Origin of the sequence: Pelagibius sp. (genome assembly GCF_028289705.1) — a bacterium.
In the GTDB taxonomy this organism is placed as follows: domain Bacteria; phylum Pseudomonadota; class Alphaproteobacteria; order Kiloniellales; family Kiloniellaceae; genus Pelagibius.
Genome location: NZ_JANQOI010000090.1, coordinates 1 through 56,738 on the forward strand (window position 1 = coordinate 1; position 56,738 = coordinate 56,738).

Consider the following 56,738-nt stretch of genomic DNA (forward strand, 5'->3'; position numbering starts at 1 on the left):
CCGCCAGAAGCAGGACCGGCCGCGCGCTCATGCCCGCCCCCCGCTGCGCTGGGCGCCATAAGCCTGCTCTTCCGGAACGCCCTCCACCAGGGGCACGAAACGGACATCGGCCAGGTGCTCCTCGACGATGCCGCCCGGTTCGCGGCGGAGTTGGAGCAAGGCCTGGTCGCGCGAGCTGCGGCCCACCGGCAGGACCATGCGCCCGCCGACTGCGAGCTGATCCACCAGCGCCGCCGGGACGTCGGCAGCCGCCGCGGTGATCATGATCCGGTCAAAGGGCGCCTGCTCGGACCAGCCCTTCCAGCCGTCGCCGTGCAGTGTCGTGATGTTGTGCAGCCGCAGGGCCGCGAAGCGCTGTTCGGCGGTGGCCAGCAGTTCGCGAAACCGTTCGATGGTGTAGACCCGCCGGCAGAGCCGGGAGAGCACGGCGGCCTGATAGCCGGAACCGGTGCCCACCTCCAGAACCTTGGTGCGCCGCCCGGCCTTCAGCGCCTGGGTCATCAGTGCGACCACCTGGGGCTGGCTGAGCGTCTGGCCCTGGCCGATGGGGATCGCCACGTTCTCGTATGCCTGGTGGCGGAAGCTGTCGGGCGTGAAGCTCTCCCGCGGGATGCGCTCGATGGCGGAAAGCACGTCTGTGTCGGCGATGCCGGCACGGCGCAGTTCCATGATCAGGCGGATCTTGCGGGAGGTCGCCATCACGCGAAGAGCCCCTTAAGCGTCTTCATGGTCGCCCGATGGGTCAGGTCGAGATGCAGCGGCGTCACCGAGATTCCGCCCCTGGCCGTGACCGCGAGATCGCTGTCCTTCTCCGAGGAGGTGTCGAGCTGATAGCCGCCGATCCACAGGAAGGGGCGCCCCGAAGGGTCCGCGCCCTCGGTCACCGAGGCGCCTTCGTCGCGGCGCCCCTGGCGGCAGACCTCGATCCCGGTCACCGCGTCCGGCGTCACCGCCGGGAAGTTGACGTTGACCAGCAGGTCGCGCGGCCAGGTCATGGGGGCGAGCCTGCGCACGATATCCGGCAGAAAGGCCTCGGCCACCTTCCAGCGGGCGATGCCGTCCTCCTGGCGCTGCTGGGAAAAGGCGATGGCCGGGATGCCCAGCAAGGCGGCCTCCATGGTCGCCGCCACGGTGCCGGAATAGGTCACGTCCTCGGCCAGATTGCCGCCGTCGTTGATACCCGAAAGCACCAGGTCGGGCAGCCTGTCCGCGAGGATGCGGTGGTGCGCCACCAACACGCAGTCGGTGGGCGTGCCGTCGACGGAAAAGCGCTTCGGCCCCAAGCGCCGCTCCCGCAGCGGCCGGCGCAGGGTCAGGGAGTGGCTGGTCGCCGACTGCTCGGTCTCCGGCGCCACCACCCAGACGTCGCTGCTCAGCGTCTTGGCCAGCTTCTCCAGAACCTTCAGGCCCGGCGCATGGATGCCGTCGTCATTGGTCACGAGAATCCGCGCGCGCTTCAGGTTCAGGCCTGCCTTAGCCATGGCTGCCGATCACCTCGAGCCCGCCCATGTATCCGCGCAGCGCTTCCGGCACCGCAATGGCGCCGTTGCCCTGCTGGTAGTTCTCCATCACCGCGATCAGACAGCGCCCGACGGCAACGCCGGAGCCGTTGAGGCTATGGACAAAGCGGGTGCCCTTCTCGTCCTCGGGGCGGTAGCGCGCCTTCATCCGGCGCGCCTGGAAGTCGACGCAGTTGGAGCAGCTCGAGATCTCCCGGTAGGCCTTCTGCCCCGGCAGCCAGACCTCCACGTCATAGGTCTTCGCCGCGGCAAAGCCCATGTCGCCGGTGGAGAGCACCACCACCCGGTAGGGCAGCCCGAGGCGCTTCAGCACCTCTTCGGCACAGCCCACCATGCGTTCCAGTTCCGCCGCCGAGTCTTCAGGGCGGGTGACCGAAACCAGCTCCACCTTCTCGAACTGGTGCTGGCGCAGCATGCCCCGGGTGTCGCGGCCCGCCGAGCCGGCCTCCGAACGGAAGCAGGGCGTCAGGGCCGTCACCCGCATCGGCAGGCGCTCGGCCTCGACGATGTCGCCCGCGACCAGATTGGTCAGCGGCACCTCGGCGGTGGGGATCAGCCAGTGGTCGCTGGTGGTGCGGAACTGGTCCTCGGCGAACTTCGGCAACTGCCCGGTGCCATAGAGCACATGGTCGCGGACCAGCAAGGGCGGCGCCACCTCCTCGTAGCCGTGCTCGGTGGTGTGCAGGTCGATCATGAACTGCGCGAGGGCGCGATGCATGCGCGCGAGCTGGCCCTTCATGACTGCAAAGCGCGAACCGGAGAGCTTGGCGGCGGTATCGAAGTCCAGCAACCCGAGCGCCTCGCCCAGCTCGAAGTGTTCCTTCGGCGCGAAGGCGAACTCGGTGGGCACCAGGTGCTCGCGCAGACAGACGTTGGCCGTCTCGTCCGGGCCCTCGGGCACGTCGGGCAGCGGCGTGTTGGGAATGCCGCTGAGCAGCGCCGTCAACTCGGTGCTGAGGTCCCGCTCGGCCGTTTCCGTTGCCGCCATCTTATCCTTCAGGCCGGCGACTTCGGCCATCAGGGCATCGGCGTCTTCGCCCTTGCGTTTGGCTTCGCCGATGGCCTTGGAGGCTTCGTTGCGCCGCGTCTGCATGGCCTGCAGTTCGGCCTGGCTCGCCCGGTGCTTGGAATCGAGGGCAAGAACCTCAGCCGCCAGCGGTTCGAGACCGCGGCGTTTCAGGGCGGCGTCGAAGGCTTCGGGTTCTTCGCGAATCCAACGGAGATCCAACATGGGCAGTCTTGCGAATCGGCACGGTTGCTGAGCGAATCGAAGGACTTATAAGGCCCCCGCGCGGCGCCTGTCCACGCCGGACTGCCCCGAGTCGCCCAACAAATGCCACGCCCAAGCCGCCCGCGGCTTGAGGGTACAAAACAGCCTTGCGGGCGAAGCCCCTCACGCGATTCGATTAATTCGCCAAAGGTAAAGTGATCTCTGAGGAGGGTTGTGAAGGGGGCCGAAAAGGTCCCTGCGACCGCCCGAAAGTGCTAGGTGGTCGCCGGGGTGGTGCCGCCCGCCCCTTCCTTGTCGCTGTCCGGGCCACTGTCCGGATCGTCATCCAGATCGTCATCCGGGTCGTCGTACTCGTCTTTCGGACGGCGCCGCTCCACAATCTTGGCCATGTAGATGGAGATCTCGTAGAGCAGGACGATGGGGATCGCGAGACTGAGCTGGCTGATGGGATCCGGCGGCGTGAAGATCGCCGCGACGATGAAGACGCCGACGATGGCGTACTTGCGCTTGGCGGCCATGCCCTTGGAGGTGGCGAGGCCGACCCGCGCGAGCAAGGTCATGATCACCGGAAGCTGGAAGCAAAGCCCGAAGGCGAAGATCAACTGCATGAACAGCGAAAGGTACTCGTTGACCTTCGGTTCCAACTCGATCGCCAGCGAGGTATCGGTGGCGGGCACCTGAAAGGCGATGAAGAACTCCGCCGCGAAGGGGAAGATGATGAAATAGACCAGCCCCCCGCCGAGGAAAAACAGGAAGGGCGTCGCCACCAGGAAGGGCAGCAGCGCCGACTTCTCGTGCTTGTAGAGCCCGGGCGCTACGAACAGCCAGAACTGGGTCAGGAAGACCGGAAAGCAGATGAAGGCCGCGGCGAAGAAGGCCACTTTGACGTAGGTGAAAAAGACCTCGGTCAGCGCGGTGAAGATCATGCGCTGATATTGCTCGGCGACGCCGTTCGCGATCATGACGTCAGCCAGGGGCTGGGCCAGAAACTGAAAGATCGACTCGGCGAAGAAGAAGCAGACCAGAAACATCACCAGCAAGGCGACGACCGAGTAAAGCAGGCGTTGGCGTAACTCGATCAGGTGATCGAGCAGCGGCATCTTCTTGTCTTCAGGGGCCTCCGTCACCGTGGTCATGCCGACTGCTTGCTGTCCTCTTTGACAGAAGGCGCAGGTTCGGCAGCCGGTTCAGAAGCCGGCGCCGCGGCAGGCGCAGGATCGCTCGAGTCCGCGGCCACCTTGGGCGCAGGCGTCTCAGCCGGCGGGGTGAGAGAGTGTGCCGGTGCCACGTTGGCCGCCGGCTTCGACATCATGGCGGCGGCGCTTCCGGCGGCGGCACCAGACGAGTCCGCGGAAGCAGGGCCGTCACGGCGCGCTTCGCGTTCGATCTCCCGCACCTCTTCGGTCACATCGCCGGTCGGGTCTATGGCATTGGCGAGGGTCTTTTGCAGGTTCCCGGCACGGGTGGCATCAAGGGCTTTCTTGGCATCTTCCAATTCGGCTTCGCGGACCATCTCGTCGATGCCGGACTGGAACTCGCGCGTCAGGGAACGGGCCTTGCGCATCCAGTGCGCAACGGCCTTCATCGTCCGGGGGAGTTCCTTCGGTCCGATGACGAGCAGGGCGATCAACGCGATCACCGCCATCTCGGACCAGCCGATATCAAACATGGCTGCCCACCGCTGCGAGAGAAAGGCGCATCAGCCCAGAGGGGCAAGCCTCAGCCGCTTGCCGCCTTGTCCTTCTCTTCGGTGGAGGCCATGGCGGCCTGATCCTGATCGATCACCTTGGGGTCGTCGCCCTCGGCGGCCTTGTCTTTGCCTTTCTGGTCTTCCTTCAAGCCCTTCTTGAAGGCGTTGATCCCCTGACCCATGTCGCGCATCAGCTTGGGAATTTTCCCGCCGCCGCCGAACAGGACCAGGACAACCACCAGCACGATCAACCAGTGCCAAATACTAAAGGTTCCCATTGCGGGATCTCCTTACTTTTGTCATGAGGCCTCTTGTCGCGGACTATGGCAAAAAGGCCGGTTCGCCGCAACGCCGCAGGACACTAGGGTTAATCCGTCTGTCGCGGAAAAACAAAGGCTTGCGAGCGATCCAGGTCTACCCGAAGACGCTGTTTCTCCGGCGGCAGAAAGCGCCCGGGAACCCGGGCATGGAAATGCGTCTCATAGTCCGGTACGTCGAGCGCGCGCAAATGGATGAGGCTGGTGCGGCCCATCAGCCGGGCGGCCATCACCTCGACGGCGTGCTCAGGCGGCTCGCCTCCGCCATTCACAACGCCTCCCGCGGGGCTGAGGCGCAGGGCCTCCGGGCGGATCAACACCTCGACGCTGTCGCCCTCGGAAAAACCCTTGGCGTCCACGGGACCAAAGGGCGTTGCCACCTGTTCTGTGGCAACAACGCCTTCCAAGCGATTGATTTCTCCGAAGAAAGAAGCAACGAAAGCATCCGCCGGCCGATAGTAGAGCTCCGCCGGGGTCCCCTCCTGCACGATCCGCCCCTCGCGCATCAGAGCAATGCGGTCGGCCATGAACATGGCCTCCTCGGGGTCGTGGGTCACCATCAGGGTGGTGGTGCCGCTCTCCTTCAGCACGTGCAGGGTTTCGTCGCGCACCCTTTGGCGCAGGCGGACGTCGAGACTGGAGAAGGGTTCATCCAACAGCATGACCCGCGGCCCCGGCGCCAGCGCGCGGGCCAGGGCCACACGCTGCTGCTGCCCGCCGGAGAGGGTGTGCGGATAGACGCCGGCCTCCGCCGCCATGCCGACCCGGTCCAACGCCTCCCGGACCCTGGCCTGTTTCTCCGCCGCGCTGAGGCCCTTCAGCCCGAAGGCGACGTTGCTGGCCACCGTCAGATGGGGAAAGAGCGCATGGTCCTGGAAGACCAGCCCCACCGAGCGATCTTCCGGCGGAACGTCGCGGCGGTCGTCGGCGACCAGCTCATTGGCGATGATCACGCGGCCCTGCTGAAGCGGTTCCAGGCCCGCGGCCACCCGCAGGGCCGTCGTCTTGCCACAACCGGAAGGACCCAGGAGGCAGACAACATCGCCCGTGCGCAATTGCAGCGAAAGATCGTCCACGACCAGGAGATCGCCAAAGGCGTGGCTCACGTGATCCAGGACGAGGGCTTGCATCGGCGATAGGCCTCAGGCTCAAAGCAGACCGTGGAGCGGCCGGGCTTCTGCCTTACTGGCTCCGAAGGGCTTCTGCAAGTCGAAGCGGAAAGGGCCCTGCGGTTTCAGCCGTGGCTGCGCCGGGGTTCTTCGGGCGCCGCGTCCTCATCAGGCGCCATGCCGCCGCCGGCTTCGTCGCTCTCCGGACGCGCCTCGCCGGAAGGACCGGCATGACCGCCGTCCGCCTCAGGTGCCGTCTCCTCGGGTTCAACTTCCTCGGCAGCACCCTCCCCCGGCTCCGGCATTGCGGAGAGCGCGACTTCGTGCGGCAGCAGGTCCTCGCCGAACGCCGGATCCAAAACCTCATCGTCACCGTCTGTTTCAGACGCGCCGAGGGTCTCGCCTTCACCCTCCTCCTCATCGACGACTTCCGGCGCCACCTCGCCAACCGCAGGCAGCAGGCCCCGGTCGCTGAGCGCGGTAATGGCGGGACGCGCATCGAGCAGCCCGGCCGCTTTCAGTTCCTCGACGCCCGGCAGCGCATCGAGGGATTCGAGCCCGAAGTGGTCGAGGAAGGCGTCGTTGGTGCCCCAGGTTACCGGGCGCCCCGGCGTGCGGCGCCGGCCCTTGGGGCGGATCCAGCCGATTTCCAGCAGGGTATCCAGGGTTCCCTTGGAGAGGGCGACACCGCGGATCTCCTCGATCTCCGCGCGGGTCACCGGCTGGTGATAGGCGATCACTGCCAGGGTCTCCAGGGCGACGCGGGAGAGCTTGCGGGTCACCTTGGTCTCCAGCTCCATATGCGGTGCCAGGTCCGGGGCGGTGCGAAAGGCCCAGCGCCCGCCCCGGCTGACGAGATTGACGCCGCGGTTGGCGTAGAGACCCTGCAGGTCGTTGAGGATCGCCTCGATGTCCGCCTCCTCCGGCAGGAAGCGGGCGAGCTGCGCCGGCGCCAGCGGCTCCGAGGACGCGAAGAGCAAGGCCTCGATCAGGCGCAGGTGGTCGAATTCGGTGTCGGAATCAGGGGTCATAGAGGCTCCTGGGACTCTTCAGCGGCACTGCGGACATAGATCGGACCGAAGGTCCCGTCCTGGCGCAAACGAACCTTCCCGGACTTGCAGAGCTCCAGGCTGGCGGCGAAAGTCGAGGCCAGCGCCGAACGGGTCAGCAGCGGGTCGCCGCGCAGGTCCGGCGGCAGGAAGGACGAGAGCGAGCGCCAGCCCGGGATCGACGCTCCGAACAGCGACGCCAAACGGGTCATGGCTTCGTCGACGGAGTAGAGCTCCGGTGCCTTGATCTGCAGGTTGGTGACGCTGGCGCGCGTCTTGTTGCGGCCATAGGCCTTCAGCAGATCGAACAGCGAGGCGTCGTAGGAGGTGATGGTCTTGGTGCGCAGACGTTCGGGCGTGCCCCGCCGGAAGAAGTCCTGGTCGAGTTGCGGCAGGGCTATCAGCTTCGCCCCGGACTCGCGCATGGCCTGCAGGCGCTGCATCTGGAACTTCAGGGCGGCGGCCATTTCGGCGCCGCTGGGCTCTTCCTCGCCGCCGGTCTCCGGCAACAGCAGGCGCGACTTCAGATAGGCCAGCCAGGCCGCCATCACCAGATAGTCGGCGGCCAGTTCCAGGCGCAGGGCCCGGGCCTCGCGGACGAACTCCAGATACTGCTCCGCCAGATCGAGGATGCGGATCTGGGTCAGGTCGACCTTCTGGTCGCGCGCCAGTTCCAGCAGCACGTCGATGGGCCCGGCATAGCCGTCCAGTTCGAGCAGCAGGCGGTCCCGGGTGACGCTGCGTGCGCCCTCGACGCCTTCTTCAAAGGGAATCACATCGCTCACAGTCGCAAGGTCTCCGGCAGTCCCGCCAGGCTGGAGAAGAACGGCAGCAGCCAGTTCACCGGAGCCCGGATCAGCCAGTCGAACACGCTGATATCGACCCCCAGTTCACGGCCAAGATAGGGCAAGAGGAAAAAGGCTGCCAGCAGGATGAAAATCCCGTAGCGCTCCAGCCGCGCCAGCGGCACGGCCAGGGAGATGGGTAGGATGCCGACGGCGATGCGCCCGCCGTCCAGCGGCGGCAGCGGCAGCAGGTTCAAGACTGCTAGGATCAAATTGATGATGATCGAGATCCGCAAGGTGTGCGCCAGCCAGGACCCCGCCGCCTCGGGCAGCAGCGGCACGAGGTTGAAGAGCAGCGCCGAGATGGCGGCCAGGATCAGGTTGGCGGTCGGCCCCGCAGCGGCGACATAGACCATGTCGCGGCGCGGCTTGCGCAGCCGGTGGACGGCGATGGGGACCGGCTTGGCATAGCCGAACAGAAAGGGCGCCTTCAGGACAATCAGCAGCAGCGGCAGAAGGATCGTGCCGAAGGGATGGATGTGCTTCAGCGGGTTCATGGTCACCCGCCCCAGCTTGTAGGCGGTATCGTCGCCGTAGGACCAGGCGATGAACCCGTGGGCAGCCTCGTGAAGGGTGATCGCCAGCAGCACGGGCAAGGCCCAGACCGAAGCCAGATAGGCGATGTTGGAAAGATCGAAGGGCATTTCCAGCCACTAGTCGACATTCATAAGCAGGTCAAGCCGCCGCTGCAGGAGCGCCGGGTCCACGGATTCAGGTGTCCCGAGGCGCTTCCGGCCCGCGGCAATCCGCGCGAGGGCCGCCGCGGTCAGGGCCGGCGCCGCCTCGGCCACGAGTTCCATCTCCTCCGGCTTTCCATTGCAGTGCAAGGCGACGTCGCAGCCGGCGGCCAGGGCCCGCCCCGCCCGTTCGCCGAGGGTCCCCGCGAGGGCTTCCATGGAGAGATCGTCGGACAGCAACAGGCCCTGGAACCCGATGTGGCCGCGCAGGATCTCGGCGATTACCCGGCCGGAGGTGGTCGCCGGGTTGTCCGGATCGAGCGCGGTGAAGACGACATGGGCGGTCATGCCCCAGGGCATCTCCGAAAGCTGCTCGAAGGGGCGGAAGTCGCGGGCCTCCAGCTCGGCCAGGGCGGTGCCGACAACGGGCAGTTCCTTGTGGCTGTCGACCCGCGCGCGGCCGTGGCCCGGCAGGTGCTTGATCACCGGCATGATGCCCTCGGCCAGCATGGTCTCGCAGACGATCCGGCCAAGCCCCGCCACCAGCTCCGGATCGCCGCCGAAGGAGCGGTCGCCGACAACGTCGCTGGCCCCCGGGAACTGCAGATCCAGAACCGGCACGCAATCCACGTCGATGCCCAGCGCCCGCAGCTCGATCGCCAAGAGCCGGCTGTTCAGCCGCAGGGCCTCGCTGGCCCGCTGCCAGTCATGGGTCGCCATGCGCCCGAAGAAAGCCGGCGGCGGCAAAGCCCGCCAGTTGGGCGGCTTCAGCCGCGCGACCCGACCCCCCTCCTGATCGATCAGCACCGGCGCGTCCTCGCGGCCCACGGCGGCGCGCAGGGATGCCACCAGGTCGCGCAGTTGCTCCGGCGCCTCACAGTTGCGGGCAAAGAGAATGAACCCCAGCGGGTCGGCGGCCCGAAAGAAGGCCTCCTCCTCGGGCGCGAGGCGCGGACCGGCGCAGCCGAAGATCGCCGCCTTCGGGGCGCTCGCCTCAGACATGACGCATCCGGCGGAAGTCCCTGACGGCAGTCGTTCCGCTAGCGCTGTTTGACAAGGCAGTCCTGATTTCGGCTTTTCAACTGACCGCAGATGTCCGTCGCGGCACCTCGGCTGGCGAAGGGTCCGGTCTGGACACGATAGTAGATGGTGCCCCTGACCTCGGCCCTGTCGAGGGAGAGGTCGCGGCCGCCGAGCAGACCGGGATGGGCTGCCTGCAGCCTGGCCCACTCCCGCGCCGCCGCAGCCTCCGAGGTGACCGAGGATAGCTGCAGTACGATGTCCCCGGCTTGCGGCCCCAGGGGCGCCGCAGCCGAATGGCCGTTGGCGGTCTGCAGCGGCTCGGAGGACAGCAGATTGGCGATCTGGTCTTCACCCTCGGCGGGTTCGGAGGACGTAGCGGTCCCTGCCGGCGGACTCGGCTTGAGCTGCGGCAGGGTCACCCCGTCGACCACGCTCGGCAGAGGCGCTTCGCCACTCTCCGGCTCCGCTGCAGTCTCCGCAGGCGGTGCTGGCGCCTTCTCCGCGGGGATCGTCGGAATAGCCTCAGCGGGAACCTCGGGAATGGCCACGGTTGTGCCGCTGTCCCCTGCGCTCTCCGGCGCTGACGGCGGAGCTTCCGCCGTCTGATCCGTGGACGCTGAGGGCAGCGGGGGCGCCGGAATCACCGGAAGGGGTTCGATCGGCTGCGGCGTTTCCGGCGGCGGCAGAAGGCGCTCGACCCGCGGTCCTTCGCCGGCCGGCGTGCCTTCGTTCAAGACCAGCTTGTCCTGGTGCGGAACCTCCAGACCGCCGGGCTGCTCGGGCCGGGTCTTCTCCGGCCCATCCTCGGCCTGGACGACCGGTAGGCTGTCTTCGGCCACCTGGCCGGTGCCCCATGAGTAGGCGTACCAGACCACCGCGCCGAAACAGACCACCGCCGCCAGGGCGATCACCAGCGGTACCACCCGGCGGTGGCCTGCCAGATCCGCTTCCAGTTCCGCGGTGTCCTCGTTGAAGGTCTCGCTGCGGCGGTCGCGATCCTGGGCGTAGACGATGCGCCGGGCGCCGGCGTCGCTGAAGGCAGGTTCGCCCTCGAGTTCACGGGCGGAGCCCAAGGCATCCGCAGGCCGGTCAGCACCCTGGGCCTCCCGGCCACCCTCACCCCGGCCTGCACTCATCGCCATTCAGCGCAACTCCTCCACAGGCTCGACCGCAAAGACTTCCAGCCCCGAAGCAATCACAAAGGCCACCGACTGCAGCAGCGCCAGGCGCGCCCTGGTGACCTGCGGTTCGTCCGGAAGCAGAAAGCGCAGCACCGCGTTGTTCTGCCCCCGGTTCCACTGGGCATGAAGCGCCGCGGCCACATCATAGAGGAAAAAGGCGATGCGATGCGGCTCATGCGCCTCAGCCGCCGATTCCAGCAGCCGAGGCCACTCTGCCAGTTGCTTAATCAGACTCAGCTCGCCCGAGTCGGTCAAGAAATTGAGGTCCGCTTCGGCCAAAGACACAGGATCTAGGTCTATGGCCGGAACTTCCCGGGCCGCCAGCCGCAGCACGGAGCGGCAGCGCGCATGCGCCATCTGGACGTAGAAGACGGGGTTCTCCAGCGATTTCTCGACCACTTTCTCAAGGTCGAAATCCAGCGCCGCGTCGTTCTTGCGGGTCAGCATGATGAAGCGGACCACGTCCTTGCCGACCTCGTCGATCACATCGCGCAGGGTGACGAAGGTCCCGGCCCGCTTGGACATTCTCACCGCCTGGCCGCCACGCTTCAGGGTGACCAGCCGGCAGATCTTCACATCGAGCTCGCCCTTACCGTCGGTCAGCGCTTTGACGCCAGCGGTTGTGCGCTTCACATAGCCGCTGTGATCCTCACCCCAGACATCGATCATCGCCGGGAAACCGCGGCGGAATTTGTCGCGATGGTAGGCCAGATCACTGGCGAAATAGGTCCAGCTTCCATCGTTCTTCTTTAAGGCACGGTCCACGTCGTCGCCAAACTGGGTCGACTTAAACAGAAGCTGGGGACGGGGTTCCCAATCTTCCGCTTGTCCACCTTTCGGCCGTTCCAACACGCCCGTGTATGTCAAGCCACGCTCCTGCAAGGTCCGCAAGACATCGTCGACCTCGCCGACCTGGACCAGGGCGTTCTCCGACGAGAAGACGTCCTGGTGCACGCCCAGAGCGGCAAGATCCCTGCGGATCAGGTCCATCATGGATGCGACCGCGAAGGCGCGGACTTCCGGGAGCCAGGCCGCCTCGGGCTGGTCCAGCCATTTCTTGCCGTCCCGGGCCGCCAGGGCCTCGCCGGTGTCCTTCAGGTAGGCGCCGGGATAGAGCCCCTCGGGGATCTCCCCGATCTCCTCGCCGAGGGCTTCGCGGTAACGCAGATAGGCCGAGCGCGCGAGGACATCGACCTGCCCGCCGGCGTCGTTGATGTAGTACTCCCGGGTCACCGCGTAGCCGACCTTGGCCAGGAGCGACGCCAGCGCATCGCCGACCACCGCGCCGCGGGCATGGCCGACAGTCAGCGGCCCCGTCGGATTGGTGGAGACGTACTCCACATTGACCGCTTCGCCCTGCCCCAGGGTGCTGGCGCCATAAGCGGTGCCGGCACGCAGGATCTCCCGCAGGCGCTCGAACCAAAAGGCCTGGTCGAGCCGCAGATTGATGAAGCCGGGCCCGGCAACAGAGGCCTCGGTCACGCTGTCCAAGCCGGCCAGGCGGCCGGCAAGCACGTCTGCCAGATCGCGCGGCTTCATGCCGGCGGGCTTGGCCAGCACCATGGCGGCATTGGTGGCGATGTCGCCATGGCCGCGGTCCCGCGGCGGCTCGACGGCAACGCGGGTGAAGTTCAGCCCGGCCGGCAGGTGGTCTTCTGCCGTCAGAACCTCCAGTTCCTTAACGACAATTCCGCGAAACTCTTTGAAAAGGTTCATTCTTCTCTGACCCGAAGATCGAAAATCTTGGCATGCTCGTGCAGCGCGTAGCGGTCGGTCATGCCGGCGATGTAGTCGGCCACCAGGCGCGCCCTTTCGCTTCCTTCCACCGCCTCGGCCGCCGCCCGCCACTCCTGCGGCAGGCAGTCCGGTCGATCCAGATATTGCTCGAAGAGCTCCCGCACCACCCGCTTGGCCTTAGCCGTCATGCGGTTGACCTTGTAGTGGCGGTACATGCGCTGAAACAAGAATAAGCGCAGTGCGCGGTCGTTCTCGCGCATCTCTTCGGAAAAGGCAACCAGCGGCTGGCCGAGGTGGCGGACGGCCGCCGCGCTGTCCGGCCGGTGCTCCGCGATCCGCTTTCCGGTCTCCTGCAGCAGGTCGGTCACCATGGTGTCGATCATCCGCCGGATGGTCTCGTGGATCAGCCGGCTGTCCTCAAGATCCGGGTAGCGCTCGGATACCTCCGCCAGCAGCGGCCCGACCAGCGGCAGGTCCCTCAGTTCGTCCAGCGGAAAGAGCCCGGCCCGCAGGCCATCGTCGATGTCGTGGTTGTTGTAGGCGATGTCGTCGGAGAGAGCGGCGACCTGCGCCTCGGCCCCGGCGAAGGTTCCCACCTCAAGGTCACGGACGTCTCGGCAATAGGCTGCAATCGTCGCCGGCACGGTATTCTCCCGCGAGGCGGACCCAGTCAGGGGACCGTTGTGCTTGACGATGCCCTCCAGGGTCTCCCAGGTCAGATTGAGACCGTCGAACGCGGCATAGCGCCGTTCCAGCAGGGTCAGGATGCGAAAGGTCTGCTCGTTGTGGTCGAAGCCGCCGTAGGGCGCCATGGCCTTGTTCAAGGCGTCCTCCCCGGCGTGACCGAAGCAGGTGTGCCCCAGATCGTGCGCCAGCGCCATGGCCTCCGCCAGGTCCTCGTTGAGCCCGAGCGCCCTGCTGATGGAGCGGGCGATCTGCGCCACCTCGATCGAATGGGTCAGGCGGGTCCGGTAGTAGTCGCCCTCGTGGTAGACGAAGACCTGGGTCTTGTACTTCAAGCGCCGGAAGGCGGCGGCATGGACGATACGGTCGCGGTCGCGCTGAAAGCAGGAGCGGGTCGGGCTCTCCGGTTCAGCGACATCGCGCCCCCGGGTATCCTCAGGCTTGCAAGCAAAGGAAGCGGCGGGACTCGGATCCAGCATGGCGCGACCCTAAGGCTTCGCCATGCGGGTGGCAATGGCGGTTCTCCGCCGGTTTCGGCACGCTATGGCTGGCGCTGCCGAGTTTCGACAAGCACCGTGGCGGCGGCGCCGATCGTGCGGTCAGCCGTTCGGTTCCACCGGCGTGCGGAAGCCCGCCGGTTTGACGGCCAGCACGGAGCATTTGAGGCGGCTCAGCATGTTTTCCGCGGTGTTGCCGATGATCAGGCCGGGGATGCCGGTGCGTGCCACGGTTCCCATGACGACGAGGTCGATGGCCAGTTCTTCGGCCAGCTGTGGGATGACGTCCGCGGCCTTCCCCTTCGGCAGATGGATCTTCAGGTCCGCGGCGGCGTAGGTCTCCGCTCCCATCCAGTCTGCGGCCTTGCCCAGCAAGCGCTGGAGCCAGTGCCGATGCTCGGCGCGCACCTCCTCCACGTAGGCGTCCACGTCCGCTTCGTGAATTCCCGCGCGCCCGCTTCTCATCAGCGCTTCGCCGGCCGCCTCCCAAGCGTGCACGACGTGACAGCCGATCCCTTCCGCGGCAGCGAGCGAGCCGGCCATTTCCAGAATCGTTCGGTTCAAAGGCTCCGCAGTGTCGGTGCCTGAAGGATCGAAATCGTCGAAATCGACACAGGCCATGACGCGGCGCAGCGGAGCCGGCCCGTCGGCCTTGATCAGCCAAACGGGACAGGGGCACTTGCGCAGCAGGTGCATGTCTGCCGATCCGAAGAGCCAGTCCACTGAGCCGCCGTCGGGACCGGCGGACTTGATCACCAGATCGCGGCGATTGCGCAAGACTTCCCGGATGATCTCGAGAAACGGCTTTCCCTCGACGATCTTGGTTTCGACTTCGACCCGGCCGGCGGCCCAGCGTGAATGCCGGTCAAGGGCGGCCTGCAGCGCCTCGATCCGCAGGTCCCGGAGCTTGAGAGGCGAGCGCCGGGTCAGCGAGCTGGGGTCGCGCTCCATAACCAGGATTACCGTCAAACGCGCCGCGTTCCGATCGGCCAGACCAACGGCATGATGAAAGGCCCCGAGAACGTCCCCGGAAGCGTCGGCCACGTAAAGAATGTTCTTGAATCGCTTCATTCGGGCGCCTTCCGGATGGTCACAGCGGCATCGTCTTTGTGGTACGGGCCCGGGATGCGTGATCTCATCGGGCCTCATTAACGTCCAAGAGCGCTTACTTGCATTTAACTTGGATTAATGACATTGATTCATGTCAATGATCGCTCAACAGCGCTCACCTACGCTTATAGCCGTTAGTTTCGATCAAAAGGCGCTTAGTGATGCTAAGCAGACCGTTTTTCACAACTCATGAGATCGCGGAGCTTTTGAAGGTCAGCGAAGCGACCGTCCGCAGTTGGATCCATGAAGGTGAACTGCGGGCGGTCAGGTTCGGCCGCGAATTCCGGGTGGCCGCCAAGGACCTTGAGGCCTTCGTGAACGCCCACGCAACGCAACCGGCGCCGGACCAGAAGAACCGATCGGGCTGACGTGTTCGGGGCCCGCGTCGCTGACCGGGCCGCATCGCGGCAACAGGCGAGCGCGACGTCATGGCGGCTATCGAGCAGCAGGACCTGCCGGCTGGACCGGTCAATCACGCCACCGACCTTAAAAGCTGGCACGCCTTGCGCGTCGAGGAGGTCTTGGCCGGCCGCGACGCCTCGCCGAGCGGACTGACGGATCGGGCCGCACGAAGCCGCCTGGCGATGCACGGCCCCAACCGCCTGCCGGCGCCGAAGGGCCGCGGCGCGTTGCTCCGCTTCCTGTCGCAGTTCAACAATCTCCTGATCTACGTTCTGCTGGGCGCGGCCGCTCTCACCGCGGCGCTCGGCCACTGGATCGACACCAAGGTCATTCTGGCCGTCGCAATCGTCAACGCGACCATTGGCTTCGTTCAGGAAGGTAAGGCCGAAAGAGCCCTGCAGGCGATTCAACGGATGCTGTCGCTGCGTGCGACTGTGCTGCGGAACCGGCAACGCACGACGGTGGCCGCAGAGGATCTGGTGCCGGGCGATCTCGTCATTCTCGAGCCGGGCGACAGGGTGCCGGCGGACCTCCGTCTGATACGCGCCAAAGGGCTGAGGGTCCAGGAAGCCGCGCTGACCGGAGAATCGGTCCCGGTCGACAAGTCGGTCGATGCGGTCCCACCCGACGCGGCGCTGGGCGACCGGACATCGATGGCCTATGCCGGCACTCTGGTCACTGCGGGACAAGGCGCGGGGATCGCGGTCGAGACCGGGGTCCATACCGAGATCGGCCGTATCAGCGGCATGCTGACCAGGGTGCAGCAGCTTTCGACCCCGCTGCTGCGCCAGATGAACGTCTTCGCGCGCTGGCTGACCGTCTTCATCCTCGTGGTCGCGAGTCTGGTTTTCGCAGTCGGTGTCACGCTGCGCGACTTTGCGCCGGTGGAGATGTTCATGGTCGTCGTCGGCCTCGCGGTGGCCGCCATTCCCGAAGGCTTGCCGGCAATCCTCACCGTCACCCTGGCCATCGGCGTTCAACGCATGGCCTCCCGCCACGCGATCATTCGCCGCCTGCCCGCCGTCGAGACCCTTGGGTCGGTGACCATCATCTGCTCCGACAAGACCGGGACGCTGACGCGCAACGAAATGACCGTGCGCTCGATCGCCACGGCGGAGCATGTTTTCGATGTCGACGGTGTCGGCTATGCGCCACGCGGCGGGTTCAGCTTGAAGGGGCGGGAGATCCTGCCCGAGCAATCGCCTCTCCTGGAGGAGATCGCGCGATCCGCGATCCTCTGCAACGACTCGAACCTGCAGGAAGAGAATGGAGATTGGACCGTCCATGGCGATCCCATGGAAGGGGCCTTGCTGACGCTCGGCCTCAAGGCGGGGCTGGATGCCGCGTTCGAAAGCAAGTCCCTTCCCCGCGTCGACTCCATTCCCTTCGATGCCGAGCACCGCTTCATGGCGACCCTGCATCACGGCCATCGCTGCGAGGCCGTCATCTGCCTCAAAGGCGCCCCCGAGCGGGTCATCGAAATGTGCCGCTCTCACCGTCGTGAAGGCAAGGATGAGCCGATCCGTCCGGAATACTGGCATGAGCGCATCGAGCGGATGGCTGCCCGGGGGCAGCGTGTGCTGGCCCTGGCCGTCAAGCCGGCCGAAGGCCGGCACCGGGAGCTTCGGTTCGACGATGTGGAAAACGGCTTCATCCTGCTCGGCCTCGTCGGCCTGATCGACCCGCCGCGCGAGGAGGCCGTCGCTGCCGTCGCCGAATGCCAGGCCGCCGGCATTCGGGTGAAGATGATCACCGGCGATCATGGCAGTACGGCGCGGGCAATCGCCGGACAACTCGGCCTCGTCAATCGCCGCGAGGTGCTGACAGGCAACGATCTCGATGCGTTGGACGATCAGGTGCTGATCCGGCGGGCATCGGACGTCGACGTCTTCGCGCGGACCAGCCCCGAACACAAGCTTCGCCTGGTCCAGGCCCTGCAGGCCGCCGGGGAGGTCGTCGCCATGACCGGCGATGGCGTGAACGATGCACCGGCACTCAAGCGTGCGGACGTGGGAATCGCCATGGGCGGCAATGGCACGGAGGCGGCCAAGGAAGCATCCGAAATGGTGCTGGCGGACGACAACTTCGCCTCTATCGCCGCCGCCGTGCGGGAGGGGCGCACGGTCTATGACAATCTCAAGAAGGCGATCGTCTTCCTGTTGCCCGTCAACGGAGGGGAATCCTTCGCCATCATCACGGCCATCGTCCTCGGCTACACCCTGCCCATCACGCCGCTTCAGATTCTCTGGGTCAACATGGTCAGCTCTGTCGGCCTGGCAATCGCCCTGGCCTTCGAACCCAGCGAAACGGATGTGATGAAACGCCCCCCGCGCCCCACGGGAACGCCCTTGCTTTCGGCGTTCCTGGCCTGGCGCATCGTCTTCGTTTCAATGCTCTTCCTCGCCGGTATCTTCGGCGTTTTCGCATGGACCCGCGCACAGGGCGCAAGCCTGGAGGAAGCGAGAACCTATGCCGTCAACACCTTGGTCGTCATGGAGATCTTTTACCTCTTCAGCGTGCGCTTCCTGCGCGCGCCCTCCTTGACGATAAAGGGCATTGTCGGCACGCGCGCCGTGCTTGTCGCGGTGGCGGCGATCGTCTTTTTGCAGCTCGTCTTCACCTATGCGCCTTTCATGGAAGCCTTCTTCGATACGCGCCCGGTCGACTTCATCCACGGGATGGAGATCATCGGCATCGGCATCGCCCTCTTCGCCGTTCTGGAATTTGAGAAGGGGATCCGGCTGCGTCTGGCCGCAAGGCGGCGGGACCCAGCGCCGGGTGCAGAAACCGCGGAGCTGGGGAGCGCGCCGGCCAGCCGGCGCGGGCCGTGATGCTGGAGATCGTTTCCGTCTCGGTCTTCTACGAGATCGCCGCGCTGCTGGTCCTGGCGACGGCCGTGGGACTGGTCGGGGTGATGCTTCGCCAGCCGCTGATCGTCAGCTTCATTGCCGTGGGCATCCTCGCCGGTCCGTCGCTGCTCGATATCGTGCGCTCGGACGAGCAGATCAATCTGCTGGCCGAGCTGGGAATCGCCGTCCTGCTGTTCCTGGTCGGCCTCAAGCTCGACATCAAGCTGGTTCGGACCCTCGGCCCCGTCGCGCTGACCACCGGGCTCGGGCAGGTCGGCTTCACCTCGGTGATCGGTTTCGCCATCGGCCTGGCTCTCGGCTTCGACGCCGTCACCAGCCTCTACATCGCGGTCGCCCTGACGTTTTCCAGCACCATCATCATCGTCAAGCTGTTGTCCGACAAACGGGAGATCGACTCCCTGCACGGGCGCGTCGCCCTCGGCTTCCTCATCGTGCAGGATCTGGTGGTGGTGCTGGCCATGCTGGTCATGTCCGGGATCGGTGCCGGCGCGCAGGACAGCGCGGCGGTTCTGGAGATCGCCCTCGCCTTCGGCTATGGCGCGCTCATGCTGGTCGCGGTCGGGCTCTTCATACGATTTGCCGCCGAGCCTCTGGTCGAGCGGCTCGCCCGGGCACCGGAGCTCATGGTGTGCTTTGCCATCGGCTGGGCCGCATTGCTGGCCGCCGTCGGCGATTTCCTGGGATTCAGCAAGGAACTGGGCGGGCTGCTTGCCGGCGTCTCGCTGGCTTCCACGCGGTTTCGCGAAGCGATTGCGGCAAGGCTGGCGCCGCTGCGGGACTTCCTGCTGCTTTTCTTCTTCATCGCCCTCGGGGCCCGGCTCGACCTGACGCTGCTTGGCGAACAGATCGCCGCGGCGATCCTGTTCTCGCTCTTCGTGTTGATCGGCAACCCCTTGATCGTCCTGATAATCATGGGGGCCATGGGCTACCGGAAACGCACCGGCTTCCTTGCCGGCCTGACCGTCGCGCAGATCAGCGAGTTTTCGCTGATCTTCACCGCGGTGGGCGTGTCGCTGGCCCATATCGGCAGCGAAACGCTGGGCCTAGTCACCCTCGTCGGCCTGATCACCATCTCCCTCTCCACCTACATGATCACCTTCTCGCACCATCTCTACGCATGGCTCGAACCCTTCCTGGGACCCTTCGAGCGCCGCGGCACCCCGCGCGAGGGATTGAGCCGGCAAGACCACGGACGCGAAGGCTATGACGTTTTGCTGTTCGGTCTCGGACGCTATGGCAGCGCCCTTGCGCGCCGCCTCTCCCGCCACGGCCTGAAGGTCCTGGGCGTCGATTTCAATCCCGCCGTCATCAGGCAGTGGCGGCGCGACGGCCTCGATGTCGCCTATGGCGACGCCACCGATCCCGAATTCGTGGCAAGCCTGCCGCTTTCCGGGGTCGGATGGGCGGTCTGCGCCATTCCCGAGCATGAAACGGGAATTACCCACGAAGATTCCCGCCTGGGGTTGATCGACGCCCTGCGGAGCGATGGTTTTGCGGGCCGCGTGGCGGTGACGGCCAACCGCCCCGCCGACAAAGAGGCCCTGGCCGAGCGGGGTGCCGACTTGATTCTACACCCATTCACGGACGCCGCGGATCGGGCCGCGCAGCTCATCCTGGGCGAGAGAGCGGTCGCCGAGCCCCAGCGGGCCCCGGCGCCTGGCGATGCCGCGGAAACGCGGGGCCGCGACGGGATTTGACAACGCGGCAGGAGTCCCTACATCTTGGGTGAGGTTCTGGCACCCGGACCGCCTATGGTTAACCGCCGGTGAATCCGCACTGACAGATGAAGGCCGCCATGCCGTCGCAAGAGATGACACTGCCGCAGACGCTTTCCCTGACCGCCAGTGCGGCCAAGCGGGTCGCCTGGCTCATCGAGCAGGAAGGCGATGCCGGGCTGATGCTGCGGGTCGCGGTCTCCGGGGGCGGCTGCTCCGGCTTTCAGTACGGCTTTTCCTTCGACAAGACCGTCAACGGCGACGACCTCACCTTCGAGCGCGACGGCGTCACCACAGTGATCGACGAGACGTCGCTTGAGCTGCTGGCCGGCGCCGAGATCGATTTCGTCGAGGACCTCGGCGGCTCGTCCTTCCAGATCCGCAATCCCAACGCCACCTCCTCCTGCGGCTGTGGATCGTCTTTCGCCGTCTAGGCGCCAAAACGCGGACCTGCGGGAGCTGCGCAGATGACCAGCATCGCGAGCTGGAACGTCAACTCCATCAAGGCGCGCCTGCCGAACATCCTGTCGTGGCTCGAGACCGCCAGCCCCGACGTCGCGCTCCTGCAGGAGTTGAAGACCGTCGAGGAGAACTTCCCGCGCCTTGAGATCGAGGCGCTGGGCTACAACTGCGCGGTTCTGGGCCAGAAGAGCTACAACGGTGTCGCCATCCTGTCGAAGGCGCCGCTGGAAGACGTGCTGGAAGGCCTGCCTGGCGATCCCGATGACGAGCAGGCCCGCTATCTCGAGGCCACCACCTTCGGCTTGCGCGTCGCCTGCATCTACCTGCCCAACGGCAACCCCATCAAGACCGAGAAGTTCCCCTACAAGATCGCCTGGATGGACCGCTTGCGGGCCCACGCCCGGGGCCTTCTGGACAGCGAGCAGCCGGTGGTCCTGGGCGGCGATTACAACGTCATCCCCCAGGACGAGGACGTTTACGACCCCAAGGCCTTCGCCGGCGATGCCCTCACCCAGCCGGAAAGCCGCCAGCGCTTCCGGGCGCTGGTGAACGAGGGCTACACCGAGGCCTTTCGGGCGCTGCACGACGAGCCGCACCAGTACACCTTCTGGGACTACCAGGGCGGCGGCTGGCAGAACGACCACGGTCTGCGGATCGACCACTTCCTGCTCTCGCCCCAGGCCGCCGACCGCCTGGAAAGCTGTGAGATCGACCGCGGCCCCCGGGGCGAGAAGAAGGCCTCGGACCACACGCCGATCGTCTGCCGGCTGCGCGAGGCCGCCTAAGCGGCCCCGCCAAGAGGCGCTCAGCCCTTGCCTTTCATCCCGCTGCACGACGACGCGCCGCGCTACCACATCGCCCGGCCCTGGACGACATGGTGCCTGCTTGCGGGAACCGTGCTGTTCTACCTGCTGCAGATAACCGGCGGCGAACAGGACTTCCTGCGGCTGGTCTACGGCCTCGGCATGATCTCGGCGACGCTGACCGGCGAGCGGGAACTGGCGAGGGACCTGGTGCTCGTCGCCCCGGCGACCACGCTGGTGACCTACCAGTTCCTGCACGGCAACTTCATGCACCTCTTCGGCAACATGGTCTATCTCTGGGTCTTCGGCGACAACGTCGAAGACGCCATGGGCCATTTTCGCTTCCTGGTCTTCTATCTGCTATGCGGGGCGCTGGCTGCGCTCGCCCAGATGGCCGTCGATCCCGGCTCGGCCACGCCGCTGATCGGGGCCAGCGGCGCCATCTCCGGGATTCTGGGTGCCTATCTGCTGCTGCACCCCAAGTCCAAGGTGCTGGTGCCGGTGGTCATCATTCCGCTCTACCTGCCGGCCTGGCTGCTGCTGCTCTTCTGGTTCGGCTTTCAGTTCTTCGCGCTGGCCGGCGGCCAGGGCGACAGCAACGTGGGCTGGTGGGCCCATATCGGCGGCTTCGTCGCCGGCCTGCTGTTGATCCCGGTGTTCCGCCGCAAGACCGTGCCGCTTTTCGGCATGGGCGATCCGCCGCGCGGCGTCACCCTGCGCCGCGGCGTCGGCTGGCAGAGCGACCGCCCGGGCCGCCGCGGCCCCTGGGGCTAAGCAGGTTTCAGGCGGAGGCTTTGATGGCCGGCAGCAGGTTGCCCAGGACGTTTGCGATCTGGGCCGGCTCCTGGCTGAACTGAAGCCCGAGAACCCGCCCGCGCTGCCAGACGACCTTGGCCTGAAGGCCCTCGAAGCGGTCGCCGCTCAGCGTGACGGCGCCGCTCAGGTCGATTTCCTCACTGAGGGCAACCTTGGCCCCGCCGAGGGACATGTTGAGCACCGTGCAGTCCAGCATACGGCCGCCCACAGAAAGCTGCCCCGGCCAGAGGACCGAGCGCCGGAGGAACCGTCGTCGCCCCTCCTCGTCGCCGAAGCGCTCGAGGATGTCCTGAAAGACCGCATCCTGACTCTCGGGGTCGCCACAGAAGGCCAACTCGAGGCAGTCGCCGTCGGAGTCCACGGGCTTGCAGGCCAACTGCCCGAAGCCGCGCACCGCCAGAAACAGCTCCTCCGCTTCGCCGAGATCGCCGAGAGGCCGCACCAGGGCGCCGCTTCTTGCCAGCGTCAGGATCTCGCAGTCCACGGCCCCGTCGGGCGTTTGAATCGTTCCGGGTTGCTGCAGGGCAACCTGCTGTTCGACCAGCCGCAGTTCCGTCATCGCTTTACCTGTCCGTCGCCGATGTCGCGGGCCGCGCGCATTCCACCGACCCGCTCTCGCGTTCCGGGTCCAACTATGCGGTCCCGGACGTTAACAACTGGCGAAAGGGAGCATTCGAGGCAAATGCCGCAAATACCTGCTGAATCAGGCAATTAGGCAGCAGACTGACCCTAGTTGGCAGCCTGGACAGGCTCCGGGCGAAAGGCGGGACCCAGCGGCATGAGGCGCAGCCCGGGCCGCAACCGGCGGAACGGCAGGTCGAGATTGTCCAGAACCACCGAGCCCGGCGCAGCCACCACCAGAACCTTCTCGGCGATGGGCTGGAAGTCGGCACGGAAGTGCACCGAAGACTTGAGGGCCAGGATCGGCTGCTCTGCCGGTTCGACGTCCAGGTGCCGGAGCATTGCCTGGTCGGCGAGCTGGACCTTGCTGGACGCCACGGCGATCCGGACCCCGTCGAGTTCCAGCAGCGCCGTGCGGCCAAGCTGCATCGGGGAGCCCTTGTAGAAAGCCCCGGTGCCCATGAAGCGGCCATCGCCGATCCGCAGAACCTTGAAGGTGGCTTCGAGGGGCGTGTCGTCCGGGATGCCGGAATGGCCGCCGAGCGAAAGGGCGATCTCCGCCCCCTCCCCCGCCGCGTGGGCCGCTTCCGCGGCTTCTGGATCGTAGAGGTTCGCGATCACGGCGCCCCGGGCCCCTTCGGCCAGGAGGGCCCGCAACAGGCCCGTGGTGTCGGAATTGCCGCCGCCGCCGGGATTGTCCTGGGCATCGGCCAGGACCACAGGGCGTGTGGCGGAGCGGGCGATCTCCATGGCCTTGCGGACCGCTTCGCGCGGCGCCAGGGCGTCCAGCGCAAAGGCCGCCTCGCGGTCCACCGCGGCCCGGTAAAGCGCCTCGGCCGCCGCATCGGCCGCGTCCTGGGTGCGGCCATAGGCCACCAGCGAGGCGCCGGCCTCGGGGAAGTCCGCCGGGCAGAAGCCGCAGGCGAAGGAGACGGCGGTCACCTCGGGCGCGTTCGTCAGGCGCTCGACCTGCTCGTAGACCGTCTTGGCCGGTTCCGCCAGGGTGCAGCCGCTGGTCAGCGGGATCATGAAGGGCAACTGCCGAAAGGCCTTGCAGCGCCCAGCCTCGCCGGCGATGAGCGCCTCCAGCAGTGCCGCCGAACGCACCCCGGTCGCCGCCATGTCGACATGAGGATAGGTGCGGTAGATCTCCAGACAGTCGGCGAACGCCACCATGCGCTTGGTCACGTTGGCGTGGAGATCAAGGCTGACGACAATGGGCAGATCGGGACCGACCACGGCGCGGATGCGCTCCAGCATCTCGCCTTCGCCGTCGTCGACATGCTCGGCCACCATGGCCCCGTGCAGGTCGAGGTAGAGCCCGTCCAGGTCCCGCAGGGCCGCCAGGTCGGCAACCATCTGCCCGACGATCCGCTCGTAGGCGTCTTCGGTGACCTGGGCGGAGGGGGTCGCCTGGCTCCAGGAGAGCGGCAGCAGCTCGTGCCCCGCCGCCTGCGCCGCCTCGACGAAGCCGGCGATGCCGATGTTGATCCCGGCGACCGCATCGAACAGCCCCTCGCCCCGGGTCAGCCCCGGCCAGGCGCAGGCCTGGGCGAAGTCGTCATAGGTCGCGTTGAAGGTCGCGAAGGTGTTGGTCTCGTGCTGAAACCCGCCGACCGCGATGCGTGCCATGGCCTTGCCTAACTGTCCGCCCTAGATATCCGCGAAGACGTGGGTCTCGGCCTTGGCGCCGGGGTGGGTCACCGCGCCCAGGTAGGCCGGGCCGACGGTCTCGGCGTAGCGCCAGATGGCGCCGGACTGATAGTCGTGCCGGCGCGGCTGCCACTTGGCCTTGCGCGCCGCCAACGCCTCGTCCGAGAGCTCGACGTCGAGTTGGCCGGTCTCCGCATCGATGACGATGATGTCGCCGTTTTCCAGGAGGCCGATGGGCCCGCCCACTGCCGCCTCCGGCCCGACATGGCCGATGCAGAAGCCGCGCGTCGCCCCGGAGAAGCGGCCGTCGGTGATCAGCGCCACCTTGTCGCCCATGCCCTGACCGTAGAGCGCCGCGGTCGTGGAGAGCATCTCGCGCATGCCCGGGCCGCCCTTGGGACCCTCGTAGCGGATCACCAGGACCTCGCCCTCCTCGTAGCTGCGCTCTTCCACCGCCTTGAAGCAATCCTCCTCGCAGTCGAAGACCCGGGCGGGGCCTCGGAACTTCTGAGACGTCATGCCGGCCACCTTCACGATGGCGCCTTCGGGCGCCAGGTTGCCGCGCAGCCCGACCACGCCGCCGGTTGGTGACAGGGGCGATGACACCGGCCGCACCACGTCCTGTCCTTCCGGGAAGACCACGTCCGCCAGCACCTCCTCGATGCTCTGGCCGCTCACGGTCAGGCAGTCGCCGTGCAGGTAGCCGCCGTCCAGCAGCGCCTTCATGACCACCTGGACGCCGCCGATCTCGTAAAGGTCCTTGGCCACGTAACGGCCGCCCGGCTTCAGGTCGGCGATGTAGGGGGTGGAGCGGAAGATATCGGTCACCGCTTCAAGGTCGAAGTCGATGCCGGCCTCATGGGCGATGGCCGGCAGGTGCAGCCCGGCATTGGTCGACCCGCCGGAGCAGGCGACGATCCGCGCGGCGTTCTCCAGCGACTTGCGGGTGACGATATCGCGGGGCCGGATCCCCTGCGCCAAGGCATTCATCACCGCCTGGCCCGAGGCCTCCGCATAGGCATCGCGCGACTCGTAGGGCGCCGGAGCACCGGCCGAACCCGGCAGGGCAAGCCCCATGGCCTCCGACACGCAGGCCATGGTGTTGGCGGTGAACTGCCCCGCGCAGGAGCCCGCGGAGGGACAGGCCACGCACTCGATGTGGTGCAACTCCTCGTCGGACATCTTGCCGGCGGAGTGGGCGCCGACCGCCTCAAAGACGTCCTGCACGGTGATGTCCTTGCCCTTATGGCGTCCCGGCAGGATAGAGCCGCCGTACATGAAGACCGAAGGCACGTTCAAACGCACCATGGCCATCATCATGCCCGGCAGGGACTTGTCGCAGCCGGCGAGGCCGACCAGGGCATCGTAGCAATGGCCGCGCATGGTGAGCTCGACGGAATCGGCGATCAGGTCGCGGCTGACCAGGGAGGACTTCATGCCCTGATGGCCCATGGCGATGCCGTCGGTGACGGTGATGGTACAGAACTCCCGCGGCGTGCCGGAGGCGGCCTTCACGCCTTGCTTGACCGCCTGGGCCTGGCGCGACAGGGAGATGTTGCAGGGGGCCGCTTCGTTCCAGCAGGTAGCGACGCCAACGAAGGGCTGGGCAATCTCCTCCTCGGTCATGCCCATCGCATAGTAGTAGGACCGATGGGGCGCGCTCTCCGGCCCCACCGAGACATAGCGGCTGGGCAGTTTCGACTTGTCGAAGACCGTTTTGGGCTTGGCGTCGAGTGGCATGACGGAGGGCTCCCTCGCTGATCTTGTTCCGTTCTTACGCGTTTGGCGGCAGGATAGCCGCCGCCCCCGGCCCCCACCACCGCGAATTCTGCATGCCGCCATGCGTGAAGGGGCCGGCAGAGCCGACCCCTTCGAAAATGGAGATGACAGAGGGTCCTAGCGGAACCGCTGCAAGAGCTTCCAGGCCAGCGGCAGGCTGACGGCGACCAGCGCCAGCTTCAGCAGATCGCCGGGGATGAAAGGAATGAGGCCCCACTCGAGGATCGGCTTGTCCCAACCGAAAAGGATGCCCAGCCAGAACAGGCCCGGAAGGTAGATCAGGACATTGCCGATCAGCATAGCCAGCACGGCGGTCACCACATTGCGGTCCCAGCCGCGTTCGGCCAGGCCACCGCAGGCCGCCGCCGCCAGGACATAACCGACGAGATAACCACCCGTCGGGCCCACCATGTAGGCAAGGCCGAGTCCCTTCTCCGGAGTGCCGGCGAAGACCGGCAAACCGGCCGCGCCCTCGGCGAGATAGAGCAGAACGGTGGCAGCACCAAGCCGCCAGCCATAAGCCATGCCGATGGCCAGCACGGCGAAGGTCGTCATGGTCACAGGCACCGGATAAAAGGGCACCTGGATCTTGGCGCAGGCCCAGAGCAGCAGCGAGCCCAGGACTGCCAGGAGGACAGCGCGCAGCGCACTGTTCATCTCGCCCAATGTGCCCTGCCGCGGCCAGAGCGCCACCGCCAGGGTTTCTTGTCTCGCTTGCAATGCCGTCATGATGGTCCGTTCCCCTTTGTCCCTAAACCAAGCTTGCGGTGATATTCACGTCACTCGTTACAGCGCCCGAGAGTAGTGGCTGTCAAGTCTCAGGTCTTTGCGCGGCCCGCGCACGGACCAGACGACCCGCAATGAATCCCGGTCAAGCGCCGTGAACGCCCCCTCGTAGCAGTCGTCGCTGCAGAGATGCCGGCAGGCCCAGCGGCCGCTGCTAAGATCGAGATCGTGGAACGGTCGTCCGTCTGAAAAGCAAACCTCTGCCCGCTGCCTTGACGGAAAGGTGTAGCGATAGGTCTGGAAAGCCGGGCCCTTGTGCGCGCCAAGGCGTAACTCTCCATCCTCTTCGTAGATCAGGTGGTCCCCGTCTACCGCGAAGGCGGCAGAGCCATCAAAGCGGCCAAGCTGATCCAACCGGCCATCGTCGATCTGCCGGACAACCTTCCATTTTCCTTCGAGAAACGCTCGCAAATCTCTGATTTCGAATAGTGTTTCTCTCGAACCGGAAAGCCTGGCGGCAGCTTCAGGCACTGCCGAGCCGCTCCAGGGCGTGCTGCAGTTTGTCCATGGCCTGCTGGCTGTCGGCCAGGCGCTCGCGCTGCTCCTCGACCACTTCGGCAGGGGCCTTGGCGACGAACTGGTCGTTGGAGAGCTTCTTGTCGAGCTTGCCGATCTCGCTCTTGACCTTGTCCATCTCCTTTTTCAGCCGCGCCTGTTCCTGAGCGATGTCGATCACGTCGGCCAGGGGCAGGACCAGAGTCGACTCCTCCAGCACATCCTGCACCGATCCGTCGGGGACCGGCTGGTCGAAGGCGATCTCCTCGACCCTTGCCAGAGTTTGGACCAGCGCGGCGTGGCCCTTGACCCGCTGTTTGGACTCCTCGGAGGCTTCGTTGACGATCAGCGCGATCCGCGCGCCGGGCGGAACGTTCATCTCCGAACGTACCGCGCGGATCTGACCGATCATGCGCACGATCCAGTTCAGGGTCGCATCGGCCTCCGCGTCCAGTAGAGATTCGGGCATTGCCGGCCAGGCTGCCGTGGTCATGAGTCGCTCATCGCCCTCGCCGGTCTGTGACCAGAGTTCTTCGGTGATGAAGGGCATGATGGGGTGCAGCAGGAACAGCGCCTGATGCAGGACCCAGAGTGCCGTGGCGCGGGTTTCCGCCTTGGCCGCTTCGTCGTCACCCTGGAACAGCGGCTTGGCGAACTCCAAGTACCAGTCGCAGTAGGTGTGCCAGATGAACTGGTAGAGCGCCTGGGCGGCCTCGTTGAAGCGATAGGCTTCAATGGCGCCGCGCACCTTCGGCTCCACCTGGACAAGCTGGCTGACGATCCAGCGATTCACCCGTTCCCGGTTGGTCGCCGGATCGAAGTCGGCGCCGTAGGTGCAGGCGTTCATCTCGCAGAAGCGCGCGGCATTCCAGATTTTGGTGCAGAAGTTGCGGTAGCCCTCGATCCGGCTTTCCGCCAGCTTGATGTCCCGGCCCTGGGCCGCCAGGGCGGTCAGGGTGAAACGGACGGCGTCGGCGCCGAACCTGTCGATCAGGTCCAGCGGGTCCACCACATTGCCCTTGGACTTGGACATCTTCTGGCCCTTCTCGTCCCGCACCAGGGCGTGGATGTAGACGGTGTGGAAGGGCACCTGGCCATCCATGAAGTGCAGCCCGCTCATCATCATGCGGGCGACCCAGAAGAAGATGATGTCGAAGCTGGTGACCAGCACGTCGCCGGGATAGTAGCGCTTCAGCGCCTCGGTCTCTTCCGGCCAGCCCAGCGTCGAGAAGGGCCAGAGGGCCGAGGAGAACCAGGTGTCCAGTACGTCGGGATCGCGGGTCAGGTCCACTGCCTTGCCGTAATGGGCGGCGGCCAGCTTGGCGGCCTCGCCTTCGTCATGGGCGACGAAGACCTCGCCGTCGGGCCCGTACCAGGCCGGGATCTGATGGCCCCACCAGAGCTGGCGGGAGATGCACCAGGGCTGAATGTTGCGCATCCACTCGTAGTAGGTCTTTTCCCACTGCTTGGGCACGAAGACCGTGCGGCCGCTCTCCACCGCCTCGATGGCGGGCTTGGCCATGGTGGCGGCATCCACATACCACTGGTCCGTCAGGTAAGGCTCAATCGGAACCCCGGAGCGGTCGCCGTGGGGCACCGTGTGGCGGTGCGCGTCGATCTTCTCCAGCAGGCCCGCCGCCTCCATGTCGGCGACGACCCTCTTGCGGGCTTCGAAGCGGTCCAGCCCGCGATAGGCCTCGGGCACGTTGTCGTTCATGTTGGCGTCACGGTCGAAGACGTTGATCATCTCCAGGCCGTGGCGCTTGCCCACTTCGAAGTCGTTGAAGTCGTGGGCCGGGGTGATCTTCACCGCGCCGGAGCCCTGCTCCGGATCGGCATAGGCGTCGGCGACGATCGCAATCCGCCGGCCCACCAGCGGCAGGATGGCATGCTTGCCGACGAGATCTGTGTAGCGCTCGTCATCGGGGTGCACCGCCACCGCGGTGTCGCCGAGCATGGTCTCCGGCCGCGTGGTGGCCACGACAATGAAGCGGCCCTCCTCACCCTCGATGGGATACTTGAAGTGCCAGAGATGGCCGTCGATCTCCCGCTGTTCGACCTCGAGGTCGGAGATCGCGGTGTGGAAGCGTGGGTCCCAGTTCACCAGGCGCTTGTCGCGGTAGATCAGGCCCTCGTTGTAGAGGGTCACGAAGACCTTCAACACCGCTTCCGACAGGCCCTCGTCCATGGTGAAACGCTCGCGCGACCAGTCGCAGGAAGCGCCGAGGCGGCGCAGTTGCTTCAGGATGATTCCGCCCGACTCCTCGCGCCAGGCCCAGACCCGCTCGACGAATTCCGCGCGCCCGATCTGGCGGGTGTTGCCCTCGGCCAAGGGCATGCCGCGATCCAGCTCGATACCGTCCTTGGCCAGCTCACGCTCCACCACCATCTGGGTGGCGATGCCGGCATGGTCCGTGCCTGGTTGCCAGAGCACGTCGCGCCCCTGCATGCGCTGGTAGCGGATGAGAATGTCCTGCAGCGTGTTGTTGAGCGCGTGGCCGATATGCAGGCTACCCGTCACATTGGGCGGGGGGATCATAATGGTGTAGGGCTGCTTGGCCTCGTCAAACTGCGCGGCGAAGGCCTTGGCCTCCTCCCAGCGCGCGTATTGGCGGTCCTCGACCTCCTGGGGCCGGTATGTCTTGTCCAGCATCGCTGGCGGTCCTCTTGAACGGCTGCCGGACGCGCACAAACGCGCGCGCCGCGGTGACAAAATCGGGAATGGGATATCAGATGGTGTTCGATCGCGCCATACAGCAGGTCCACCGGACGGACCGCCTGGGCGGCGGCCCGGCCTACTGATCTTCGGCGCGTCGTACCATCTTTTTGATCTCCTCGCGAACGATCCGTTCTACCAGATCGGGGAGATTTGCGTCCAGCCAGCCTTTCAACTCCGGCGCCAAGGATTCGCGGACCAGTTCTTCCAGGGTCCGGCCACCACCGATGGCGATGCCGTCGGGCTGCTGATTGGCCAAGGCAGCCTTGGACACCGCGGCCAACGAGGCAGTGGCCGCCGCCGCCGTGGCCGCTGAAACGATCTGGCTTTCCAGCCCTGCCCCTGCCGGGGCCAGGTCGGTGCCGGGTTCGGAAACCGGCGGATCCTCGGTTTCGCCCTCTGCGACGATCTCGGCGTCCAGTTCCGGTTCGGCTTCTGGTTCGGGCTCAGGCTCCGCTTCTGCCTCGGGTTCCGGCTCGGGCTCGGGCTCAGGTTCCGGCTCGGGTTCCGGTTCTGGCTCGGGTTCCGGTTCTGGCTCAGGTTCTGGTTCCGGCTCTGGCTCCGCTTCTGCCTCGGGTTCCGGTTCCGGCTCAGGTTCGGGCTCAGGTTCGGGCTCAGGTTCCGGGTCTGGCTCGGCCTCCGGTTCTGGCTCGGCCTCCGGTTCTGGCTCGGCTTCCGGCGCCGCCTCCGCAGGCTCTTCATCCAGGTCGACGATGCTTCCGTCGTCGGCGACCATCTTTGTGAGATCGAGAATGTTGTCGGCCCCGCTGGGTGCCGCTGCGGGCGCCGCTTCGGGCTCAGGCGCCGGCTCCGGTTCCGGCGCGGGCTCCGGTTCGGGCTCTGGTTCGGGCTCTGGTTCCGGCTTGGCCTCAGGCTCCGGTTCAGGCTTTGCCTCGGCCTCGGCCGCCGGCGCTTCCTCGCCTTCGGCCTCCTTTTCCTCTTCCGCAGGCTCGTCTTCCGAGATGATTCGCCGGATGGAGGCGAGGATCTCCTCCATTGTCGGTTCGTTTTGCTCGTCCGGCGTGCTCATACCATAGCGGCCTTTAAGACCAAGATCGTCATCTCAGTTGAACGGACTTGTAACACTGGATAGTGGTAAAGCGGAAATTTTCTGTTAACCAAAAAGCGGATTACTCGGTAAGCCCCGGCGCCGTCAAGCCGAACCAAGTGTCTCTGACGGCACGATAATCCACTTCCGGGTCATAGATGTCCGTCGGAAGGGCGAGGTCCCCCGCCGTCATCCGGCCGATGGCCGTCAGCACCTGATAGCTGGCGACGATCTCATCGCGTTGCGCGCCGACCAGGCTGACCTGGGCGTCCAACAGTTCCTGCTCTGCATCCAACACGTCGAGAACGGTCCGTGCGCCGACGGCATTCTCCTGGCGCACGCCTTCCAGGGCGATCTCATTCGCCCGCACCGACTCCTGAAAGGCCTGGATCTGCGCCCGCGCCGTTTCCAGGCTTTCCCAGGCGGAGATCGCGTCCTCGCGGGCCTGGCGCAAGGCCTCGCGCACTTCGAGGCGGCGTTGGCTGGCAACCTGCTTGGCTTCCCGCACCCGGCTGGAGACCGAGCCCTGCTGATAGAGCGGCACCGAGACCACCGCCAGGACCTCGGCGGAACGGCTTTCGCTGCCGCGCGACGAGCGTTCGTTCTGGTAGCTCAGCCCGCCGCGAAGCTCGACCTCGGGGTACAGCTCGCCTTTCACCTCGCGCACGGTGCGCAGGGCGGCCAGTTCGGTGAACTGGGCTGCCAGGACCGAGGGGTTGGCCGCCTCCGCCTCTCCGATGACGGATTCCTGATCGGCGGGCAGCGCGCGCGGCCCCGGCGGCCGGTCGAGAAGCTGCGGAAAGACGCCTATGACATTTTCAAAGGCCGCCCTGCTGGAGGTGAGATTGCCCTGGGCCTGGATCGTGTCGGCGCTGGCGGTGGAAAGACGGCTTTCCGACTGCGCAACGTCGGTCCGCGTCACCTCGCCCACTTCGAAGCGGTCCTGGGTGGCCTCCAACTGGCGCGCCAAGACCTGTTCGTTGTTCTGATTCAAGCGCAGCACCGACTGGTCGCGCCAGACATCGGCATAGACCGTTACGCCGTCGAAAAGCACGGACTGTTCTGTATCGGCCAGGAAGGCGCGTTGCGCGAAAACCTCGTTCTCGGCCCGCTCGGTGCCCGCCACGGTGCGACCGCCGCGATAGAGCGGCTGTGTTACGTTCAGGTCGGTCGCCACCGGGCTGCGGCTCTCGCTGCCCCGGTCCGTCGGCCGGTCGACGTTATCGACAGCCGAACCGACACGGCCTTCGGCCTCGACCAAGGGGCGCCAGTCGGACAGTGCCTGGGGCACACGTTCGTTCACCGACCGCAACTCGGCCCGTGCGGCATTCAGCGTTGGGTTCGACTCGTAGGCCTGGATCAGCGCCTCTTCCAAGGTCTGCGCTCCGGGCGATCCGGTGCCGAAAGCGAATACCGCAAGGAGGGCTCCGGCGGCGGTCAGCCCCCGCGCAGACCTTTGTTTCACCCTGCGGGCGCCTTCCAGGTGATCGAAACGCCGGCCAACGGTTCCTGATCTCATGCGAGACTGTCTCCCTGCTGTCCTTGTCGGGCCCCGAATCGGGTGACCCCTCTAAGATTGCATCGCGAACACATAACTTCTACGGGTGACGCGGCCGAAAGACACTGACAAACCTTCGAACCCGGCGCGATCCTCCGGCAATTGCCGAATGCAGCCAGCGCCTAGAAGACGAAGCCCGCCTCTCGCTCGAAGCCCGGCAGCAGCGGGACCGCCGCATCGAACAGCTTGCGCGTGGAAAAGATCTCGCCCGAACGCTCGATCAAGGTGGCGCGGCCAATTCCGGTTTCATCCAGAACGACGGCCGCCAGCCGCCCGCCCTCGGCCATCTGACTCTTGATCGCCGCCGGCACCTCGTTGACGGCCCCCTGCAGCAGAATCACGTTATAGGGCGCCTGCTTGGCATAGCCCCCCTGCAGCGCCCCCTCAACGACCACGGCATTGTCGAGGTCCAACGCGTTGAGCGTTGCATTGGCCTGCTCCACCAGCGCGTGATCGTGATCGAGCCCGACCACGGTTTCCGCAAGGCCGGCAAGCACCGCTGTCGAATAGCCGGTGGCACAGCCGAGGTCGAGGATCATGTCGCCCGGTTCCGGCTGCACAGCCTGCACCATGCGGGCGAGGACCATGGGCTCCATGAGAAAGCGCCGGGGCGCCACCTCCAGGTCCTCGTCGACATAAGCGATGCCGCGCAGGACATCGCCGACAAACTGCTCACGGGGCACGGCTTCGAAAGCCTCGATGATGCGCGGATCCGTCACCTTGTTGGTGCGAATCTGGCTGTCGACCATGTGTTGGCGCGCTGCCGCGAAATCAACCATGTCACCTTCTGCGCTTTTGTTATTTCCCCCCGACAAAGGCCTGAAGATCAGCCTTCGCGATCAGTTTTATAGGTGCGCAGATTGAAGAAAACAACGCAACAGAAAGTCACAGCTACCGGCAGAAGCGAACCGCAAAGCCGGCAAACGGGTCGCGCAACGCCATGACCGCTGGCGCCTTGACCCGGCATGGGGCGGGCAGTATAGCTTCTGCCCGCCTGCCACGGCCCGGTGGGAGAGTGGCTATCCAGAGGATTGCAAATCCTTGCACGCCGGTTCGATTCCGGCCCGGGCCTCCACGCAGACTTTTCGATTCCCTCACCCGAACTGCAGATGCGGTAATCAGCGTGTCAGCGCTGCTGGCTTTAGCGCGCCATGGCCTGGAGCAGGCTGTACCAGCCGTAGCCGACGGCAGCGAAGAAGAAGGCAAAGGTCCCAACGGCCGCGAGGCCGCTAGCCAGTCGCTCCCAAAACGGCGGCATCAGTCCGCCGATCTCCCACTCGCCTGCGCTGCGGTCCGTCATCTCGCAACTCTTCCTCGTCTTGTCTGCCCTTACTGCCTGCCCGACCGAACCGCCGTGTTCCGGCCGACCGCGCTTCAGGGAACAGAGCCTATGTCGACCTCTGGCCTTTGGCAAGAACAAAACACGAACAACTGAATTTCTTTACCTTTTGCTGAGGGATATCCCTACACTCTTTGATGATGCTTCTTTCGGGAATCGGTATTGGGCCAGTCGCGTTCGACCACACGCCGGGAGACTGAACGATCCGAGAAGACATTCTTATCTGCCTGCCGGAGCGGCTTCATCCGGTCAGCCAGATGTTCCTGGAGCGCTGGCTTTCCGGCGATATGACGACAGCAGAGTTCCTGCGCTGGTTCCATATGCCGAACTCCTCGTATCTCTCCGTCGCCAAGTGCGTTCTGGCCGTGGTCTCCGGCGCCTGACCGGCCGCAAAAAAAGCTGCAAAATCTTTGCAGCCATGCCGGCGGTTTGATATAACCGCGCTTCGCTGATCGGGGCTGGCCCCCTTGGCGATCTTTTCCTGATCCGCGGTAGCTCAGTTGGTAGAGCAGGTGGCTGTTAACCACCGGGTCACTGGTTCGAGTCCAGTCCGCGGAGCCAACACACAAGCAGAGGGAGCGTCTCTTTGAACCGACGCTCCCTCGCTTGCTTCCAGATCGCTCCCGCGTCCGAGCAGTCCCCCACGCCCAGGCCAAAAAGATGAGTTCTTTCAATGCCGATGCGGCGCTGGTCCCTGCCAAACTGTGGTATAGAAAAAGAGTCTTTCGATTCTGCCCGGAGTTTGGGAGTTGGGTCAGCTCATAGGAATGCCGCTGCCCGCATCGTCAATTGCGAAGTGGCAGGAGACCGCCGCGAGCGCACGGAGCTATCTCGCCAGCGCGGAAGCGCTGAAGATGCTCGAGGTCTGGGCGTCCTGCGGCATGGGCGACCAGCCGCCACAACGCGAAGACCTCAAGCCCGAGACCTTCCCGGCTCTGCTGCCGGATATCTGGCTGATGGACTACCTGCCCGAGACCCGGCAGCTCCGCTACCGCCTGGAGGGCGAGAACATACGGGCACGCTACGACCGTTCCCTGGTCGGGCATTGTCTGGAAGACATCATAGCCCCCGATGCTCTCGAGAAGGTGCGGCACTACTTCCTGGCCTGCGTCGAGGCGCCGGCGATTACCATGGTGGTCGGCAGGCTCTATCACGAGTGGCGGCAACCGGGCTACGGCGAGCGCTTGCTGCTGCCCCTGTTCTCGGCGGCGGGCAAGGCCGAGGGCCTGGTCGGCATCACCGTCTACAAGCAGACTTTCGCCAACCGCGCCCTGGCCGAGGAGCGTTCAAAGCGGATCACCTGTATCCTGCCGCTGGACGGCTCGAAACCCGAAGAACACTCCGAGTAGCCGCCTCAGGAAAGCTGCTGGAGACGATTCAGCAGCGCCTCGACATCCCCTTCGTCCTGGTAGAGGCCGAAGCCGAAGCGCAGGCGAGAGCCGCGGTGGTCGGTGATGACGTTCGCCGCCAGCAGACCCGCCTGAAGAGCCGCTGCGCGCTCCACCCCCAGCTCAAAGGTCAGGAACTGGCCGCAGGCTTCCGTCCGCGGGTCGAGCAACAGGCTCTCCCGCGGCAGGACGGGCGGCGCCCGCCGCTCGAGCCCGTCGAGAAACAGGTCCTGCAGTTTCCGGGCGTGAGCGTGGATCGCGGTCGCGTCCAGCCCTAGATCGTCCAACAGCCGGAGCACGGCAAGCAGGCGATAGATGCCGACGGGGTCGAAGGTGGCGCCCAGGAACCGCCGGGCATCGGGGGCATAGGCGACGGCATCGGGCTGTTGCGCCTCCAGCGCCCCGAAGGCCGCATACCATCCGGTGTCACGCGGGCGCGGCCCATAGCCCGGGGGCGCGTGGAGGAAGCATGTCCCCTCCCCCGCCATGGCGTACTTGTAGCCGCCGGAGAGATAGAAGCCGCGCTGTTCGATTGCCGAGAAGTCGGTCGGCCGTGCCAGAAAGCCATGATAGCCATCGATGACCACGAAGCTGCCGTCGTCCGGCAGGCCGGCAATCAGGCCCTCCAGGTCGGCGATGGCGAAGCCGGAATTGAAGAACACCTGGCTGACGTAGATCAGGTCGTGGGTCTGTTGGGCCGCGGCTGCCGCAAAGCGTGCGGCGAAGTCACCGAAGGGCTGCACCGGAATGCGCTGCACGGCGATCAGCCCCTCCTCTTCGAGCCGTGCGGCCTGCCGCGTGAAGCTGTGGAATTCCCCGTCGCTGGTGAGGATCCGCGGCGGCCGACCCGCCGGAAGGCAGGAGAGAATCCGGCGCAGGAATTCATGGGTGTTGGGGGCAAAGGCCAAGGAGGCGGGATTGGAGAGCCCCAGAACCTTGGCGATCAGATCCTGGGTCTGGGGAACGATCTCTCCGAAGACATGTTCCCACTTGCGATCGGCAAGGCGCGCCGCGTCGTCCCAGCAGGCCATCTGTGCGTCATGGGTGACGTCCGGCCAGAGATGGTGGCTGTGGGCGGCGAAATGCAGGCGCTCAGGATCGGCGCGCAGAGAGCGGCTGAAATGCGCCTTGTGGCTCATCGCCCAATCATCCGGCATTCGGGCATCAACAGCCGCTCACCTCTCGGGAGCCGCATAGCCGTAGCCCATGGCCCGCAGCAGTTCGTCCGGCAGGGGCGGCAGCGCCGAGCGCGGAATGAGGAATGTCGAGAGCGCGAAGAGGTCGCCGAAGACACGATAGCGGCGCGCCGCCTCGCTCAGGTAGTCGTGGCCCGAAGACCCGCCGGTGCCCAGCTTCATGCCGATCATGCGCTGGGCCATGAGGGCGTGGCGGTAGCGCCAGGCGGTCATCGTCTCGTCGATATCCATCAGCAGGCTCAACAGCCGGAAGGGGAGCTGCAACACCGGCTCGTCGCGGTAGAGCGTGATGAACAGCGCCGCCTGCAAGGCCCGCCAGGAAAAGCGCCAGACCCCCTGGGCCGCCAGCTCTGCATGGCGCGCTTCGTCGTAGATCGCTTCGAAGCGCTCCTGCGCCGCTTCCAGCGCCGCGAGGCCGGCGTCCCTTTCCTTCGCCCCGATCGCCGTGTTGGCCCGCAGGATCGCACTGTCCTGCGCCAGCATCCGGCTGACGGCGGCGCGATAGCTCTCCTGAAAGCGGTAACCGCCCAGTTCGACGAAGGGGGTGCGCCCCAGCCAGGCTTCCACCCGGTCGCTCAGGCTCGGCACGCCTTCGGCGGCCTGGACCCGCAGGCGGTCGGCCTCGTTCAGGCGGCTGTCATAGGGCTTGTCGTCCGGGCTTACCCGCTCCCCGCGCCGCAGGCCGAGGCCGATCTCGATGAGCCGGAACTGCAGCGACTGAAACCCCGAGGACGGAAACAGCAGGTCGCGGAACTCCAGGAAGTCCAGGGGCGTCATGGTCTCCAGCACGTCGAGCTGTTCGATCACCAGCTTCAGGATGCGCTGAATGCGGTTCAGGGCGGCCACCGCCGTGCCGATGTCGCGGTCGGCCACCGCGTCGCTGGCAAAGAGGCGATCGATCAGCGCCATCTCGTGCAGGATCTGCTTGAACCAGAGCTCGTAGGCCTGGTGGACGATGATGAACAGCATCTCGTCGTGCGCCGGCCGCCCGCGCTCTTCGCTTTCGGGCTGCTGGGCCGACAGCAGCCGGTCGAGCCGCAGGTAATCGCCGTAGTAAAGCGGCTTGGCGTCTTCGCTCACGGGCCTGGTCCTCCCTTGGTGGGCGGCTCCCCGCAGCGAAGCGCGATTCGGCCCCTCGATCAAGCCGTCGGATCAAGTCTCCCGAAAGGCCACCTGATTGATCGGCGGAAAGTGGGCGGAGAGCAGCGACCATGTCTCGCCGCCGTTCTGCCCCAGCCAGAGCGCGCCGGTGGTGGAGCCCATGGCCAGCCGTTCGCCGCGTCCGTCGACATCGAGGGCATGGCGGTAGACGAGATCGTAGGCGGTGCCTTGCGGCAAACCCTGCGAGAGCGCTTCGAAGCTGGCGCCGCCGTCGCGGGTGCGGGTGACCACGAAGCGGCCGTCCACCGGCACCCGGCATTCGTCCTTGACGGCGGGCACGAACCAGGCGGTCTCGGCCTCCGCCGGATGAACGACAACGGCAAAGCCGAAGCCCGAGGGCGCAGCCTTGTCGATGACAACGAAACTGCGCCCGCCGTCGTCCGAACGGAAGATCCCGCAGTGGTGCTGACACCAGACCCGCGACGGGTCCGCCGCGCAAACGGCCAAGCGGTGCGGGTCCTGGATGCTGGGATCGTCGATACGGTCCGGCGGCATGTAGTCGGCCGCCAGGCCCTTGCCGCCGAGCTGCCAACTTTCCCCGCCATCTTCGCTGAGCCACACGCCCCCGCAGGAGATCCCGACCGTGAGTTTCCGGCTGTCCTGCGGATCGACGATGATGGAATGAATGCCGGGGTCGTCGTAGCCGCCGCCGAACCAGTCCTTGCGCGACGGCTGGTTCCACAAACTCTCGATCAGGTGCCAGCTCTCGCCGCGGTCGTCAGAACGAAACAGCGCGCCGGGAAGCGTGCCGGCCCACAGCCGACCCGGCTGGTCGCTGCCGCCGGCCACCAGGGTCCACACGAAATTGACGCTTGGGGCCTTGTCGCCTCCGCTCTCTCCATTGCCTGCCGCCGTGAAGGCGGGCGGCGCAAGTTCCTGCCAGCTCGTCCCGAAGTCATCGGAGCGATGCAGCTTGTGCCCGAAATGGCCCAGGTTCAGGGCCGCGTAGAGGGTGCCGTCGCGCGGGTCGTAAAGCACGGAGGAAACCGGATCGCCGAGAAACCCGAGGCAGCGCGGAGCCGCGCCGGCGTTCCCGCTATCGAGCGCAAAAAGCCCCTTGCGGGTCGCGATCAAGAGATCTTCAGCCATGGCTTCCCTCCGAGGCTATCCGCCAGACAGCGCCTGAAAAACGAAGACCTCGTCTTCCGGTCCGACGGGATCGCCGAGCCCATCGCGGTCCGAGATCATGACGTTGTTGACGAAGACGTTCACATGGCGCCGCAGGCGCCCCTGGTCGTCGACGATATAGGAGCGCAGCATGGGGCGCTGCGCGAAGACCGCGGCAAGCACCTCCACCACCCGTCCGCCCTCCACATCCAGCGAAGGGCAATCGAGATGACGCTGCAGGTTGGCCGTGAAGGTAACACGCGGCATCGCTTCGCTCCCGAAGGGCAAGCCTGCCTCTTCCCAGGTACGATTTCAATTGCGAGAGAGGGTAGTGGCTCTTGTTGGTAGCCTTGCTCGAGTTGAATGGCTTGAATTCAATGGCCTACCAATGCCATTCCTCCCCACGTCGTCACCCTCGGGCTTGTCCCGAGGGCCCATGGAAAGAGCGAGACCCGAACCTACATGGATTGCCGGAACAAGTCCGGCAATGACGATCAGGGAGGTCGAGGCAGGAGAACCCTTTGACGGATAGGGCTGGATTTGGGCCGGGTCTAAGCCCGCTCCTCGGCAATTCTCAGCAGGTACGCGCCGTAGTCGTTCTTGCGCAGCGGTTCGGCGAGGGCGCGCAGGTCGTCGGCCCCGATGAAGCCCTTGCGGAAGGCGATCTCCTCGACGCAGGCGATCTTCAGGCCCTGGCGGTGTTCGATGGTCTGCACGAACTGGGCGGCATCGATCAGGCTGTCGTGGGTCCCGGTGTCGAGCCAGGCATAGCCGCGCCCGAAGCGCTCCACCTTCAGTTTGCCGGCGTCGAGATAGAGCCGGTTGAGGTCGGTAATCTCCAGCTCTCCCCGCGCCGAGGGCTTCAGATCGGACGCCAGATCCACCACCGTCTCGTCATAGAAATAGAGCCCGGTCACCGCGAAGCGGGACTTTGGTCGGGCCGGCTTTTCTTCCAGGCTGATGGCTTGGCCCTTGGCATCGAACTCGACGACGCCGTAGCGCTCAGGATCGGAGACCTGATAGCCGAAGACGGTCGCCCCTTCACGCAAAGCGGCAGCGCGCATCAGCACGTCCTGCAGTCCCTGCCCATAGAAGATGTTGTCGCCGAGGATCAGGCAGCACTTGTCGCCGGCAATGAAATCGCGCCCGATGAGAAAGGCCTGGGCCAGGCCCTCGGGCTTCGGCTGCACGGCAAAGCGGATGTCGAGCCCCCATTGCCGGCCGTCGCCCAGCAGGGTGTGAAACAGCGGAGCATCGTGGGGCGTGGTGATGATCAGGATATCGCGAATGCCGGCCATCATAAGAACAGACAGCGGATAGTAGATCATCGGCTTGTCGTAGACCGGCAGGAGCTGCTTGCTGACCGACAGGGTGACCGGATGCAGCCGCGTCCCCGCGCCGCCTGCCAGGATGAGACCTTTCATCGCCTATTCCCCTATTGTCCGCCGGCGGGCTGGACGGCGTCGGCGCCGTGAAGCTCCCGCAGAACATCGCGGAGACCCGCACGCCAATCGATGGCCGCCTGACCGAAACGCGCCCTAAAGGCGCTGCAGTCCAGGCGTGAGTCCGCGGGCCGCTTGGCCGGCGTGGGATAGTCCTTGGTCGCGATCGGCTTCACGGAGGGAGGGACCTCCCCGGTCAGCGCCTGGCGCTCGGCAAAGATCGTCTCAGCGAAATCGAACCAGGTCGTCGCCTCTTCCCCACAGCAGTGATAGGTGCCCCAGGGTGCCTCCCTCATCTGCGCGGCAACGGCAAGGATGGCAGACGCTAGGCTTCTGGCCGGGGTTGGGCAGCCGCGTTGGTCCGCCACCACCGACAACTCCTGGCGTTCGCGGCCCAGCCGCAGCATGGTCTTCACGAAGTTGCCGCCCTGGGCCCCGAAGACCCAGGAGGTGCGGAGGATCACATGCCGGGGGCAGCGCTCCCGCACCGCCGCCTCGCCGCCCGCCTTGCTGCGCCCGTAAACCCCGAGCGGCGTCGTCGCATCGGACTCCACATAGGGCGCGCCCTTGCTACCGTCAAAGACGTAGTCGGTAGAGATATGGATCAAGGCAACTTCCCGAAGGCGACAGGATTCGGCGACGCTGGCCGCACCGTCGCGATTTACCGACATTGCCAGATCTTCTTCGCTTTCGGCCTTGTCCACTGCCGTGTAGGCGGCGGCATTTATCACCGTAGCGTAGTAGCCCTTGTCCAAAATGCGCCGCAGTCCTGCCGCATCGGTGATGTCGAGCACGCGATGGGGAATGGAGTTGAGCGGGATACCGCGGCTTGCTGCCAGCTTAGCGACCTCGCGGCCCAATTGACCCTCGCTGCCTAACAGAAGCAAATCTCCTGCGAGCATCTAACCGGCTTTCTTCGAGGTGGACAAACCCAGGCGCTGCCCCTGATAGCGGCGCTGCTGAATGCCCTGCCACCAGGCCTCGTTGTCGAGATACCAGGCAACCGTCTTGCGCAGGCCCTGTTCGAAGGTCTCCTGCGGATGCCAGCCAAGCTCCTCCTTAATCTTCGAGCAGTCCACCGCATAGCGCAGGTCGTGGCCGGGGCGATCGGTGACGAAGGAGATGAGATCGCGGCGCGAACCTCCTTCGCTGCGGGGGCGTAGTTCGTCGACCAGATCGCAGATCATGTGCACCACATCGATGTTGCGCATCTCGCTGTCGCCGCCGACGTTGTAGGTCTCGCCGATCCGCCCTTTGGTCAACACGGTGGTCAGGGCCCTGGCGTGGTCTTCGACATGCAGCCAGTCGCGCACGTTCTCGCCTTTGCCGTAGACGGGTAGCGGCTTGCCGTTCAACGCATTGATGATCATCAGCGGGATCAGCTTCTCCGGAAACTGATAGAGCCCGTAGTTGTTGGAGCAGTTGCTGGTGACGGCCGGCAGGCCGTAAGTGCGGTTCCAGGCACGCACCAGGTGGTCCGAGGCCGCCTTGCTGGCGGAATAGGGCGAATTGGGCTGATAGGGCGAGTCCTCGGTGAAGTGACCCTCTGCCCCCAGCGCCCCAAAGACCTCGTCGGTCGAGATGTGGTGGAAGCGAAAATCTGCCTCTTCGCGGCCTTCCAACTCCTGCCAATAGGCGGTCGCCGTTTCGAGGAGGCGCTGGGTACCCACCACGTTGGTTTGGATGAAGTCGTCGGCATTGTCGATGGAGCGATCGACGTGGGACTCCGCGGCCAGGTGCATGACGGCCGTGGGGCGATGCCGCGCGAAGACACCGCGCAAGGCGCCCGCATCGCAGATGTCGACCTTCTCGAAGGCATAGCCGGCATCCTCCGCCCAGTGCTCCAGCGCCTCGGGCGTCGCCGCGTAGGTCAGCTTGTCGACGTTCACCACTTCGGCCGTCTTGGTCGACAGGAGGTGGCGGATGACGGCTGACCCGATAAAGCCGGCGCCGCCGGTTACCAGAATCTTCATTCAGCGGTCCCCCAGGCCAGCAACGACAGCGTCATGGCTGCCGGCAGGCTTCAAAGATGGCTTTCTAAGCCTTCCTTTCGTATTCGAAAACCCTTGATAAATCCCTTAGCGGCGGGAACTCGCCGTCCCGCTTCGACAGGGTGGCGCCCGCCTCTCCGATCGGCCAGTCGATCCCCAGGTCGGGATCGTTCCACAAGAGCCCCTGCTCGGCCTCCGGCGCATAGAGGTCGGAGACCTTGTAGAGCACCTCCGTATCCGGCTCCATGGTGCAGAAACCATGGGCGAAGCCGGCCGGTATGAAGATCTGGTTCCATTCCGCCGCCGAGATCATCGCCGTCACATGCCGGCCATAGCTCGGCGATCCGTGGCGCAGGTCGACGGCGACGTCGAAGACGGCGCCCTGGACGACCCGCAGAAGCTTCGCCTGGGCCCGCGGCGGCACCTGAAAGTGAAGCCCACGCACCGTGCCCGCGGCGGCGGACAGCGAATGGTTGTCCTGAACGAAATCCTCGGTGATGCCGGCCGCGGCAAAGGCCTGCTTGTTGTAGGTCTCCGAGAAGAAACCGCGGTGGTCGCCGTGCCTGGCCGGCCTGATGAGGCATACCTCCGGAATGTCCAACCTCGTCACTTCCATTCGCGGGCTCCCTAAATTGACTGAGGACTCCGGCCGGCCCCGGAATACGGCCGGGACGGTACCCCATTCGGAACCGGCTTTGTAGAGCCGCGGAAGGGCTAGCTACGGAATACCATGGTAATTTCCGGAAACAGCAGAACCAGCGCCAGCACAAAGAGCTGCAAGCCGATGAAGGGCAGGAAGCCGCGGAAGATGTCCGGCAGAGTGATGTGCGGCGGCGCCACGGATTTCAGGTAGAAGGCCGCGGGGCCGAACGGCGGGCTGAGGAAGCTGACCTGCATGTTCACGCAGAACAAAATCCCGAACCAGACAGCAACGAAGCTCGGCGCCGCGGCCAGCGCGGCGGTCAGGCCCAGTTCCTCCACCGGCAGCTTCAGCACGATGGGCATGAAGACCGGCATCACCAGCAGCACGATGCCGACCCAGTCCATGACGGCGCCCAGCAGCAGGAAGATGAGCATCATCAAGAGGAGGATGCCGAAGGTGGGCAGCTCGGTGCCGATAATGAGGTTGGCCACATAGGTCGGGCCGCCGGCGATGGTATAGGCGCCGGCCAGGGCCGTGGCGCCGAAGGTGATCCAGAGGATGGTCCCCGTCGACTTGTAGGTCCGCATCAGGGCTTCCTTGAAGAGAGCCCAGGACATCTCTCGCCGTACCAAGATGATGATGAGGACGGCGACGACGCCCATGCCGGCCGCCTCGGTGATGCCGGTAAAGCCGCCGTAGATGGAGCCGAGGACGACAAAGACCACAAAGAGAGGCGCCAGGAGTCCCGGCAGGGCACGCAGCTTGTCGGCCATGGTCACGCTCTCCCCGCCCTCCGGCAGCGGCGCCTGGTCGGGATTGAGCCGTGTACGGATGATGATATAGACGATGTAGCAGCCGCCGAGAATGAATCCAGGGATGAAGGCCGCCTTGAAGAGCGCGTGGATCGAGGTCTCGGTCACAAGCCCGTAGATGATCAGCACGATGGACGGCGGGATCATGGTGCCCAAGCTGCCGGAGGCGCAGATGGTACCGATGGCCAGGTTTTGGTTGTAGCCGAGACGCAGCATGTTCGGCAGCGCGATGAGTCCCAGGAGCACGACCTCGCCGCCGATGATCCCCGACATGGCGGCCATGATGATGGCCATGATGGCGGTAACGATGGCGATGCCGCCGCGCGTGCGGCTGAGCCAGACGTTGAGACTGTCGAACATGGCCCGGGCGATCCCCGATCGTTCCATGAGACAGGCCATGAATATGAACAGGGGAACGGATATCAGGACATAGTCCGTCATCAGCCCGTACATGCGCTGGGCGAGGATGTTCAGCGGACCCGTGCCGAAGGAGCGGAACAGCAGATCCGGCCCGAACTTCATCATCAAGACGGCAACCGCCAGAAACCCCGAAGCGAAGCCCAGCGGCATACCGATCGCCAACAGAACGAACAATCCTATGAGCAGGATCAGTGAGATCGTTCCGATATCCATAGAGCTTGGCCCCCCAGATCCTATGAACCCCCGCGGCGGCCGTTGATCCGGCCGCCCGATATTCTCAACACCGCTGTCCGATCAGTCGATGTGTTCTTCTTTCACTTCCTCTGCGAGGTCGTGAACTTCCTTTTCCTTGTTCCAGTCGGCGATCAGGTTGGTGACCGACTGGATCGCGATCAGCACCACGGTCAAGAGCACCAGGGGCTTCATAGTGGCGGGAATAGGCGGATCCCAGGCGGTGCCAAAGGTCTCCCAGCGCATCATCTTGGCCCAGGCCTCGTTGAAGCCGCCCCAGACGATCCCCGCCGCGAAGAGACAGATAAGGACCACCGAGATCGTATCGAAGAGGCGCTGCCAGCCGCGCGGCACCATGTCATAAAGAATGAAGATCCTGATGTGGCCGCGTTGCTGCATCACGTAGAGCCCGGCGAGCAGATAGATCCCGCCGGCAAGCCAGAGCGACATCTCGTTGACCCAAAGGGTCGGCCGCTCGAAGACGTAGCGCATCACCACTTCGTAGAACATGATGGCGACGACAAAGGCGATGACGAACATCACCACGCGGCTGATGGCGATGGTGATGCGGTCCATTAAGTTTTCGACCTCGTGCTCAACCACCACCCTGCTCCCTTTTCCGCTTCATGCCCCGTCCCAATAGAGAGTCGTCAATGAGGCCCTAAGAAAGTTCGGGCCCCTACCGCGTTCCGCAGCCAGGGGCCCGACTATCAACTGAGACGCCAGCGCTTACTGCACCAGGCCCAGGGTCTTCAGGAAGGCCGTGTGGCTGTCGACCAGCGCACGCGCCTCCGGAGTTTTGTCGGCCCAGCCCTGCCAGGCACGCTGGGCTGCTCCGCGGAAGGCCGCACGATCCTCTGCCGACCAATCGTGGAGGGTCACGCCCTGTTCGCGCAGCGCAGCCGCCGCCTTGTTGTTCTCGACTTCAAAGGTCAGGGCTGTCTGGAACGCCAGCTTCTGCATGGCGACCTCAATGATGCGCTGCAGATCCTCCGGAAGAGCATCCCAGGCGTCCTTGCGGATCGCAAGGTGGTCTGACGGCATGGAATGGAAGCCGGGATAGGTCGCGTGTTTCACCAGATCGAAAAGGCCGATGGATTTGTTGTTTGCAAGGCCGGAGTAGTCCGCGCCGTCGATGATCCCGGTCTCAAGCGCCGTGAAGACCTCGGTGAAGTCCATGACCACCGGCTTGGCGCCGAGCTCTGCGAAGATCTCGGTTTCCAGGCCCGGCGGCGAGCGGAACTTCCAGTCCTTCAGATCTGCGGGCCCTGCAATTGGACGGGAAGATGTCATCGACTCCTGACCGTAAACCCACCAGCCGATAAGCTGCATATTGTATTCATTGTAGAGCTCGTTGGCCGCGTCATAGCCGCCGCCGTAGTAGAGCCAGGCATATTGCTGCCAGGGCGTATCGTAGCCGCCCATGATGTCGCCGACGAACTGGAACGCGGGGTTCTTGCCGGTCTGATAGGCACCGCCGGTCATGTCGCCGTCGAGGATGCCGCTGGCCGCCGCATCGAAGGTCTCCACCGACTTCACAACCGAGGATGAGAAAAACAGTTCGATATCTATGCGGCCACCGGACATGGCCTCAACATCGTCGACAAACTGCTGGGCCAATTTCCCAGATGTTTGCTCAGGCGCGTAGTGGGTCTGGATGCGCAGCGTGTAGTCTGCGCTGAAAGCCGTCGAAAGGCCCAACACCGAAGTGGCCGCCGCTACGGCGGCGAGTCTCAAAACCTGCATGAATTCCTCCCTTTTTGCGTCAGCTGCGCGTTTCGTCATCGCGCGGGTGCCGGCACGAGTCTCCGCGCCTTCGCGAAGCAGCCTAAGCCAATCGACGAAGCGCGACAATATTTTCCCATTATCGCAACCCCCTAACGGCGCCGGAAACGCCTAGGGATTCCTAAGGTTCGATGGGAAATGCGACGGGTTACCCCTGCCCGGTCTGGTGCGCAGACCGCATCAGCGCCGGCCGGCTGAGGGACATGATCTCGATGCCCTGTCTCGCCAGATAGGCTTCGGCGGCCGCACGCGCCGAACCGTGGGAATCCTCGAAGCCCTCAGCGTACCACTCACTCTGGCGTTTCCAGGTCACGCGCCAGCGGTAGCCCGGACGCCCGCGCGGCCCAAGGGGCCCCGGGTTGCCCGGCCAGGGTTCGACAACGAGGTTGTAGTTTTTGAGACCGTGCATCGATCTTAGCCTGGTCCTGATTTCCGCGCACAAGGGGACCGAGCAATGCCTACGCCAAGCGTTAACTATAAACGATGGTGCAGCGTAGAGTGAGCAAAAAATTTAGCGGAATTCAGCCAGCGTCGACTGCTTTGCGTTGCAACCTCAGGGCGTTGGCAATCACAGAGACGGACGACAGGCTCATGGCCGCAGCGGCAATCATCGGGCTCAACAGCCAGCCGGTCAGCGGATAGAGCGCTCCGGCCGCCAAGGGCACGCCCAACAGATTGTAGGCGAAGGCGAAGATCAGATTCTGCCGGATGTTGCCGAGGGTGGCTCGGCTGAGGCGCCGGGCCGCCACCAGCCGCTTCAGATCGCCCTTCAACAAGGTGATGCCGGCGCTCTCCACGGCGACGTCGGCACCGCCGCCCATGGCGACCCCGACGTCGGCCTGGGCCAGGGCCGGCCCGTCGTTCACGCCGTCGCCGGCCATGACGACCTTATGACCGTTACGCTGCAATTCGGCGACCTGAGCCGCTTTTTCTCCCGGCAACACCTCGGCCACGATACGTTCGATGCCGAGCGGTGCCGCGACGGCCTCCGCCGCTCTTCGGTTGTCGCCGGTGAGCATCACCACTTCCAGACCCTCGGCCCGCAAGGCGGCCAGGGCGCCGGCTGTGGTCGGCTTGATCGGGTCGGCGACGGATAGCAGCCCCAGGCAACGGCCATCGAGCGCCAGCAGCATGACCGTCTCGCCCTCGGCCTGACGTTCGCTTGCGAGGGCCTCGAAGGGCGCGGTCTCGATACCCTCCTCCGCCAGCCAGGCGGGCTTGCCCAGCAGCGCCGGCGCGCCATCGAAGAGTCCCCGCACACCCTTGCCCGGCACCGCTTCGAAGCGCGCTGCCCTCGGGACCGACAGTGCGCGCTCGGCGGCCGCCGCCACCACGGCGCCGGCGAGGGGATGCTCGCTCTGGTCCTCGAGACCCGCCGCCAGACCCAACAGCCGATCCTCTTCCACCCCCGGGTCCGCCTCCAGCTTTACCACCCGGGGTTTGCCCTCGGTCAGGGTTCCGGTCTTGTCGACCACAAGGAGATCGGCCTGTGCCAGATGCTCCATGGCTTCGGCATCCTTCACCAGAACACCCAGGCCGGCGCCGCGGCCGACGGCGACCATGATCGACATCGGCGTTGCCAGACCCAGGGCGCAGGGACAGGCGATGATCAGCACGGACACGGCGGCGACCACGGCATAGCCGAGGGCAGGCGGCGGCGCGAAGACCATCCAGGCCGCAAAGCTCGTCACCGCGACCAGGACCACCAGCGGCACAAGATAGGCGGCGGCGATATCGGCCTGACGCTGGGCCGGTGCCCGGCTTCGCTGGGCCTCGCTCACCAGCTTCACGATCTGCGCCAGCACCGTCTCGCGGCCAACGCGCTCGGCCTCGAACAGTAAGCTGCCGGTGCCGTTGACGGTGCCGCCGGTCACCGGGTCGCCGGGCTTCTTGGGCACCGGCTGCGCCTCTCCGGTCAGCATGGACTCATCGACCGCGCTTTCCCCCTCGACGACCAGGCCGTCGACAGCGATCTTCTCGCCGGGCCGCACCTGAATGCGGTCTCCCGGCCGCAAGGCATCCGCCGGACGCTCATGGACCGATCCGTCGTTACCCACCACTCGCGCAACCTTCGGCGTCAGGTCCAGCAGCGCCCGCAGGGCGCTGCCGGTCCGTTCGCGCGCGCGCAACTCCAGCACCTGCCCCAGCAGCACCAGCGTGATGATGACGGCCGCGGCCTCGAAGTAGACCCCGACCTGTCCCTGCGCCGTCCGCAAGTCGTCGGGAAAGACGCCGGGCGCGACGGTGGCCAGCAGGCTGAAGAGGTATGCGGCGCCGGTCCCCAGGGCGATCAAGGTGAACATGTTGAGGTGGCGGGTCTTGAGCGAGGACCAGCCGCGCTGGAAAAACGGCCAGCCGCACCACAGCACCACCGGCGACGCGAGCAGCAGTTCCACCCAGTTGGACCAGCCGGACGGGACGAGACCAAGCCCAAACAGATGCATGCCCATGACCAGCACCACCAGCGGCAAGGTCAGGACCGCCGCGATCCGGAACCGCCGGGTCATGTCCAGCAGTTCTTCGTTGGGGCCGCTGTCGAGTGGCAAGTCCTTCGGCTCCAGCGCCATGCCGCATTGCGGGCAGGTGCCTGGACCCAACTGCTCGACCTCCAGGTGCATCGGACAGATGAAGAGGACGTCGTCCGCGCCTGCGGGCGGGTGCAGCGCGGTGCCGTCCAGGACCCCCGCCGGATCGGCCTCAAACTTCGACAGGCAGTGGTCGGAGCAGAAGAAATAGGTCTCGCCGAGATGGGCGCTGCGCCGCGGATTGCCGTCGGTGGAGACCGTCATGCCGCAGACCGGATCGCGCGCCGTGCCGCCGTCCGGCTGCTGTTCAGGGTGCTGCGCGCCGCAGGTGCCGCAGTGTTCATCTGTTCGGACGGCCTCGACCATGAGCGGAGATCGTGTCCCAATGGTTGGAGTTGTCCGCCGGATATGGACCTTCCCGTGACTGGAAGGTCAAGGGTCCTTCCGGGGGTCTTTCCAAGCCCCGTCCGGGCCGCTACACCAGAAGAACGCAACACGCGCGTCCGGTCTGTCCGCCAGACCGGGTCTCGACAGGGCGAAAGAACAGCACTTCGAATGCGGACTTCGGCGCGCCCAGAGAGGAAGTGTGCGCAGAGAGGAAGTGTACAAGGTCATGCGAAATCTTGAACTGCCGGGCCGCTCGGTAGCCCGTTCCCTCAACGGAATGGCAGCAACCTCCCACAGCTTGGCGACCCTGACGGCCATCACCGTTCTGCAGGACGGCGGCAATGCGATGGATGCAGCGGTCGCGGCCTGTGCCGTGCAGGGCGTGGTCGAACCGGAATCGACCGGAATCGGCGGCGACTGCTTTGTGCTCTACGCGCCCAAAGGCGGCAGCGAAATCATTGCCTTCAACGGCTCCGGCCGCGCCCCACAGGCTGCCACGGCACAGTGGTTCGTCGAACAGGGGATCGACAAGATCGAGCGCTTCTCGCCCCACTCGGTGACCGTGCCCGGTTCCGTCGACGCCTGGGAGCAGTTGCTGCGCGACCACGGCACACGGAGCCTCGGCGACCTGCTGCAGCCGGCGATCCGCTTTGCCCACGAAGGCTATGCCATTACCGAGCGCGTGTTCCAGGATTGGGAGGGCGAGATCGAAGCCCTCTCCCACGACCCGGCGACCAGCCGCATGTTCCTGCCCGGCGGCGCACCGCCGCCCCTCGGCAGCATCCACCGCCAGCCGGAACTGGCCGCCAGTCTCGAGTTGATTGCAGAGCAGGGCCGCGACGCCTTCTACCGTGGCTCCATTGCCGAAGACCTTGTCGCGCATCTGCGCGAACTGGGCGGCCTCCACACCCTGGAGGACTTCGCCGCGGCCTGTGGTGAATACGTCGATCCCATCAAGAGCAGCTATCAGGGCTATGACGTCGTCCAATGCCCGCCGAACGGCCAGGGCGTGATTGCCCTCCTGCTGCTCAACATTCTCTCCGGCTATGATTTGTCTTCCATGGACCCGATGGGCAGCGCGCGCCTGCATCTGGAGATCGAGGCGACACGCCTGGCCTACCGCGAGCGCGACGCCCATCTGGCCGATCCGGCCCAGGCCGAGGTTCCCGTCGAGCAGTTGCTTTCCGCGGACTACGCCGTCGAGCTGCGCCGCTCCATCGATATGGACAAGGCTTCGCTGCCGCCCTCCCCGGCACCGCTGGCCGCCCATGCCGATACGGTCTACCTGAGCGTGGTGGACAAGGACCGCAACGCCGTCAGCTTCATCAATTCGACCTTCAGCTCTTTCGGCAGCGGCATCACCGGACCCAAGAGCGGTGTGGTCTTGCAGAATCGCGGCGGCGCGTTTTCGACGGACCCGGGCCACCCAAACTCCATCGCACCGGGCAAGCGCCCCATGCACACCATCATCCCCGGTATGCTGGTGAAGAACGACAGAACCGTCATGAGCTTCGGGGTCATGGGCGGTCACTACCAGGCGGCCGGCCACGCGCGGTTCCTCACCAATATGCTGGACCACGGCCTGGACGTTCAACAGGCCATGGATCTGCCGCGCATCTTCCCGCCGTCCGGCGAGGTGGAGGTCGAGGCGGAGAGCGGCGTACCCCGCGAGCGGCTGTCGGCCCTCGAAGCCATGGGCCACCGCTTCTGCGATCCGCCGAAGCCCATCGGGGGCAGCCAGGCGATCCAGATCGACTGGGAGGCCGGCACCCTGGCCGGAGGCTCGGACCCGCGCAAGGACGGCTGCGCCCTCGGATACTAGGGTCGGTCGCCAAGACAGAAAAGGGAGTGAATCGTGGGAGCCCTGGAACCGGCGCTGCGTGAGGTCTACACCCAGATCTCGACGGCAACGATCACCACCATTCTGCTGAAAAAAGGGCTGCGAAACGTCTGGCTGCGGGGCGCCGCGCCCCTGCGCGGCGGCGCCGGGCGCCTGGTCGGCCCGGCCTTCACCTTGCGCTTCGTGCCGGCGCGCGAGGACTTGGCGACCCCGGAGTCCTGGTCCTCGCCCACCTCCACCCGCGCCGCCATCGAAGCGATGCCGGACGGTGTAATCACCGTGGTCGATGCCATGGGCAACCGCGATGCCGGCATCTTTGGCGATATTCTCTGCGCGCGCATGCACAAGCGCGGCGTGACCGCCCTGGTGACCGACGGGGTGTTACGCGACCTGGACGGGGTCGAGGCCAGCGGCCTGCCGGTCTGGTGCGCCGGCGTGGCGGCGCCGCCTTCGGTGGCGGCCCTCACCTTCGTCGGTTGGCAACAGCCCATCGCCTGTGGCGGTGTCGCGGTTTTTCCCGGCGACCTGATCGTTGCCGACCGCGACGGTGCGGTGGTGGTCCCGCAGGCGCTGATCGCCGAGGTCGCGGAACTCGGCATCGAGCAGGAGCGCTTCGAGGGATGGGTCATGCGGGAGGTCGGCCAGGGCGCAAGCCTGCCGGGCCTCTACCCACCCGACGAGGAAACCCGCGCCCGCTACATCGCGGAGACCCAACGCAAGGGCTAGCGGTCATTCGGCTTACGCCGGAGCGGTGCCGGAACACAGCCGGCCGGTGGACCGCCCGGCTAACGATCCCATCCGATGAGATATTGGATAGCGCGGCGCGGCGGCGGCCTTCCAATGCGCATTGGAAATCGTCCAATGGTCGTGTTTCTATAAGTTCTACACATTTTTGATTGTAGGCGGCGGGCCATGTGCCCGGCACAGTGGGCCAAGGCGTATCCCTTCGACTCACCGCGGTCCGATCAATGGGAGGTGGCGACATGATCATCAGGGAACCGACCGTCGGCCCAATCATTGGGTGGACGACAGTCAGCTCAGCGCGGCTCTGGGCGAGAGGAGAGCAGCGCTGCGATACGCGAACCTTCGGCGCCGCGCGGATCCGTAAGAGTGGGGACATGAGGTACGGCGAAGCGAAGGTCTTCAAGATGATGCCCAGCTTCGATTTTACCGCCATTGTCGATTTCGCCGACCTGGAGGTGAATCAGAGCTACGACTACCAGATCGGCTACTTCTTTGCCGACGGGGAGCCGGGCGACATAGAGATAACCGAGTCCGATAACTGGCACGAGGCGGCGCGCGGCACGTTCAAGACGGTCGCCTCGAAAAGCGCCGGTGAAACATCCTTTGTCTTCGGATCCTGCCGCTATCTGCTGCGGCTCTTCGGCGGAACGCTGTTCGACGGCCGCGGTGACAAGACCTTCCGGTCAATCGACCGGCAGATCGAGGCAGGCCATGCTATCGACTTGCTGCTCATGGTGGGCGACCAGATCTATGCCGACGACCTCAACGTCTTTGGGCCCGACCGTTCCCTCGACGAATTCTTCTCCCGCTATCGGAAGGTCTTCGGCCAGCCCCATATCCGAAAGCTGATGGGCCGGGTCCCGACCTATATGACCCTGGACGATCACGAGATCAGCAACGACTGGAGCCAGGATCAGGTCAAGAAGAACGCCGATCTCTTCGCCGCGGCAATCCACGCCTATCAGTGCTACCAGTTCGTTCATGGGCCGGGCTTTCGGTATTCGGGCAGGCCGGACTATTCCGATACACCGCAAAAGCTGTGGTACGAATTCCGCCACGGCAACTCCGCGTTCTTCGTCATGGACACCAGGACCGAGCGTCACCCGTCGTTCTCGCCGCCGGAAATGATTGGCGAGACGCAGATGGATGCGCTGTTGGACTGGCTGACGGCGCCGGCTCATAAGCCCGCCAACAAGTTCGTTGTCACCTCGGTCCCCTTCTTTCCCGATACCCGCTCCGGTTCGAGCGACAAGTGGTCAGGCTTCAAGAGGCAGCGCCTGCAGATCCTCGACCACATCCGCAAGAACAAGATAGCGAAGGTCGTCTTCCTGGCCGGCGACGTTCACTGCTCCATGGCCGGGCAGCTCACGTACAAGGGCGACCGATCATTCCGGGTTACCTCCGTGATCTCGTCCTCGTTCTACTGGCCCTACCCTCAAGGCCAGGCTTCTGGCTTCCAGCGAAGCGGGCATCTGGATGTCGGCGAAGACCAAAACTACAAGCTGTCGGGCTTCGAAGAGGTTCATTCTGACGACAACTTCGCACGGCTCACCACGGTCGGCGGCAAACTGAAGGCGGAGTTCTTCGAGCGCAAGGGCGCCGCCTTGGGTACGCACACGCTGACCCTGTGACCGCGGACCATGGACCGCCGTGGGTCCGCCCCGCAGGCAGCCGTCGTATTCCGGTGACTGCGTGACGGCACATTCAACCCGGAGTCCGCGACATCTCCCTTGCCTCTCAAGGGAGATGTTCCTAGCCTTTTAGGCATGCGAGGGCTCAAGCGATTCTTTCCCGCCTACCGGCTGCGCCTGGCGGTTCAGGAGGATGCCGAAGCGCTGTTGCGCGTGCACCAGCGCGCCATCCTCACGCTTGGCCGGCGAGTCTACAACGAAGCCCAACTCAGAAGCTGGGCAACGGGCAACACCTCAGAACGCTACGTCAAAGCCATCCGCGACGAAGGCGAGGTGTTCGAGGTCGCCGAGGCACGCCGCGCGGGCATCGTCGCGTTTTGCTCGCGCAAGGATGGCGAAGTCCGTGGGCTTTACGTCGACCCGGACTGGGCGCGTCACGGTATCGGCAGCCTGCTCCTGAACCGCGCCGAAGCCGCCATCAGGGCCGCCGGCCACGACCGGGTTTCCATCGGCGCCAGCCTGGTGGGACTTCCCTTCTACGAAGCCCGCGGCTATACGGTCCTGCGGCATCGCCACTGGAAGACCCGCGGCGGTCTGTTCATCCCGGCAGCGGAGATGGAAAAGACCGTGGGTAGGGCCTTTCCTCGCAAGGCGGTCCATTCGCCGCCGTAACCAGGCGTGGGCTCACGGTCTGCGCCGGCAACCCGGGAGCCATCAATCGTATCTGCCGCGCCCGCGACCGGCCGAGCCAGACACTCGATCACGGCGATCTTCTTCGTAAACGGCATCCTGATCGGCTGCTGGGCCTCTGCGATTCCCCAGATCAAGGAACGCCTCGCCCTCGACGAAGGACCGCTGGGGCTGGCTTTGCTGTGCTTTGCCTTCGGCTCCATCGTCGCCATGCTCCTGGGCGGCCCGCGGATCGACCGCGTCGGCAGCCGCCTCGTGATCGCCATCAGCGCCTTCGGCTTCTGTCTCAGCCTGCCGCTGGTGATCCTGGCCGCGTCTCTGCCGCAGCTTCTGGCCATCGCCAGCCTGATCGGCTTTACCAACGGGCTGATGGACGTGGCCATGAACGCCCAGGGGATCACCGTCGAGCGCCAACGCGGCCGCCCGATCATGTCTTCCCTCCATGCCTTCTTCAGCATCGGCGGCATGACCGGTGCCGGCGTTGCGGCGCTGACTTATGAGCTCGGCGGAGGCATTCAGCACTTCCTGATCGCGGTTCCCCTCTTGGTCGCGCCAATCGCGTTCTTTGCCCTGCAGGCGCTGCTGACCGACGGGCAGGGTCGGGCTGCGAAGACCACTCTCCTCGCCTTGCCGCCGCGGGCATTGTGGCTCATCGCCGCCTTCGCCTTCCTCGCCTTCGTTTGCGAGGGCGCGATGTTCGACTGGGCGGCGGTCTATCTGCGCGAGGCTCTGCTGAGCGAACCCGGCACCGCCGCCCTGGGCTTCGGGGTCTTCTCCGCCGCCATGGCGGCGGCGCGGCTCTGCGGGGACCGGGTGGTCGCCAGGTTCGGCCGGGTTCTCGTCCTGAGAGGCAGCGCGACCCTCGCGCTGATCGGCTACACGCTGGCGCTTTCGGGCGGGACGGTGCCGCCTACACTCTTAGGCTATGCCCTGATCGGCCTGGGTGTGGCCAACATCGTGCCGATCCTGTTCTCCCTTGGCGGCAGCCAGGAAGGCGTGGGCCAGGGCAGCGGGATCGCCGCGGTGGCAACCGCGGGCTACAGCGGCTCCCTCCTGGGCCCTGCCTTTGTCGGCTTCCTTGCGGACCTCTCCAGCCTGCGGTGGTCGCTGGCGGTGACCGCCTGCTTCCTCTTGCTTCTGGTGATCTTCGGCGGGCGTGTCCGCCGCTAAACCGTACGCTCCGGATAGCAGATGCAATCCTCAAGCGCCGTCAGGAATCCCTGGGCGATGGTGGTCTCCGGGTCCATTTCGCGGAGAATCCGGCGCAGCACCGTGCTGCCTTCGGGAAAGCGGCGCATATGGGCGATGGTCTCTTTGGCCAGGCGCTCGCCCAGCGGCCAATCGTCCTCGTAGACGCCGCTGTCCTCAGGAACCTCCCAGTAACGCCAGCCCCCTTCCCCGTCATGGGTGACGGTGGGGAACTTCAGCCACTCCGCGTCCCACCAGTCGGCGGCCTTGGCGGCCTCCTCGACGGCGGTCTCGTTCTCCTGGCGGTAGTCGTCGAGGTCGAGGACCTTCTTCTGTGCAGCCATCATTCATGTCCTCCTTTCGTTTCGATCCGGGCGGCCGGTCGCCGACTAGACCGAGAAGTACTTCGCCTGCGGGTGATGCAGGACGATTGCCGAAGTCGATTGCTCGGGGTGCAACTGGTGTTCGTCGGACAGCACGATGCCGATCTCCCCGGCATCCAGCAGGTCCAACAGCTTCTCCTGGTCCTCCAGCTTGGGACAGGCCGGATAGCCGAAGGAATAGCGCGACCCGCGGTAGCCCTGACCCAAAAGCGCGTCGCGGTCCCGGGCGTCCTCGTGCCCAAATCCGAGTTCCGCGCGCACCCGCTTGTGCAGGTATTCCGCCAAGGCCTCGGCCATCTCGACGCCCAGTCCGTGTAGGTAGAGGTAGTCCTGGTACCGGTCGTCGTGGAACCACTCCCGCGCCACGTCCGAAGCGCGCTGGCCGACGGTGACGATCTGCAGGCCCAGAACGTCGCGCTGACCGCTCGAAAGGTCGCGCACGAAGTCGGCGATGCAGAGACCGCCGTTACGCCCCTGACGCGGAAGGGTGAAACGGGCCACTTCCCGGTCATGATCCTCGGGATCGAAGAGGATAACGTCGTTGCCCTCGGCATTGGCCGGCCAATAGCCATAGACCGCCTGTGGCAGCAGGATGTCCTGCTGCTTGCAGACGTCCAGCATTCGCTTCAGGGTCGGGCGCAGCTCCTTGCGCGCCCATTTCATGTAGTCCTCGAGGGAGCGGCCGTTCTTCCGGTAACCCCACTGGAACTGATAGAGCATGCGGTCATTCAGGAAAGGCACCAGCGCGTCCAGCGGCACCCTCGCCAGCACCCGGGGACCCCAGAAGGGCGGCTGCGGGACCGAGACACCGTTGGCCAGCTCCTCACGCCGCAACCGGGTTTCCTCGAAATCGACCGGACGCTGGTCGGCGCGGGTCGCCTGCCCCAACACACGCTTGCCGTTCTTCGGCCGGTCGGCTTGCTTTTGTTGGCGTTCTTCGACGTGCGCGGCGAAGTTGCCGTTCACCACCTTGTCCATCAGGGAGAGGCCGTCGAAGGCATCGCGGGCATAGGCGACATGGCCGCTGCCGTAAGCCGCCGCGCAGTCGCTCTCCACGTAGTTCCGGGTGAGCGCGGCGCCGCCCAGCATCACCGGTACGGAGACCGCGTCGCGGGTCATGCGCTCCAGGTTCTCGCGCATCACCACTGTCGATTTCACCAGCAGCCCGGACATACCCACCGCATCGGCCTCGTGCTCGACCACGGCAGCCAGGATGTTGTCGATGGGCTGCTTGATGCCCAGGTTGACCACCTTGTAGCCGTTGTTGGTGAGGATGATGTCCACCAGGTTCTTGCCGATGTCGTGAACGTCACCCTTCACCGTCGCCAGGACGATGGTGCCTTTCTCCTGGCCGTCCACCTTTTCCATGTAGGGCTCCAGGAACCGCACGGCCGCCTTCATGGTCTCCGCCGACTGCAGAACGAAGGGCAGTTGCATTTTG

Annotated in this window: 52 protein-coding genes, 2 tRNA genes and 1 pseudogene (1 of these 55 running past the window's edge); 15 read left to right on the forward strand and 40 right to left on the reverse strand. The window is 65.6% G+C overall.

Annotated elements, in window-relative coordinates:
* Positions 1-27: 27 nt before the first annotated feature.
* The 15 genes and pseudogenes from Q0996_RS11950 to Q0996_RS12020 all read right to left on the reverse strand — a co-directional run bounded on the left by Q0996_RS11950 (position 28) and on the right by Q0996_RS12020 (position 14,631).
* The gene (locus Q0996_RS11950) at positions 28-702 is read right to left on the reverse strand and encodes a protein-L-isoaspartate(D-aspartate) O-methyltransferase (RefSeq protein ID WP_322096699.1); all 675 of its coding nucleotides are present in this window, start codon (positions 700-702) and stop codon (positions 28-30) included.
* The gene (surE, locus tag Q0996_RS11955; protein WP_299619575.1) at positions 699-1,481 is read right to left on the reverse strand and encodes a 5'/3'-nucleotidase SurE; all 783 of its coding nucleotides are present in this window, start codon (positions 1,479-1,481) and stop codon (positions 699-701) included. The genes Q0996_RS11950 and surE overlap by 4 nt, the downstream gene beginning before the upstream one ends.
* Positions 1,474-2,751, reverse strand: a complete 1,278-nt coding sequence (gene serS, locus Q0996_RS11960; protein WP_299619578.1) for a serine--tRNA ligase — start codon at positions 2,749-2,751, stop codon at positions 1,474-1,476. Before serS ends, surE begins: the two co-directional genes overlap by 8 nt.
* Positions 2,752-3,005: 254 nt before the next feature.
* On the reverse strand, positions 3,006-3,887 hold the full coding sequence (gene tatC, locus Q0996_RS11965) for a twin-arginine translocase subunit TatC (protein WP_322096700.1): 882 nt from the start codon (positions 3,885-3,887) through the stop codon (positions 3,006-3,008).
* On the reverse strand, positions 3,884-4,420 hold the full coding sequence (tatB, locus tag Q0996_RS11970; RefSeq protein ID WP_299619580.1) for a Sec-independent protein translocase protein TatB: 537 nt from the start codon (positions 4,418-4,420) through the stop codon (positions 3,884-3,886). Before tatB ends, tatC begins: the two co-directional genes overlap by 4 nt.
* 50 nt (positions 4,421-4,470) lie before the next feature.
* On the reverse strand, positions 4,471-4,719 hold the full coding sequence (locus Q0996_RS11975) for a twin-arginine translocase TatA/TatE family subunit (RefSeq protein ID WP_299619583.1): 249 nt from the start codon (positions 4,717-4,719) through the stop codon (positions 4,471-4,473).
* A gap of 89 nt (positions 4,720-4,808) precedes the next feature.
* Entirely contained in the window at positions 4,809-5,888 is a 1,080-nt protein-coding gene (locus Q0996_RS11980; protein ID WP_299619586.1) for an ABC transporter ATP-binding protein, read from the reverse strand.
* A 455-nt stretch (positions 5,889-6,343) separates the two neighbouring features.
* Positions 6,344-6,898, reverse strand: a pseudogene (gene scpB / locus Q0996_RS25480) (SMC-Scp complex subunit ScpB); the annotation flags it as partial.
* A complete protein-coding gene (locus Q0996_RS11990; protein ID WP_299619592.1) occupies positions 6,895-7,701 on the reverse strand; it encodes a ScpA family protein in 807 nt (268 codons plus the stop codon). The pseudogene scpB and the gene Q0996_RS11990, both read right to left, overlap by 4 nt.
* Positions 7,698-8,405 carry a site-2 protease family protein gene (locus Q0996_RS11995; RefSeq protein ID WP_299619595.1) on the reverse strand — a complete coding sequence of 236 codons (708 nt, stop codon included), beginning with the start codon at positions 8,403-8,405 and terminating at the stop codon, positions 7,698-7,700. The genes Q0996_RS11990 and Q0996_RS11995 overlap by 4 nt, the downstream gene beginning before the upstream one ends.
* Positions 8,406-8,414: 9 nt before the next feature.
* A complete protein-coding gene (gene nagZ / locus Q0996_RS12000) occupies positions 8,415-9,440 on the reverse strand; it encodes a beta-N-acetylhexosaminidase (RefSeq protein WP_299619598.1) in 1,026 nt (341 codons plus the stop codon).
* Positions 9,441-9,478: 38 nt separating this feature from the next.
* The gene (locus tag Q0996_RS12005) at positions 9,479-10,603 is read right to left on the reverse strand and encodes an SPOR domain-containing protein (RefSeq protein ID WP_299619601.1); all 1,125 of its coding nucleotides are present in this window, start codon (positions 10,601-10,603) and stop codon (positions 9,479-9,481) included.
* Positions 10,604-12,358: an arginine--tRNA ligase gene (argS, locus tag Q0996_RS12010; protein WP_299619604.1), complete on the reverse strand. Its 1,755-nt coding sequence runs from the start codon at positions 12,356-12,358 to the stop codon at positions 10,604-10,606.
* Entirely contained in the window at positions 12,355-13,542 is a 1,188-nt protein-coding gene (locus Q0996_RS12015; protein WP_299619607.1) for a deoxyguanosinetriphosphate triphosphohydrolase, read from the reverse strand. The genes argS and Q0996_RS12015 overlap by 4 nt, the downstream gene beginning before the upstream one ends.
* Positions 13,543-13,662: 120 nt before the next feature.
* On the reverse strand, positions 13,663-14,631 hold the full coding sequence (locus tag Q0996_RS12020) for a universal stress protein (protein ID WP_299619610.1): 969 nt from the start codon (positions 14,629-14,631) through the stop codon (positions 13,663-13,665).
* A gap of 200 nt (positions 14,632-14,831) precedes the next feature.
* Between Q0996_RS12020 and Q0996_RS12025 the strand changes: the two genes are divergently transcribed.
* From Q0996_RS12025 to Q0996_RS12050, 6 genes are all read left to right on the forward strand, one after another.
* Complete coding sequence (locus tag Q0996_RS12025; protein ID WP_299619613.1) at positions 14,832-15,038, forward strand: helix-turn-helix domain-containing protein; 207 nt, start codon at positions 14,832-14,834, stop codon at positions 15,036-15,038.
* 60 nt (positions 15,039-15,098) lie between these two features.
* On the forward strand, positions 15,099-17,903 hold the full coding sequence (locus Q0996_RS12030; RefSeq protein ID WP_299619616.1) for a cation-transporting P-type ATPase: 2,805 nt from the start codon (positions 15,099-15,101) through the stop codon (positions 17,901-17,903).
* Positions 17,903-19,639, forward strand: coding sequence for a cation:proton antiporter (locus Q0996_RS12035; protein ID WP_299619619.1), 1,737 nt, complete (start codon positions 17,903-17,905; stop codon positions 19,637-19,639). Before Q0996_RS12030 ends, Q0996_RS12035 begins: the two co-directional genes overlap by 1 nt.
* Positions 19,640-19,737: 98 nt before the next feature.
* On the forward strand, positions 19,738-20,091 hold the full coding sequence (gene erpA / locus Q0996_RS12040) for an iron-sulfur cluster insertion protein ErpA (RefSeq protein WP_299619622.1): 354 nt from the start codon (positions 19,738-19,740) through the stop codon (positions 20,089-20,091).
* A gap of 33 nt (positions 20,092-20,124) precedes the next feature.
* Positions 20,125-20,904 carry an exodeoxyribonuclease III gene (locus tag Q0996_RS12045; RefSeq protein ID WP_299619625.1) on the forward strand — a complete coding sequence of 260 codons (780 nt, stop codon included), beginning with the start codon at positions 20,125-20,127 and terminating at the stop codon, positions 20,902-20,904.
* 27 nt (positions 20,905-20,931) lie between these two features.
* On the forward strand, positions 20,932-21,696 hold the full coding sequence (locus tag Q0996_RS12050; protein WP_299619628.1) for a rhomboid family intramembrane serine protease: 765 nt from the start codon (positions 20,932-20,934) through the stop codon (positions 21,694-21,696).
* A 7-nt stretch (positions 21,697-21,703) separates the two neighbouring features.
* Here Q0996_RS12050 and Q0996_RS12055 read toward each other — a convergent pair whose 3' ends face one another.
* The 9 genes from Q0996_RS12055 to Q0996_RS12095 all read right to left on the reverse strand — a co-directional run bounded on the left by Q0996_RS12055 (position 21,704) and on the right by Q0996_RS12095 (position 33,173).
* Entirely contained in the window at positions 21,704-22,297 is a 594-nt protein-coding gene (locus Q0996_RS12055) for a PilZ domain-containing protein (protein WP_299619631.1), read from the reverse strand.
* A gap of 170 nt (positions 22,298-22,467) precedes the next feature.
* Positions 22,468-23,991, reverse strand: a complete 1,524-nt coding sequence (locus Q0996_RS12060; RefSeq protein WP_299619634.1) for a M81 family metallopeptidase — start codon at positions 23,989-23,991, stop codon at positions 22,468-22,470.
* A 21-nt stretch (positions 23,992-24,012) separates the two neighbouring features.
* A complete protein-coding gene (ilvD, locus tag Q0996_RS12065) occupies positions 24,013-25,752 on the reverse strand; it encodes a dihydroxy-acid dehydratase (RefSeq protein ID WP_299619637.1) in 1,740 nt (579 codons plus the stop codon).
* Positions 25,753-25,908: 156 nt separating this feature from the next.
* Complete coding sequence (locus Q0996_RS12070) at positions 25,909-26,520, reverse strand: biotin transporter BioY (protein WP_299619640.1); 612 nt, start codon at positions 26,518-26,520, stop codon at positions 25,909-25,911.
* 57 nt (positions 26,521-26,577) lie between these two features.
* Entirely contained in the window at positions 26,578-27,048 is a 471-nt protein-coding gene (locus Q0996_RS12075) for a DUF6314 family protein (RefSeq protein ID WP_299619643.1), read from the reverse strand.
* The gene (locus Q0996_RS12080) at positions 27,041-29,725 is read right to left on the reverse strand and encodes a valine--tRNA ligase (protein ID WP_299619646.1); all 2,685 of its coding nucleotides are present in this window, start codon (positions 29,723-29,725) and stop codon (positions 27,041-27,043) included. Before Q0996_RS12080 ends, Q0996_RS12075 begins: the two co-directional genes overlap by 8 nt.
* A 142-nt stretch (positions 29,726-29,867) precedes the next feature.
* A complete protein-coding gene (locus tag Q0996_RS12085) occupies positions 29,868-30,524 on the reverse strand; it encodes a DUF2497 domain-containing protein (protein WP_299619650.1) in 657 nt (218 codons plus the stop codon).
* 394 nt (positions 30,525-30,918) lie between these two features.
* Entirely contained in the window at positions 30,919-32,355 is a 1,437-nt protein-coding gene (locus Q0996_RS12090; RefSeq protein ID WP_299619653.1) for a TolC family outer membrane protein, read from the reverse strand.
* A 161-nt stretch (positions 32,356-32,516) separates the two neighbouring features.
* Positions 32,517-33,173, reverse strand: coding sequence for a protein-L-isoaspartate O-methyltransferase (locus Q0996_RS12095; protein ID WP_299619656.1), 657 nt, complete (start codon positions 33,171-33,173; stop codon positions 32,517-32,519).
* Between the two features lie 222 nt (positions 33,174-33,395).
* Between Q0996_RS12095 and Q0996_RS12100 the strand changes: the two genes are divergently transcribed.
* Positions 33,396-33,469, forward strand: a tRNA-Cys gene (locus tag Q0996_RS12100).
* Between the two features lie 66 nt (positions 33,470-33,535).
* Here the strand turns inward: Q0996_RS12100 and Q0996_RS12105 are convergent.
* A complete protein-coding gene (locus Q0996_RS12105; RefSeq protein ID WP_299619658.1) occupies positions 33,536-33,694 on the reverse strand; it encodes a hypothetical protein in 159 nt (52 codons plus the stop codon).
* 296 nt (positions 33,695-33,990) lie between these two features.
* On the opposite strand from Q0996_RS12105, the gene Q0996_RS12110 reads away from it, so the two are divergent.
* The 3 genes from Q0996_RS12110 to Q0996_RS12120 all read left to right on the forward strand — a co-directional run bounded on the left by Q0996_RS12110 (position 33,991) and on the right by Q0996_RS12120 (position 35,082).
* The gene (locus Q0996_RS12110) at positions 33,991-34,116 is read left to right on the forward strand and encodes a hypothetical protein (protein ID WP_299619661.1); all 126 of its coding nucleotides are present in this window, start codon (positions 33,991-33,993) and stop codon (positions 34,114-34,116) included.
* Between the two features lie 102 nt (positions 34,117-34,218).
* A tRNA-Asn gene (locus tag Q0996_RS12115) sits at positions 34,219-34,294 on the forward strand.
* 206 nt (positions 34,295-34,500) lie between these two features.
* Complete coding sequence (locus tag Q0996_RS12120; RefSeq protein WP_299619664.1) at positions 34,501-35,082, forward strand: PAS domain-containing protein; 582 nt, start codon at positions 34,501-34,503, stop codon at positions 35,080-35,082.
* A gap of 5 nt (positions 35,083-35,087) precedes the next feature.
* Here Q0996_RS12120 and Q0996_RS12125 read toward each other — a convergent pair whose 3' ends face one another.
* From Q0996_RS12125 to Q0996_RS12185, 13 genes are all read right to left on the reverse strand, one after another.
* Complete coding sequence (locus Q0996_RS12125; protein WP_299619667.1) at positions 35,088-36,260, reverse strand: aminotransferase class V-fold PLP-dependent enzyme; 1,173 nt, start codon at positions 36,258-36,260, stop codon at positions 35,088-35,090.
* Positions 36,261-36,296: 36 nt separating this feature from the next.
* Positions 36,297-37,397, reverse strand: a complete 1,101-nt coding sequence (locus Q0996_RS12130; protein WP_299619670.1) for a tryptophan 2,3-dioxygenase family protein — start codon at positions 37,395-37,397, stop codon at positions 36,297-36,299.
* A gap of 72 nt (positions 37,398-37,469) precedes the next feature.
* Positions 37,470-38,567, reverse strand: coding sequence for a hypothetical protein (locus Q0996_RS12135; RefSeq protein ID WP_299619673.1), 1,098 nt, complete (start codon positions 38,565-38,567; stop codon positions 37,470-37,472).
* Between the two features lie 15 nt (positions 38,568-38,582).
* On the reverse strand, positions 38,583-38,852 hold the full coding sequence (locus Q0996_RS12140) for a MoaD/ThiS family protein (protein WP_299619676.1): 270 nt from the start codon (positions 38,850-38,852) through the stop codon (positions 38,583-38,585).
* A gap of 284 nt (positions 38,853-39,136) precedes the next feature.
* Positions 39,137-40,009, reverse strand: a complete 873-nt coding sequence (gene rfbA / locus Q0996_RS12145; protein ID WP_299619679.1) for a glucose-1-phosphate thymidylyltransferase RfbA — start codon at positions 40,007-40,009, stop codon at positions 39,137-39,139.
* Positions 40,010-40,020: 11 nt separating this feature from the next.
* The gene (gene rfbD / locus Q0996_RS12150; RefSeq protein ID WP_299619682.1) at positions 40,021-40,929 is read right to left on the reverse strand and encodes a dTDP-4-dehydrorhamnose reductase; all 909 of its coding nucleotides are present in this window, start codon (positions 40,927-40,929) and stop codon (positions 40,021-40,023) included.
* Complete coding sequence (gene rfbB, locus Q0996_RS12155; protein WP_299619685.1) at positions 40,930-42,000, reverse strand: dTDP-glucose 4,6-dehydratase; 1,071 nt, start codon at positions 41,998-42,000, stop codon at positions 40,930-40,932.
* A gap of 64 nt (positions 42,001-42,064) precedes the next feature.
* A complete protein-coding gene (rfbC, locus tag Q0996_RS12160) occupies positions 42,065-42,634 on the reverse strand; it encodes a dTDP-4-dehydrorhamnose 3,5-epimerase (protein WP_299619688.1) in 570 nt (189 codons plus the stop codon).
* Between the two features lie 98 nt (positions 42,635-42,732).
* On the reverse strand, positions 42,733-44,106 hold the full coding sequence (locus tag Q0996_RS12165) for a TRAP transporter large permease subunit (protein WP_299619690.1): 1,374 nt from the start codon (positions 44,104-44,106) through the stop codon (positions 42,733-42,735).
* A gap of 81 nt (positions 44,107-44,187) precedes the next feature.
* Positions 44,188-44,727, reverse strand: a complete 540-nt coding sequence (locus Q0996_RS12170) for a TRAP transporter small permease subunit (RefSeq protein ID WP_299619693.1) — start codon at positions 44,725-44,727, stop codon at positions 44,188-44,190.
* A gap of 126 nt (positions 44,728-44,853) precedes the next feature.
* Positions 44,854-45,978: a TRAP transporter substrate-binding protein gene (locus tag Q0996_RS12175; RefSeq protein ID WP_299619696.1), complete on the reverse strand. Its 1,125-nt coding sequence runs from the start codon at positions 45,976-45,978 to the stop codon at positions 44,854-44,856.
* Positions 45,979-46,057: 79 nt separating this feature from the next.
* Positions 46,058-46,318: a hypothetical protein gene (locus Q0996_RS12180; RefSeq protein ID WP_299619699.1), complete on the reverse strand. Its 261-nt coding sequence runs from the start codon at positions 46,316-46,318 to the stop codon at positions 46,058-46,060.
* Positions 46,319-46,430: 112 nt separating this feature from the next.
* On the reverse strand, positions 46,431-48,800 hold the full coding sequence (locus Q0996_RS12185; protein ID WP_299619702.1) for a heavy metal translocating P-type ATPase: 2,370 nt from the start codon (positions 48,798-48,800) through the stop codon (positions 46,431-46,433).
* 247 nt (positions 48,801-49,047) lie between these two features.
* On the opposite strand from Q0996_RS12185, the gene ggt reads away from it, so the two are divergent.
* From ggt to Q0996_RS12210, 5 genes are all read left to right on the forward strand, one after another.
* Positions 49,048-50,643: a gamma-glutamyltransferase gene (gene ggt / locus Q0996_RS12190; RefSeq protein WP_299619705.1), complete on the forward strand. Its 1,596-nt coding sequence runs from the start codon at positions 49,048-49,050 to the stop codon at positions 50,641-50,643.
* A 33-nt stretch (positions 50,644-50,676) separates the two neighbouring features.
* On the forward strand, positions 50,677-51,387 hold the full coding sequence (locus Q0996_RS12195; RefSeq protein ID WP_322096701.1) for a ribonuclease activity regulator RraA: 711 nt from the start codon (positions 50,677-50,679) through the stop codon (positions 51,385-51,387).
* Between the two features lie 188 nt (positions 51,388-51,575).
* Complete coding sequence (locus Q0996_RS12200) at positions 51,576-53,036, forward strand: alkaline phosphatase (RefSeq protein ID WP_299619708.1); 1,461 nt, start codon at positions 51,576-51,578, stop codon at positions 53,034-53,036.
* Positions 53,037-53,171: 135 nt separating this feature from the next.
* On the forward strand, positions 53,172-53,708 hold the full coding sequence (locus Q0996_RS12205; protein ID WP_299619711.1) for a GNAT family N-acetyltransferase: 537 nt from the start codon (positions 53,172-53,174) through the stop codon (positions 53,706-53,708).
* A gap of 6 nt (positions 53,709-53,714) precedes the next feature.
* Positions 53,715-54,896 carry an MFS transporter gene (locus Q0996_RS12210; RefSeq protein ID WP_299619714.1) on the forward strand — a complete coding sequence of 394 codons (1,182 nt, stop codon included), beginning with the start codon at positions 53,715-53,717 and terminating at the stop codon, positions 54,894-54,896.
* Here the strand turns inward: Q0996_RS12210 and Q0996_RS12215 are convergent.
* The gene (locus Q0996_RS12215; RefSeq protein WP_299619717.1) at positions 54,893-55,261 is read right to left on the reverse strand and encodes a hypothetical protein; all 369 of its coding nucleotides are present in this window, start codon (positions 55,259-55,261) and stop codon (positions 54,893-54,895) included. The two genes, Q0996_RS12210 and Q0996_RS12215, sit on opposite strands and share 4 nt — an antisense overlap.
* Positions 55,262-55,303: 42 nt before the next feature.
* Positions 55,304-56,738 carry the end of a methionine synthase gene (gene metH / locus Q0996_RS12220; RefSeq protein WP_299619720.1) on the reverse strand. 2,072 nt of this gene lie beyond the right edge of the window, so 1,435 of the gene's 3,507 nt are visible here — the last part of the coding sequence; its start codon lies beyond the right edge, outside the window; the stop codon is at positions 55,304-55,306.

Coding starts and splice junctions, on each gene's coding strand:
- Q0996_RS12055 (WP_299619631.1), bottom strand. CDS start 22,297: ATGACGGAACTGCGGCTGGTCGAACAGCAGGTTGCCCTGCAGCAACCC.
- Q0996_RS12070 (WP_299619640.1), bottom strand. CDS start 26,520: ATGACGGCATTGCAAGCGAGACAAGAAACCCTGGCGGTGGCGCTCTGG.
- nagZ (WP_299619598.1), bottom strand. CDS start 9,440: ATGTCTGAGGCGAGCGCCCCGAAGGCGGCGATCTTCGGCTGCGCCGGT.
- Q0996_RS12205 (WP_299619711.1), top strand. CDS start 53,172: ATGCGAGGGCTCAAGCGATTCTTTCCCGCCTACCGGCTGCGCCTGGCG.
- Q0996_RS12005 (WP_299619601.1), bottom strand. CDS start 10,603: ATGGCGATGAGTGCAGGCCGGGGTGAGGGTGGCCGGGAGGCCCAGGGT.
- Q0996_RS12180 (WP_299619699.1), bottom strand. CDS start 46,318: ATGCACGGTCTCAAAAACTACAACCTCGTTGTCGAACCCTGGCCGGGC.
- tatB (WP_299619580.1), bottom strand. CDS start 4,420: ATGTTTGATATCGGCTGGTCCGAGATGGCGGTGATCGCGTTGATCGCC.
- Q0996_RS12125 (WP_299619667.1), bottom strand. CDS start 36,260: ATGAGCCACAAGGCGCATTTCAGCCGCTCTCTGCGCGCCGATCCTGAG.
- ggt (WP_299619705.1), top strand. CDS start 49,048: ATGCGAAATCTTGAACTGCCGGGCCGCTCGGTAGCCCGTTCCCTCAAC.
- Q0996_RS12165 (WP_299619690.1), bottom strand. CDS start 44,106: ATGGATATCGGAACGATCTCACTGATCCTGCTCATAGGATTGTTCGTT.
- Q0996_RS12105 (WP_299619658.1), bottom strand. CDS start 33,694: ATGACGGACCGCAGCGCAGGCGAGTGGGAGATCGGCGGACTGATGCCG.
- Q0996_RS12215 (WP_299619717.1), bottom strand. CDS start 55,261: ATGATGGCTGCACAGAAGAAGGTCCTCGACCTCGACGACTACCGCCAG.
- Q0996_RS12045 (WP_299619625.1), top strand. CDS start 20,125: ATGACCAGCATCGCGAGCTGGAACGTCAACTCCATCAAGGCGCGCCTG.
- Q0996_RS12020 (WP_299619610.1), bottom strand. CDS start 14,631: ATGAAGCGATTCAAGAACATTCTTTACGTGGCCGACGCTTCCGGGGAC.
- Q0996_RS12015 (WP_299619607.1), bottom strand. CDS start 13,542: ATGCTGGATCCGAGTCCCGCCGCTTCCTTTGCTTGCAAGCCTGAGGAT.
- rfbC (WP_299619688.1), bottom strand. CDS start 42,634: ATGGAAGTGACGAGGTTGGACATTCCGGAGGTATGCCTCATCAGGCCG.
- Q0996_RS11995 (WP_299619595.1), bottom strand. CDS start 8,405: ATGCCCTTCGATCTTTCCAACATCGCCTATCTGGCTTCGGTCTGGGCC.
- argS (WP_299619604.1), bottom strand. CDS start 12,358: ATGAACCTTTTCAAAGAGTTTCGCGGAATTGTCGTTAAGGAACTGGAG.
- Q0996_RS12080 (WP_299619646.1), bottom strand. CDS start 29,725: ATGCTGGACAAGACATACCGGCCCCAGGAGGTCGAGGACCGCCAATAC.
- Q0996_RS12090 (WP_299619653.1), bottom strand. CDS start 32,355: ATGAGATCAGGAACCGTTGGCCGGCGTTTCGATCACCTGGAAGGCGCC.
- Q0996_RS12060 (WP_299619634.1), bottom strand. CDS start 23,991: ATGGCACGCATCGCGGTCGGCGGGTTTCAGCACGAGACCAACACCTTC.
- rfbB (WP_299619685.1), bottom strand. CDS start 42,000: ATGAAGATTCTGGTAACCGGCGGCGCCGGCTTTATCGGGTCAGCCGTC.
- rfbA (WP_299619679.1), bottom strand. CDS start 40,009: ATGAAAGGTCTCATCCTGGCAGGCGGCGCGGGGACGCGGCTGCATCCG.
- Q0996_RS12035 (WP_299619619.1), top strand. CDS start 17,903: ATGCTGGAGATCGTTTCCGTCTCGGTCTTCTACGAGATCGCCGCGCTG.
- erpA (WP_299619622.1), top strand. CDS start 19,738: ATGCCGTCGCAAGAGATGACACTGCCGCAGACGCTTTCCCTGACCGCC.
- Q0996_RS12030 (WP_299619616.1), top strand. CDS start 15,099: ATGGCGGCTATCGAGCAGCAGGACCTGCCGGCTGGACCGGTCAATCAC.
- rfbD (WP_299619682.1), bottom strand. CDS start 40,929: ATGCTCGCAGGAGATTTGCTTCTGTTAGGCAGCGAGGGTCAATTGGGC.
- Q0996_RS11975 (WP_299619583.1), bottom strand. CDS start 4,719: ATGGGAACCTTTAGTATTTGGCACTGGTTGATCGTGCTGGTGGTTGTC.
- ilvD (WP_299619637.1), bottom strand. CDS start 25,752: ATGCCACTCGACGCCAAGCCCAAAACGGTCTTCGACAAGTCGAAACTG.
- Q0996_RS12185 (WP_299619702.1), bottom strand. CDS start 48,800: ATGGTCGAGGCCGTCCGAACAGATGAACACTGCGGCACCTGCGGCGCG.
- Q0996_RS12025 (WP_299619613.1), top strand. CDS start 14,832: ATGCTAAGCAGACCGTTTTTCACAACTCATGAGATCGCGGAGCTTTTG.
- Q0996_RS12095 (WP_299619656.1), bottom strand. CDS start 33,173: ATGGTTGATTTCGCGGCAGCGCGCCAACACATGGTCGACAGCCAGATT.
- Q0996_RS12110 (WP_299619661.1), top strand. CDS start 33,991: ATGTTCCTGGAGCGCTGGCTTTCCGGCGATATGACGACAGCAGAGTTC.
- Q0996_RS12120 (WP_299619664.1), top strand. CDS start 34,501: ATGCCGCTGCCCGCATCGTCAATTGCGAAGTGGCAGGAGACCGCCGCG.
- tatC (WP_322096700.1), bottom strand. CDS start 3,887: ATGACCACGGTGACGGAGGCCCCTGAAGACAAGAAGATGCCGCTGCTC.
- serS (WP_299619578.1), bottom strand. CDS start 2,751: ATGTTGGATCTCCGTTGGATTCGCGAAGAACCCGAAGCCTTCGACGCC.
- Q0996_RS11980 (WP_299619586.1), bottom strand. CDS start 5,888: ATGCAAGCCCTCGTCCTGGATCACGTGAGCCACGCCTTTGGCGATCTC.
- surE (WP_299619575.1), bottom strand. CDS start 1,481: ATGGCTAAGGCAGGCCTGAACCTGAAGCGCGCGCGGATTCTCGTGACC.
- Q0996_RS12135 (WP_299619673.1), bottom strand. CDS start 38,567: ATGGCTGAAGATCTCTTGATCGCGACCCGCAAGGGGCTTTTTGCGCTC.
- Q0996_RS12085 (WP_299619650.1), bottom strand. CDS start 30,524: ATGGTCGCCGACGACGGAAGCATCGTCGACCTGGATGAAGAGCCTGCG.
- Q0996_RS12140 (WP_299619676.1), bottom strand. CDS start 38,852: ATGCCGCGTGTTACCTTCACGGCCAACCTGCAGCGTCATCTCGATTGC.